This window comes from Desulfosporosinus fructosivorans (assembly GCF_004766045.1).
Lineage (GTDB): Bacteria > Bacillota > Desulfitobacteriia > Desulfitobacteriales > Desulfitobacteriaceae > Desulfosporosinus > Desulfosporosinus fructosivorans.
Window position 1 is genome coordinate 1 of sequence record NZ_SPQQ01000011.1, and the last position, 57,671, is coordinate 57,671.

The following is a 57,671-nucleotide window of genomic DNA, read 5'->3' on the forward strand; positions in this document are numbered from 1 at the left end:
GGGTGCTTACTCTACTTCGTGCACGGTGTGGAGCAGGGGAAAAAGTGGAGATCATATCAAAGCTTTACCTATTGCTATTTGCCTTGAGTGGAAGCCTTGGCATGAGCGGGTCGTAGAGTTAGATATTCTTTTTATAGTGGCAGGGTGTGAGAGGAAATATATTTCATTTTATATCGTCAGATCGTTTTTTGATCATCAAATCTGGCTTTGTACAAGGCGTGTACAAGCCTTTCTAATAATCTGGAAAGGAATCCATACATCCATATCAGAGACAAATAGGTGCCTGTATTGAACATGAATTCTGATCATCCATATAGAGTTGAGTATTCCAACAAGAGTAATTTGCATCAGAGGAAATACTTGCCAGAGTGTTTCCCTATCTTTAAAAGCTAAGTAGTAAACACTTTCACTGTCAAAAAGTTAATAGTGGTAACTAATTCGCTGTCACATGGTACAAAAATTCGGTCTTTGTTGGTCAATTTTTCAAGGAAAGTAACTAGGAAGCTAAATCGGACAGGTGAGGAACGGACGTCTCCGCTACCTTCGGTTCATCGCGCAAGCGCGATAAATGTAGCACGGCCATCCAGATGATGGCAAAACCGATCCATTGGCCGAAGTCAATGGTCTGGTGTAATATAAGCCAGTTGAGGAGTAGGCCAGTTGCCGGGAAGGCGAGCTCCGCAATAGTTGCATGAGAGGCCTTGACCGCATTCAACCCTCGGTAATAAAACAGTAGACTCAATAGACTTGGCACGATGGTTTGGAACAGTAGGTTTGCCCAAACCGGTGCCAATCTTAGTGCCTGGCTGAGGCTCTGCCAGTTCGGGTGTTGTACTAAGATGATGACGGTCAACAGTGGCAGTGCAACAGCAAATCGTAGTGCCGTTACCGTGGTAAATGATACTTTGCCGACGAGGCGTTTGCCCATGACCGTCGAACCGCCCCACAGAGCTGCTGCTCCAATGGCATACAACGATCCGATGAGCTGCGTGCTATCGCCGGTAGTTGGAATGTGCAGGCCGAAGGTGAGTAGGTAGGCACCGATGAGCACCACAACCAACAGCATCCAGAAAGCCTTCACAATGCGCTCTCTGAGTATCCAGGCGGCGAGCAGAACCGTGAAAACGGGCTGTACCTTTTGCAGGATAAGCACCACGTTCGGATTGCCGTAGGTAAATCCGGCAGTAAACAGGATGGATGCCAGAGCAGATCCACCCCAGGCGATAAACAGGACGGCTAACCAGTCGCCGAGATTCAGGCACTTGAGCTCATGGCGCTTCCAGATAAGCACGGGCGCGGCGAAGAGCAACAATAACATGTGCTCTATCCAGACAATCTGGGAAGAGGTCACATAGTTTAGCAACGTCACGATAAAGACACCGTCGAGTCCCCACATAGCCGCACCAAGGGCGATCCACCATATGCCTAAGTGGGACGCTTGTTTTTTCTGTACCAATTGAAAACCCTCCATACTGATCTGATATTTGAATTGAACCTACATAACGCGAACGGAACAGCGCATGAAAAATACCTCGAGAAGTTTCTCGAGGCAGCATGTTGAACTAGGAAAGACGTCTTAGTCTAACCCAGTTTGTTCCTTCTCTCATCCGGACTATACCGTCGGCCTTGGAATTTCACCAAGTCAATCGGCGCAACAAATGGTTACGTCGAGTCGCGGGCTGGATTGCACGGGCAATCGTCACCGCCGGTAGGGAATCTCACCCTGCCCCGAAGGTTCATATTCAGTTAATGAAGTATAACATAATATGGAGGACCTTGGTAGTATATATCTGGAGTATGACTTGCCAAGCCCAATTTAAAAGACCAGTGCGACCAGATTATGCGGCACACAATCGATGCCGTAAATAAGTTAAACCAACTCTGCAGGCTGTCAAAGGCCACTTTAAGTGTGGTAAAATGGAAGCGAATGAGAGAACGCTTCAAGCGCTTGATGATGGGCGGGGCAAAAAAATGGAATACCTCAGTGGAGTTGTCGAGAGAATTACCTTCGAAAATACAGAGAATGGATTCAGTGTCATCAAGATAAAAACCAAGGGGTTTACGGACCTTGTAACAGTTGTGGGAAGCTTGGCAGCGGTAAATGTTGGCTCCATCATCCGACTTAAAGGCGAATGGAAGATGGACAGTAAGTTCGGGAAGCAGTTTGCGGCGCAGGATTATCGAGAAACCCTGCCGGCCACGGTGGCAGGTATTCAAAAATATTTGGGAAGCGGACTCATCAAGGGCATCGGACCAGCGTATGCCAAGCGGATTGTTGAACATTTCCAAGAAGACACCTTGAGGGTGTTAGAGGAGGAAGCCGACTATTTAGTCAACGTTGCGGGCATCGGTCAAAAGCGCGTCGACATGATCAAAAAAGCCTGGCAAGAGCAAAAGGAAATCAAAAATGTCATGCTTTTCTTGCAAAGCAAGGGAGTATCCACGGCCTTTGCCGTGAAAATATATAAGACCTATGGCAATGACAGCATTGAAATTGTGAAGACCAATCCCTACCGACTGGCAGATGACATCTGGGGCATTGGCTTTAAAACAGCGGATAAAATTGCCCTACAGATGGGTTTCGAGAAGAATTCCTTTGAACGCTGCCGTTCAGGGATTGTGTATGTCCTTAACGAACTTTCCAACGACGGACACTGCTATGGTACCCGGGAACAGCTTCTGGAAGAGTCGGAAAAAATCCTCGAGATTGAGAAATCAGGGGTTGACTCAATGCTGGATCGGATGATCGAGGAAAAGGCCGTCATTCTCGATGGTGAGGATGCTATCTTTCTGCTGCCCTTTTATCACAGCGAACTGGGAATCGCCAACCGAATGAAGGCGATTCTTGCGGTAGGGACTCTCTATCCCACGACCAACGTAGAAGGTATCCTGGAAATGATCCAAAAGCAACAGGGCATCAGCTATGACGAGGTGCAAAAGGATGCGGTCAAGACTGCAGCAGCTTCAAAATTCATGGTGCTAACGGGTGGGCCAGGAACCGGGAAAACCACTACCACGCTGGCCATTATTAAGGTTTTTCAATTACTGGGGGCTCGAGTATTACTGGGAGCACCCACAGGCAGAGCGGCCAAACGAATGTCCGAGACCACAGGGCTCGAGGCCAAAACCATTCACCGTTTACTAGAGTACAAACCGCCTGAGGGGTACAAGAAGAATGCCGACTACCCCTTGGAATGTGATGTGCTAATTATCGATGAGACGTCGATGGTCGATACTGTTCTGATGTACAACCTCTTAAAAGCAGTAGCCAATGAAACCGTAGTCATCTTGGTGGGAGACGTTGATCAGCTGCCTTCGGTAGGCGCTGGAAATGTGCTAAACGACATTATAGACTCAGGTGTCGTCACGGTTGTTCAGCTCACCAGAATCTTTCGTCAGGCCCAAGGCAGTGCCATTATCACCAACGCTCATAAGATTAATCAAGGAGAGTTTCCAGACTTGAAAGGAAACCGCAATAGTGACTTCTTTTTCATTGAGGAAGAGGAGCCGACCCAGGTGGTCCGAACGATCAAGGAGCTTTGTACAAGGCGGCTCCCAGCTTTTTATAAAGTCGACTCGCTCAACGACATTCAGGTGCTCTGCCCCATGCAACGAGGGGAAACAGGCGCGGTCAACCTCAATGCAGTGTTACAGGAAGCGCTGAATCCCTCAACGATTTCCATAAAATATGGCGGCACAGTCTACAGGCTTGGGGACAAGATCATGCAAATTAAAAATAATTACGATAAGAACGTTTTCAACGGAGATATTGGCTGCATCACTAAAATCGATACCGAAGAACGAACCCTAGTCTTAAACTTTGATGGAAATTCGGTTGATTATGATGGAACAGAGCTCGATGAAGTGGTTTTGGCCTATGCCACCACAATCCATAAGAGCCAAGGCAGTGAGTATCAAATCGTCGTGGCACCCTTAACGATGCAGCACTACGTGATGCTGCAGAGAAATCTTCTGTATACTTGCGTAACCAGAGCGAAGAAAGTGTTTGTTTTAGTCGGGACCAAGAAGGCCATTAGTATGGCAGTCCGCAATAATAAGACCTCGAAGAGGAACACCTGTTTGGCGGAGAGATTATCGAACTAATGTAGTTGAATCAACCTTTTCGGGGGAACACGATATGCTCCATAATTAGAACTGTTATCACCCCGACTACAAAGCCGTTGCCTAATACTGGTTTTATAATATGGGGAAAGGTATTAAGAACCGCTAGGGGGAGGTAGGAGATGATAACACCGAGGATAATTGGGAGCCCTACGATAAGCCCGCTCTCAAATTTATAGTCCTTACTCTGAACTATCTGAAGGCCCCCCGCGATCTGAGAGCACATAATGTAAATCATAGAGCTGCCAATGACCACGGAAGGGATGCTGCCTAGAATTGCAGTTGTTTTTGGTAGGAAGGATAAAGCCAAAAGCATAAGGCTTGTAGGAATAAAGACATATCTAGAGGCAACTCCGCTAGAGATAATGACTCCCGGACTGAAAGAAAAGTTAACAACCCCGATGACGCCAAGGAAACCTGCTAACACATTGACTAATCCAGTCGTTGCTACGCCCCGAGTGATTCGTTTTGGCATATTATCGGGTTTGAGGAGTCCATCGACGGCTTGAATTGAGCCTAGATCGTTGACAGAGAGCGCAAGATAACAAATCAGAAAAGAGATGAAAATACCCGAATCGAAGACAAAAGAGGGTTGTAGGTCTCGCCAAAATGTAGCGACGACCGGAAGGTCATTGGGTGGAAGTGGGGACATGGGGAACAGCAAAAGGTAAGCTAAAGTTCCTACGATTACAGCCCAAAAAATGAGTGTCGACTTCCACACGCCTCGTGAATACTTTGCCGCAATAAACATGCAGAAGACCATTGTTAAAGAAAAGCACAAGTTTGCGAAGGAACTGGCGTGGGCAGTCGGGGCTGTAACTAGATTGAGAATCATGGGCGTAAGGGTAAGGGCAACAAGAATTAAAATTACGGCTACAACGGTTGAGGTAAAGAGCTTTTTTAGACGAGCGAACAGTCCGGTAATACTCACAACCGCCAAAATAAGACCACCTAAGAGGATCGAGGTGTAGACCGCCTCCGGGTTGTTCCCCCCTCCTGAGGCCATACCTACCAAAAAGACTGTCGCTGGTCCGACAATTATCGGAAGGCGGTGTCCCCAGATCACCTGCCCAAATAAGGCTACTGCTACTACAAAGAAAAGTTTTTGGATATAAACTACTTGTTGGATAATCCCGCTGGGATGGAGGCTTGTCACCGCAGTCCCCATGATCAGGATGATGGGAATGATAATTGCTAGCCACTGTAAGCCAAATAATAGAAGATGTCCCAGAGGGGGGATTTCATTGATACCGTATTTAAATTTCATATGGTTTCACCAGCCTATAGTTGATTTTTTTACTTTCCTATCATAGCATATAGCACGAAATTTGTGGCAAGGTTATCATAGTTGATTCGGTTAGGGGCATCATAAAATGTGGTGCTCCTTTTGTCTGACTTGGGGTGTGCTTCTTCTTGACATAGTGTGACTAATACCATACTGTTGAATTTAACCGAAACGCACGATGGAAAAGTATGGGGAGCCTTGTTAATTATGAGGTGTGGCAGAAAAGGTTAAGGGAATTGATCACAGAGAACAAGGAGATCAGGGCAAAATGAAAATACTATTTGTTGAAGACGATCGAATAATTGCCTCAGGTCTTTGCTACTCACTCACCCAAGAGGGATATCTTGTAACTCACTGTGTGGATGTTAAGTCAGCAAAAACTACACTTTATGAAAATAGCTTTGACTTAGCGATCCTTGATCTATCCCTTCCAGACGGAAGTGGCTATGATCTTTGCCAATTAATCAAGGCAAACAAAGATATCCCAGTTATATTCTTAACGGCAATCGATGACGAGGTTAATGTCGTTATGGGTCTCGATATGGGCGCTGATGACTATATAACAAAGCCATTTCGCATAAGAGAGCTGCTCTCTCGTCTTAAATCTGTTACTCGCAGGTATGACAAGACAGAGCTTATAAAAACAGTTTATCAGTTTAGTAATCTTAAGATAGATACTGCCCAGGCAAAAGTCTATAAAGGAGAGCAGGAAATTGTATTAACCTCTCTTGAGTATCGCTTGCTCTTATTATTTGCGAATAACGAGGGACAAGTCCTTAGTCGTAATCAGCTTCTAGAAGGTCTCTGGGATTTTGCAGGGGAATTTGTCAACGATAATACCTTAACGGTCTATATTAAACGTCTGCGCGAAAAGATCGAGGATGATAGCCAAAACCCATTAATTATTAAAACGGTTCGTGGAATCGGATACAAAGGGGGCAACTAAGTTGTTGCGAAATAAAGAAATTAAGCTATATATCACACTTCTGGCTGCAGTTGTAATAGTAGGTTTTGTTGCCTGCTATTTTTTTAATCCCGTCTCAGGGATCATCGCCTTGTTAGCGCTGCTTTTAATGGGTGCAGTATCGTTCATGTTTACGAGATGGAGATATCAGCAAATAGAAAAGCTAACCGAATATCTAAAGCGAGCTATGGCACCTTAGATTTTCTAGTTAAATATATTATGTTATTGTAAAATGATAGCAGAAAGCAATGGGAGTTGCGTATTATGATCACAAACGAATTGGTAAATCAAAGTATTGATTATATCATGCAACATTTAGATGAGGAGATTACCGTTGAAGATGTTGGGAATTGCTGTCATTTTTCGAAATATTACTTTAGCAGAGTTTTTAAGGCAGAAACCGGAGAGAGTATCTATGCCTTCATAAAACGGTTAAAAATGGAACAAAGTGCTTTGCGACTGAGGATTGAAAAAGACAAGTCCATTACTGACATAGGATTTGACTATGGATATAGTCCATCAAATTACAGTTCTGTATTCAAGAAGCATCATAGCATTTCTCCGGCGGAATTTCGAAAGGGTGTGAATACTACCTGTGTACATCATCCCTTATATCCTAATAATCTTGCCAAATTTAAATCATTTGAAGAATATGATCAACAGATTTCAATTCAGGTATTTGATGATTTTTTTGTTATCTATGAAAGACACATTGGAAACTATATTGATCTAGGAAATAATTGGTGTGCCTTTACAGAAAAGTATAAAAACTTCTTTACGGGAAATACGCTACTGATTGAAAGATCCTATGACGATCCTTCCATAACAAGTGTAGAGCAATGTTTATATGATATCTGTATGACAGTTGACAAACGCTGTTCTCTGGATAACGTTACCACTATAAAAGGCGGCAAATTTGCAGTTTACCGTTTCGAAGGATTCATTCGGGAGATTTTTGTCGCTTTTCAAGGCATCTTTAATATCTGGCTGGCATGTAGTGGCTATGAAATGGATGAAAGATATGGTTTGGATATTTATCGGGCGGTTGATAGAGAAAACATGCATGTTGTAATGGACTTGTGTATACCGATTAAATAGAGCAAGAATTCAGAAGTAAAATAAAAGACTTCTTTTTATAATGAGAACTGCCACTGAGGTATTGTTCGATTTGAAAGGAGTCTATTTTTTATGAATTTAGAAAGTATTAGAAACAATACAGTACAGATGATTTTACAGTTTTCCATCCCCTCTATTATTGCAATGGTGCTAACTTCTCTTATTACCATAGTAGATGGCTTTTTCATTGGAAATTATGTTGGGAAGGAAGGCCTTGCTGCAGTAAATCTTGGTCTTCCCATTTTGTATGTTTATTTGGGAGTGGGTCTCATGCTTAGCGTCGGGGGCATAGCAATTGCGGGAATGGCACTGGGAGCAGGGGATATAAAGAAAAGTAATAATGTGTTTAACCAGACCGTTATGTCTACCATCATTGTATCAGTAATATTAAGTATACTTGTGCTTGCTTTTTTCAGACCTATTATGGGTGCACTTAATATGGATGTACAGGTTGCCAGCTGTTTTGAGAAATATTATTGCATTATGATCATGGCGTATCCTATTATGATCGTAAATTCTACGTTTGGCATGTTTGTTCGAGGAGAAGGCAAACCGCAGTTGTTTATGTTGATTAATATCCTGACTGTAGTAAGCAATATATTTTTGGATTATTTATTCATACGATGGTTCAATTTTGGTATAGAGGGGGTTGCTACGGCCTCGTTTATATCACTTTTAATCGGGTTGATTTGTATGGTTGTGTTTTTTCTGAAAAAATCAAGTGTTTACAAGTTCCGGAGATTTAAATTTTCAAAAAGCGTGTTACGGGATACTGTATTAAACGGTAGCTCAGAATTCATTGGACAGATGTCCATGAGTATCTCTATGTTTGCGTATAACTGGGTGATTATGAGAACAGTAGGTGTTCCGGGAGTGGCTGCGTTTACCATAGTAGGATATGTGGCATATTTATTTGGAATGGTCATTATTGGTTTTGGACAGGGTGCGAGTCCCCTGATCAGTTTCTCTTATGGTGCGGAAGAAATTGAATTAAGCAAAACGATTCGAAAGTTGACCAATTTGTTTGTATTTTTATCAGGAGCAGCGGTCATGATTATATTGTCAGTTGTGTCAGACTGGTTTAGCAATGTTTTTGTCAGCAGTGAAAGTGTTGCAATCCTAATTCGTTCAGGACTTGGCATTTTTATGTTTTCCTTTTTGTTTTCGGGAATCAATACCATTACCACCTTCTACTTTACATCCATTGGAAAAGCAAAAGAGTCAGCACTCATTTCTTCCTCCAGAGGCTTGGTGGTGTTATTAATATGTATCTTCACATTACCTTCATTATTTGGTATGACAGGTGTATGGCTTGTAGCACCTGTAACAGAAGCCTTTACGATTATCATAACCTTTGTTTTAATTCGGCAAAATGAAAAGTGTCCGGCGGAGTAACATACGAATTGCATAATATAATCCTCGATCAATTTTCTCTGTAATCAGAATAGCCCCTAAAGGAATTAAGAATATGATGTTGCTGTCAGGCAGTATGTGAATAATCTTTTCCTGCAGATAGAATATCTGACATGTGTGAAACCTGCCCTTTTTGCGGCAGGTTCTACAACTGGCTCCATAAAATCCGTGTTATACTGGCTCTTTAACAGAACCGGTGATGTGAGTAAAATTATACCATGTTGAAAGAATCCAATGCATTTTTGGAGAGATATTAGAATGAATCGTTTGAACAGGAAATTATTTTGATTTGTGCTTTTTCGTTGGCAGGAACTAGTGTCATATCGGCCAGATCCGTTACTGGAAAGCTCGGTTTACAATCACGGCAGTAAGTGCATTGATGCCGCGACTCCGATATCTAAGAATAGAAAAAGCAGAGGAAAGGAACAGGTAAAGGAATAATGGATATTTTTATTGATGAAGCAAGAGATACAGCAAAGTGCTCCATCGGCATTCTGGTCATGGAGAACATACAGAATGTATCTTCCGATGATAAGCTAATGCTGGTCAAACAGGAGTTTGAAGGCACGATAAGATCAAAATACGGTCTGGCAACACGTGGGGAGCTGAAAGCACTTCATCCTATGGACGCTTATATTTCATACTATAAAAAATTCGGATATACGTATCATGTGCTGCCTCAGCTCGAATCGGTCATAAAAGGTAAACCAATCCCGTCCGGATTACCGTTGGTTGAAGCAATGTTTATGGCGGAGCTAAAAAATACGCTTCTGACAGCCAGCCACGATCTCGATAAAATAAAGACACCGCTGAGTTTGAAAGTCTCAACTGGGAGCGAAAGCTTCACAACTCTGAGTAGTCATAATGTAACAACCATACCTGGTGACATTATGATTGAGGATCAAGAAGCCATCATCTCAAGTATCCTTCGGGGCCCGGACCTGCGAACTGCCATAACGGAGCATACAACCCGTGTTATTTATACGGTATATGCGCCTTTCGGAGTGGAAGAACAATTGGTGCGTGAACATTTGAGAGATATTGAATCTTATGTCCGTATATTTTCAGAAAAATCAATTACTTGTTTAAATCAGGTTTTTGAAGGATAGCAATGAAAGGACATTTTAAAAATTAAGTTGAATATTATTTTTTAATCGGTTACTCTCCGAATATGTTCTATGAGGGGAGAGAAAGATTTTGTATGATATGTATGATATGATATTTAAACGAAAATCGTTCAGACGCTTTGATGATACACTTGCGCTTTCAAATGAGGAATTGCAGAAGATTGAGCAGCAGCTTTACAAATTTCCACCTTTAGTTGATGATATTAACTTAAAATATCAGATCGTTAAACAAGATAAAACAACGTGTAAACGTGGAGAATACTGCCTTTTAGTTTACAGTGAAAAAAAAGAGGATTATCTTTTGAATATAGGATACGTTTTGGCGCAGCTCGATTTATGGATGGCCTCGGAAAATATAGGCGCGTGTTGGTATGGTATGGGGAAAACCACTGAGCAACAGTATGGCGGATTGGATTTTGTGATTATGTTGGCTTTCGGTAAAGGTCATTCGGTAGAATTCAGAAAAGATTATACGAAAGCAAAACGCAAAGAATTAGCGATTATTTGGAATGGTGAGAGTTTAGTAGATGTAGCAAATGTAGTGAGGTATGCGCCAAGTTCGTGTAATTCTCAGCCATGGCGTGTTTTTTGCGAGAGCGCGGACATTCAAATATATCGCTCAACGCAAGTTCGTTCCATGATACCGGAAGGTAGACGCCCATATTATAATAGCATTGATATGGGCATATTTCTGTGCTTTATGGAAATTACCATGAAGAATAAAGGCTATGAGTTTAAACGAATGTTATATGCAGGGCAAAAAAAGGATGAAGATGAAGATTTAATTGCCGTTGCAAATTATAGAATTTTATAAGGCGTTTTGGTAAAAAAAGTTTGACCAAAACCTTAAAGGGGGCAGCTAAGGTGTTGAGAAATAAAGAAATTAAACTATATATCACACTTTTGGCTTCGGTTATAATAGTAGGTTTTGTTGCCTGCTATTTTTTTAATCCCGTCTCAGGGATCATCGCCTTGTTCGCGTTGCTATTTATGGGTGCAGTATCGTTTATGTTTACGAGATGGAGATATCAGCAAATAGAAAAGCTAACCGAATATCTAAAGCGAATTGCAAGTGGCGAATACACACTCGATATCAGAGATAATGATGAAGGCGAGCTTAGCATTAATAAACTAACGATAAGACATTTGAAGCAAAACAAACGACGAACGCTAGTAACTATCCTTGGGCGCAAATAAGACAGTTAATGCCTCGGTCTTTCTATTAATACTATGTGCCTGACCATGCATAGCGCAAATGATTTCTTACACCAACTGTAAGTGTTTTTCTACTGCGGCGCTTGCTATAATCAAGATAAGGAAAGTCGGGAGGCCATAAAATGAATTCAAATAGAGTTTTACAAGTCGAAAGCGCCACAAAAGTCTACGGTAAGGGCGACAATAAGACAGAAGCCCTCAGAGGGATAAGCTTTGATGTGCTTGAAGGCGAGTTTCTTGGAATCATGGGAGCCAGCGGCTCCGGGAAAACAACATTGCTCAACTGTATTGCTACCATGATTAAACCAAGCTTGGATGCCATAGGGCTTAGAGATATGATACAGACTGTGCGCGGGCAGGGTTATCGTCTGGAGGTGAGTAAGCCGTGAAGCAGCAGAATATAACTTTGAAAGCTAAAAGGCCCTGGCTTGTCCTGCTACTTTTAACCGACCTGTTTTTTGCTTTTCTGGCATGGCTGACAGGCCCGGACACCTTTGGGAGCATTGTTGTAATTATCTTGCTTTTCACAGCCTTTATTGTATTTGTTGGCTGCTGGATTGATCAAAAAAAGCGAAAGAAGCAGATGGAGGCGCTGCAATTGTTTTTGATTGACCCAGATGAAGAAACAAAACAACGGTTAATGATGGTAGTAGATGAATTCTGGCACCCCATGATAGGAACTGTGTCAGAACAACTGAGAGAGCAATCCCAAATTATAAAAGAAGAACGATTGGAATTGCAAAACTATCAGGAGTTTATCGAAGCATGGACACACGAAATCAAAACGCCGCTGTCTCTTGCAACATTAATTCTAGCTAACCATAAGGAAGAGATGTCACCGTATGTTTATAATCGAATGGAGCACGTATGGTGTACCGTCATCAACGACGTTGAACGTATATTATACTATGCCCGGCTTCAGTCTGACCACGTGGATTATAAATTCATGAAAATAAATTTATGCGACTGCGTTCGGGAGTGCCTTGAAGATTTTAGCGCTATATCTAACGAAAAGAAAATCGATGTGCAGCTAAATCTTTTGCCTTTGCAGATTATAAGCGACAAAAAAGTCCTTGCCTTCATGCTCTCGCAGCTTTTCAGCAATGCCTTTAAGTACACGGTGTCTGACAATGGCGTTGTCCGCGTCGTAAGTTGGTCGGACACTCAGGCCGATGGCAAAATACATCTTGCTGTCCGAGATAATGGCAAGGGTGTTCCTCCTGAAGATATGCCTTTCCTATTTGACAAGGGGTTTACCGGAAGCCATCCAGATCGGCAGGACGCGACCGGGATGGGCTTATACCTCGTAAAAAAATATGCAGAAGCATTATCAATCGATGTAAACATCGAACCGATATCGACATCTGGTCAAGGGTTTGGTATTCAACTCATATTTCCAAAGGTTATATAAGTAATTAATAGTTTAGCGTCCGGCTCAATTATTTTTTTCGCAAGACGAAAGCGATAAAGTTCAGATATTTCCCGCCGCCTGCGCCCATTGTTTTGCGGTCATTGACCGCAATCTCATTTTCCTGGTTCAGCCAATCCGCCCAAACTTCCTCGTTGCTTTCCATCTCGTATATGGAAACAACTTCGGCGTTTCGGCTGCTATTTACTATTTCCGTCCAATAAATAATATCGCGTAGATAAGCAAGCTGTTCCGACGTCCACGAGAGAAGCAATTCTTTTGGCAGGTTATCATGGCAATCCTTTTTCAGGCCGGGTACACAGGCATATATATACCCGCCACGCTGGACGAAAGGCAGCAGTTTTGCGTCTAAATACTCCGGGTCACGGCCCCAATAATTATACGAATCGGTACTGACTACCGCATCGAAAAATTCTTTCTCAAAGGGCAAGGCGGTGGCGTCAGCCTTAACGGGAGTAATTTGTTCAAGGGTTAACCCCATTTCATAAAAAAATCTACGGTTTTCCTGCGGTTCACTCCACAAATCGGCGGCGTAAACCTTGAAGCCATAATCTTTTACGAGCATAACGCTTGTAAGCCCTTGCCCGCTTCCGAGGTCGCAGACGAGACTTCCAGCGGGGATTTTATGATTTAGCAGCATTTCTTCCTGCAATTTGAACGGGTTAGGCCCCATGATTCTAGCCAGTAATTCGGGGGTGTTGTACTTTTGGCTTTTAATATACTCCATTGTGATTGCTCCTTGTTTTTATTTGCTTTATTGCTTTTGCATAGTTAAATTATACCTTGCTCCTTTTATAAAAGCTCCCTACTAAACGATACAGAAACAAAAAGGCGACATGACAAATCTGCCATGCCGCCATGAGGTTTATTTATCATTTCTTCATTTCGGACAATATCTTATATATGGTCTTTGGTGATAAATAAAACTTGTTTGCCAGTTGCTCAACAGGTGTACCATGTTGGTACTCTGCAAAAATGGTTGCATTACGTTCGTCAAGCAATTGTCTGCTGTTACTTAATTCGCCCCAGCCTTTTTTGTTTTCTTCTTTACGAGGAATATAAAGATATTCGCCGTCAATATGTTGTTGTATTGCCATAATCAAATTGTCTGGCAATACACAGATTGCATTTTTATAGCCCATTGTGCGCCTCCTATATAATCGAAAGATAGGATTACGCAAGGACTATCCTCATATTTGAATTATGCGGCAGCCCTTGCTACGCACAATACCGAATCCAATGCACCTTTGGTAATAAGACAATGCTCCTTTCGTATTTATCTACTGTTCTTGTCTTTAGTATGCTTCTTCACTCGTTTCATTTCACCCTTGCCGCCGAACATTCTGTTAATTTTTTCGTTTTCAAGCTGGCGATTAATCCGGCGTAGGATACTTCCCGTTGCAATTTTTGATAGCTCTCAAACCGTTTTTCAGACAGCGTTCCATTTTCGATTGCTTTTCTAATGGCGCAACCCGGCTCTGCTCCGTGAGAACAGTCGCCAAATTTGCACCGGGCAGCAATTTCTTCAATATCTTCAAAGGTTTTTGACAGGTTGCCCGTATAAATCTGCAATTCCCGCATACCGGGCGTATCTATCACAATACCGCCATTTGGCAATAGCAATAGTTGGCGGTGGGTTGTGGTATGTCTGCCCTTGGCATCATCTTCCCGTATAGCTTTTGTTGCAAGCACATTCTGCCCCATAAGGTGGTTAATAAGTGTGGACTTGCCAACTCCCGATGAACCGACAAACGCAATCGTCTTTCCTTGCCCGATATAAGTGTTAATCTCGTCAAACCCATCCCCGTTTTCAGAAGAACAGGTAATAACAACTTCCTGTTCAAAGCGTTCATTTAGCCCGTAGTTTTTCAAATTGATATTCACTAGTACAAAATCCTTTCGCAAAGTATGCGTGTACCCAATAGCCTTGCGACAATAAAAAAAGCGCAGTTACCCACTGCGCTGCAAAACAAACAAAAAGGTGTTGGATAAACACTTCTCTGGTCATTCCGTAAGGCATTTGGGTACACAAAATAAGCAGGTAAAAATCCCGCTTCTGTGATACAAATAATTACCTTATCGAACGACCGACATCAACACACCTCTTTCTAATAATTATATTACAGATTAATACCATATCGCAGAATTGTCAAATCCCTATCATTGCATCATTTTCAGTATTCCACTAAACGGGCGCCTGCTCCTGCACACGACCTTTCATATCGGGATTATCGGATGCGGCCCGAAGCGCCCATAGTCCCACTAAGGCGGCGCTTTGTAGGTTAGCTCTCTATTTTCGGTTTTATTTTATGTTGTACATTGTATAAGAATGTAAGCATTCCTTAAGATGAAAAAGTTTGATATTGCTGAATTGGCTTTTGAAAAATAATCCAGTCCATGAAGTATTTGCCTGGATGAGTAATGGTTGATTCGGTTAGGGGCATCATGAAACGTGACGCTCCTTTTGTCTACACAGGAACAGTAGCGAATGAAGCTAACCAATGAGGTTTCAGATTTAATATAGAAATAGAAATAGATTAATTTAGAAGTACAATTGTCGTACGGTGCACTGACACTGTCTTAGGGTGTGCGTCTCCTTGACATAGTGTGGCTAATACCATACTGTTGAATTTGACTGAAACACACGATGAAAAAGTATGGAAAGCTCTGTCAATTATGAAGTGTAGGCAGAAAAGGTTAAGGGGATTGATTACAGAGAACAAGGAGATCATGGCAAAATGAAAATACTATTTGTTGAAGACGATCGAATAATTGCGTCAGGTCTTTGCTACTCACTTACCCAAGAAGGATATCTTGTAACTCACTGTGTGGATGTTAAGTCAGCAAAAACTACACTTTATGAGAATAGCTTTGACTTAGCGATCCTTGATCTATCCCTTCCAGACGGAAGCGGCTATGACCTTTGCAAATTAATCAAGGCCAACGAAGATATCCCAGTCATATTTTTAACGGCAATCGATGACGAGGTTAATGTCGTGATGGGTCTCGATATGGGCGCTGATGACTATATAACAAAGCCATTTCGAATAAGAGAGCTGCTCTCTCGTCTAAAATCTGTTACTCGCAGGTATGACAAGACAGAGCTTATAAAAACAGTTTATCAGTTGAGTAATCTTAAGATAGATACTGCCCAGGCAAAAGTCTATAAAGGAGAGCAGGAAATTGTATTAACCTCTCTTGAGTATCGCTTGCTCTTATTTTTTGCGAATAACGAGGGACAAGTCCTCAGTCGTAATCAACTGCTAGAAGGTCTCTGGGATTTTGCAGGGGAATTTGTCAATGATAATACCTTAACGGTTTATATTAAACGTCTGCGCGAAAAGATCGAGGATGATAGTCAAAACCCATCAATTATTAAAACTGTTCGTGGAATCGGATACAAAGGGGGCAGCTAAGTTGTTGCGAAATAAAGAAATTAAACTATATATTACACTTATGGCTTCAGTTGTAATAGTAGGTTTTGTTGCCTGCTATTTTTTTAATCCCGTCTCAGGGATCATCGCCTTGTTGGCGCTGATTTTAATGGGTGCAGTATCGTTCATGTTTACGAGATGGAGATATCAGCAAATAGAAAAGCTAACGGAATATTTAAAGCGAATTGCAGGTGGCGAATACTCCCTGGATATTAGAGATAATGATGAAGGTGAGCTTAGCATCCTTAAAAGTGAACTATATAAAGTAACCGTAACACTCTCTGAGCAAGCCAGCCTCTTGAAAAAGGACAAGCGTTATCTAGCGGATTCAATCTCAGATATTTCCCATCAGCTTAAAACTCCCATCACCTCAATGTCTGTTATGACAGATCTGATAAGTGATGAAAACCTACCCCCGGATAAGCGTGTGGAATTCACACAAAATATTCGCTCCCAACTTGAAAGACTTCAATGGCTTGTGGCCTCACTACTCAAGCTGTCGAAGATTGATGCAGGTACAATTAAGTTTAAGAAAGAGCAGGTAAATGTGCAAGACCTTGTCACACGCTCAATTGAACACTTACTAATCCCCATGGAAATAAAAGAGCAAACCCTTGAAATCAGTGGAGATGAGCATACTGAATTTAGGGGGGATTTTAATTGGTCGTCAGAAGCCTTGACAAATATCATCAAAAATTGTCTCGAACATACACCTTGCGGTGGAACGATCGGTATCAGCTATAGTGAAACCCCAATTTATACCCTGATTAAGGTATACGATCAGGGTGAGGGTATCCATAAGCATGACTTACCCTACATATTTGATCGGTTTTATAAAGGGAAAAATGCGCACAATGACAGCATAGGGATTGGGTTGGCCATGTCAAAAAGCATTGTAAAAAACCAAGGCGGTAGTATAGAAGTTACCAGTGAAAAGGATAAAGGGACACAATTTACAATCAAGTTTTACAAAAGCATTGTGTGACAAAACTGTCACTAAACTAGTCACTGTAGAGTTATATTAGGCAGCTATACTAACATTATAGAAAAAGGAGTGAGTTAGTATGGAAATATTAAGAGTAGAAAATCTGTCTAAGATCTATGGTAAGGGTGAAACCGCCGTCAAGGCACTTGATAATATTTCGTTTTCTGTAAACCAAGGTGAATTTGTTGCAATTATTGGACCATCAGGTTCAGGGAAATCGACCCTGTTGCATACCTTGGGTGGTGTGGATACGCCCACAAGCGGCAAGGTATTCATTGAAAATACAGATGTTTATGCCCTTAACGAAACAAAGCTGGCCATCTTTAGACGCAGACAGATCGGTCTTATTTATCAATTTTATAACCTTATCCCCGTTCTGAGTGTTGAGGAAAATATTACCCTGCCGTTATTGTTGGACGGGCGCAAGGCGGATAAAGGACAACTTAAGGAAATAATCAGCACCCTGGGTTTAACCGAGCGCTTAAACCATCTGCCCAATCAGCTTTCAGGGGGTCAACAGCAAAGAGTTTCGATAGGACGAGCTTTAATAAATAATCCTGCACTCATGTTGGCGGATGAACCTACAGGAAATCTTGACAGCAAAAGCAGCCATGAAATTATTGAGCTTCTTAAAATGTTCAATAAAACATTTCGCCAAACCCTGATTGTCATTACCCATGATGAGCGTATAGCCTTACAGGCAGATCGAATCATGACCATAGAAGACGGGCGGATCACTAAGGATGAGGTGCTTCGTCGATGAACATTATTAATAAACTAACGCTAAGACATTTGAAGCAAAACAAACGACGAACCCTTGTCACAATTCTTGGAGTTATTATTTCCGTCGCCATGGTAACGGCTGTGGCAACTATTAGTGTCTCTTTTATGGAATTATTGCAAAGACAAACGATTGCCAGTGAAGGAGAATGGCATGTCCTTTACCAAGATGTGAACAAGGAGCAGCTCGAAGCGCTAAAAAACGATGAAGCAACGAAAGCCCTTGTCATCTCCAGAGACCGTGGCTTTGCTCTTTTAGAAGGAGGACAAAATAAAAATAAGCCCTATTTATTTGTCAAGGAGTATAATGCCCAAGGGTTTGAACAGTTTCCCATTGAATTGAGTCAAGGGCGACTTCCGAAGGCAAATAATGAAGTTGTGATTTCAGAAGAAATTGCTGAAAATGCCAAAGTAAACTACGAGATGGGGGATCGCTTAACACTTGATATTGGTAAACGGTTCAACAAAGACAGTGTTCAAGAACTTTTTCAGCGTGCCCCATTACAATTAGAGAATGGTACAAAAACCGAAACATTAAAAGGTAGTCTAACTAAGAGCTACACGGTTGTAGGAGTCATCAAACGACCTACCTGGGAACCAACATGGGCGCCGGGGTATACGATTATAACCTATATCGATGAAAGCATGATAGGAGCAAATGAGACAGTAAATGCCTCGGTTGTACTAAAAAAGGTTAAAAGCTCACTATACACTCATGCAGAAGGGCTAGCTAAGAAGAACCAAATTCAAATCGATAAGATCCAATTTAATAATAATTTATTGCGCTATTATGGGGTCACGAATAACGATAACTTGAGTAGCACTATATATTCACTCTCAGCGGTCATTATGGGGATCATTATTATAGGCGCTGTTTCGTTAATCTATAATGCCTTCGCTATTTCCGTGTCAGAACGTTCCCGTCATCTAGGTATGCTCTCCAGCGTGGGGGCTACGAAAAGGCAGAAAAGAAACTCGGTGTTATTTGAGGCAGCAATCATTGGTTTGATCAGTATCCCGCTTGGAATCATTGGTGGTCTTGGCGGAATGGGCATTACCTTTTGGTTCATTAACCCGCTGATCCAAGGGTCATTAAGAGGAGCACCAACGTTAACGGTGTCCGTAACCCCCTTGTCGATTTTGATTGCCTGTGTAATTTCAATGATGACAATCTTCATTTCAGCTTATCTACCAGCCAGAAAGGCATCTAAAATCTCTGCTATTGATGCGATTCGACAAACAGCTGATGTTAAGCTGACAGGTAAAGCAGTCAAAACATCAAAGTTCATAAGCAAGCTATTCGGAATCGAAGCAGAAATAGGCTTAAAAAACTTAAAAAGAAACAAACGCCGGTACCAAGCAACAGTATTTTCACTTGTCATAAGCATCGTTCTGTTTTTAGCAGTATCATTTTTCACCGCCAATTTAACAAAATCTCTGGAACTCTCACAGGATGGCGTGAATTTTGATATTCAAGTATCAATGGTAGGTGAATATACCGATACAGTTGATCAGTTGATGAAATCAATTGCTTCCCTAGATAATGTAACGGATTATAGTCTTATGAGAGATTTAACGTTGAACTCTTGGGTAAACCAAGAATCGATGGCTAAGGAATTGCACGCGCAAGTAAATGAAGATAAGAGTATGCTTAAGAACGGAAAATATCGTTACGACATCGATATACATGCTTTGAATGATGAGAATCTGAAAGCATACGCGGTGGAGATTGGTGTAGATTACGAACAACTAGTAAATCCGAAAAATTTAACTGGAATTGTGATAGATACCATCCCTTATAAGGATAGGGAAGCGGGAAAATATGTAGAAACAAAGGCCATAAATACTAAAATAGGTGAAACGATTGATTTATTCTATCCTGTTGGGGGGGAGACAAAAGAAGAGAGGCATTTAAATCAATTAGAAATTGCCGCCTTGACAAATCAAGCTCCGATGGGCGTCTTTCCAGCAGGAGTAGGCGGGCTAACTATTATTGTCTCTGAGCAAATCCTGGATCAATTAATGGATGAGCAAGAGATTCCCAACTTGCAAACACAACTCTTACTGAAAAGTACTGATCCAATAGCAACTCAACATCAAATTGAGGATCTGAATGAGAACAATCTTCGTATTTATAATGTTTACCAAGGTAGACAAAATGAAGAGCAGATGATTCTGTTAATGTCGGTGTTTACCTATGGCTTTATCGTATTAATTACGGCGATTTCGATTGCCAACATTTTCAATACGATCTCGACGAGTATTTCCCTGCGAAAACGAGAATTTGCGATGCTAAAATCGGTGGGGATGACCCCAAAAGGCTTTAGTAAAATGATAAACTATGAAAGTATTTTTTATGGAATCAAGTCCTTGTTCTACGGCCTGCCGATCAGCATAGTTGTGATGTATTTAATCCATAGGTCATTGATGAACAGCTTTAGCTATAGCTTCGCCCTTCCTTGGCTAAGTATTTTGTATGTTATTGCGGCCGTGTTTATCATCGTCAGTTCCGCAATGCTGTACTCCAGCGCCAAAGTTAAAAAGGAAAACATTATTGATGCACTCAAGCAGGAGAATATCTAGGCCCTGTAGATTTAGGCTATTGAGTCTTCATGTCTTTACCTTATCATCTCTATGTTTTGATGGGGGAGTTTGTTTGACGAGTTTGGGATGCTTGTTATTTTGCTGAGAATTGAACTATCGGAATGACAAACATAAATGTCCGCGATTGATGCTGGAAGGGGACAGGTACGTCGTCCCACTGATAACATTTATCGATTGAGAATGATGAGCCAATGTGTCACAATAATACCATTAATTGGATGTAATTCAGTAAAGGAGATTGTTTACTACTAAAACGGGGCCCCAGAAATGATCATTGAAATTATTTCTCCTTCTTTAGTAAAAATGGACAGGGTAATAAAGTTTAATAATACGAAAAAGCCGGTGTTCAGGAGTATTGGATTGTCGAACCTGATCAAAAAGCTGGTTAGTGTACTAGACATTATAAATATAGCAAAAGGGACTCCGCCGTAGTTAGTGGAGTCCCTTTTGCTGTTCGGGTAATTGCCTTGGGTCGTGTTCCATTCGGTTTTTCCAAGTGGGAAATTTCTCACACCGTGTGTCGAATAGCACGTAGATTATTTAAAAAATCATCACCCCGGTGTGATTTTTCTGTCGAAAGACCTATGGTAGAGTTATTTGTGATTTATAGCAACAAATATAGGAGTGAAAAGTATGAACGAAAGCGACAACCGCATATTAGAATTAGTTTAAAAAATATCCTAACACTTTTGAATCTTAGGCGAATCAATAGATTAGATATCGGTATTCATAAAGTTTAAAAAGGAGGCAGCAGTCATGAACGAAGAAATTAAGAACAAAGCCGAAGAGCTTACTGATGAGGACGTCGGAAAAGTGGCGGGCGGTAATACTACATCTATTATTGATGGAGACGTAGTAAAAGATGGTCCGGATAAACCAGCTAAATGCCCGTCTTGTTTAAAAACTTACACATATGTCTATAAGACGAAGGGGAAAATACCGCCTTGCCCATATTGCGGGTATGAGAGGTACGATTCAACCACTCCTCGTAGATTATAAGGAGGAGCCTTATCCACCTGGTGACCCCGATAAACACGGGGGACCACGCTGAAACTCACTGAGCTCACAGCAATCAGGAACAACAAGCCAATAGCAAGAATGTAAGGAGGAAACAGTTATGTCTGAAAATGATAAAAAAGTGCTCGAGCTTTCCGATGAGGAAATCGAAAAAGCAGCAGCTGGTGGCCAAGTAACTCCAATCGCAAAACAATGTAGGAATTGCGGATGCAAATATGATCTTGATGTTGCAAAATGCCCAGACTGTGGTAGCTATGATAGTGCATTAATTTATTCAACAGCCTCCCCGGGCAAGGACCACGGCGGACCTCGTTAAAATCCTTAGAGCTTGAAGCAATAATGTAAGGAAAAAACAGGGAGGTCTCAACGTGAGAAAAGCATTTATCACCCCCTCCAAATATGTGCAGGGAGAGGGAGAACTTTTAAATCTCGGTTATTTTGTCAAAGCCTTTGGGGACAGAGCGTTGCTGGTTGCCAGTACAAGCGGTTATGCGCGCGTTCGGGAAACCATTGAAAAAACCGCTGACAAATTCAAGGTTACCTTTGTAACCACCGATTTTTGCGGAGAATGCTCTAAAGCAGAAATTGCCCGCCTGCGTGAGCGGGCACAAGAAAATGGCTGCGACTGTACCGTCGGTTTGGGCGGCGGAAAAGCAATTGACACCGCCAAATGTGTTGCCGACGGGAAACCGCTGATTATCGTCCCAACAAACGCAGCGTCCGATGCGCCAACCAGCCATCTGGCAGTGGTCTATACCGACGGCGGCGTGTTTGAGGAATATGTTTTCTTCTCCAAGAATCCGGATGTGGTGCTGGTGGATACGGATATCATTGCAAAATCCCCGGTTAGACTTCTAGTCTCAGGCATGGGCGACGCGCTGGCAACCTTTTTTGAGGCGCGCTCCTGCGAAAGATCTTGTGCTGACGTGTTTGCCGGGCTGCCCTGTGGTGCCGGAGAAGCGCTCTGCCCGCCCGCAAAATCCACGAGAACCGCCATGGCTCTGGCAAGGCTTTGCTATGAAACACTGCTTTCCGACGGCTTAAGGGCAAAACAGGCCTGTGAATTGAACGTGGTCACCCCATCTCTTGAGAATATAGTGGAGGCCAATTCTCTGCTTTCTGGCCTGGGATTTGAAAATGGCGGCCTTTCGGCTGCACATTCTATTCACGATGGACTGACTGCGGTGCCTGAACCCCATGCCCATTATCACGGCGAGAAAGTTGCTTTCGGAACCATCTGCCAGCTTATTTTGGAAAACGCTCCCAAGGAGGAACTGGATACGGTCATCCGCTTTTGCCTGGAGGTGGGATTGCCGGTCTGCTTGGAGGATATCGGCATAAAGGAGTTGTCTGCCGAAAAGCTGTCAGAGATTGCTGCCATTGCCTGCGCGCAGGGCTCTAACATTCATAATATGCCTTTTCCAGTTCAGCCTGACAGTGTGGCGGCCTGCATTCTGGCCGCCGACAAAACCGGCAGAACCTATAAAGCCTGTAAGTGAGGAGGCGACAAATGAGAAGGACAGGATTTCTTTTGATGATGAGCGTTGCTGTGATGCTGTTGCTGTGCGCCTGTTCCAGGCAACAGACAGAATTGATCCACAGTGTCAGTGACGACACTTCCGCTCAAAGCATTACGTCCAACGAACAGCTGAACGGCAAGCGGGTCGGGTTTATCACCGGAATGATTCACATCGAAAATTTCCGTCCGCACTATAAGGCCGTGGAATATGAATTCAGTGGATTTTCCCCCATGCTGGAGGCACTTAAGGCGGGCAAGATTGATGCCTTGCTGAGCAACGATGCTGTGGCGAAAGAAATCATTCATGAAAATCCGGGACTGACAATGCTTCCGTCTTATGCCGAGATTTTTGCTTCTGTCGGGGTAAACAAGAACAATACGGAGCTGGGGGATAAGCTGGATGCGGTAATCAAGCGTTTTCTGAAGGACGGAACCATTGACAGGATTGAAAAGAAATGGTCGGGGAGTGACGAGGCGGCCAAGGTGCTTTCGACCGTGAACCATAACGGTGAGAACGGAACAATGATTGTGGGCGTTCAGGGGGATGACTATCCATCCTCTTATTATAAAAATAACGAACTGGTCGGCCAAGAAGTGGATTTGGCACAGCTTTTGGCTGACGAGTTGGGCATGAAACTGAAGCTGGTGGTCATGGATTTTTCCGGAATCATTCCAGGGATTGCTTCCGGAAAGATCGATTTGGCATTTAATCTGGCTCATTCGGAAGAACGTGCCAAGTCCATACGGTTTTTATCACCCATGTCGACATTTTCGTCGGTGGCGACAGTGAAAAGCGCGGACTATGTGGGAACGGCTTCCGGCGAGACGTTTTTAGCTTCCTTAAAAGACAGCTTCCGTAAGACATTCCTTGTGGAGGATCGCTACAAATTGATTTTGCAGGGGCTGTGGGTAACCATTATCATTTCCATGCTGTCCGTTCTGTTCGGCAGTCTTCTGGGTGTACTCGTCTGCGCCATGCGCCGCTCCCGCACTAAGCTTTTGTCCGGGCTCGCACAGATCTATATCCGGCTGATACAGGGTATACCCATTGTGCTGCTTTTGATGATCTTATATTATATCCTGTTTGCTAAGGTCGATATTGACCCAGTGCTGATTGCGGTCGTCGGGTTTTCTATCAACTTTGCGGCCTATGCGTCTGAAATCTTCCGCATGGCCATTGATGCTACCGACAAGGGACAGCTGGAAGCTGCCTACGCGCTGGGATTTTCAAAGTACGCAGGCTTTTTTAAGGTGACGTTACCTCAGGCGCTGCGGCACATCCTTCCAATTTACAAGGGGGAGTTTGTCAGCATGGTGAAAATGACCTCGGTGGTCGGGTATATTGCCATTCAGGATCTTACGAAAATGAGCGATATCATCCGCAGCCGTACCTTTGACGCCTTCTTTCCCCTGCTTGCCACGGCGTTCATTTATTTTGTCCTTACCTATCTGTTTATTTTTGTGCTGGGCAGAGTGGAACTGAGGATTGATCCAAAGCAGCGCAAGCGGATTGTAAAGGGAGTTCGCCCGTCCGTCCCTGCAGGGAAGGAGGAAGCGGTATGATTCAAATAAACAATTTATCAAAGAGCTTTGGAGATTTAAGAGTTCTGGAAAATATCAGCACCGAAATAAAAAAAGGCGAGGTTATTTCGATCATCGGGCCCTCCGGCTGCGGGAAGTCGACCTTTATGCGCTGCATCAATCTTATGGAAAAGCCGACGGCAGGTGAAATCACCATTGACGGGCAGAATATTCTCGCCAAAAAGGCAGACGTGTGCAGGCTACGGCAGAAAATGGGTATGGTGTTTCAGTCCTTCAATCTGTTTTCGCATCTGATGATTATTGAAAATATCATGCTGGCTCCGCTCAGTCTGTTAAAGCTTCCCCGTCAGCAGGCCTATGAAGAGGGACTTCGGTTTCTGGAAATGGTCGGTCTGGGAGCAAAGGCAATGGCGTTTCCCGATGAGCTGTCCGGTGGGCAGAAGCAGCGTGCCGCCATCGCTCGGACCCTTGCTATGAAACCAGAAATCGTGCTGCTTGACGAGCCGACCTCCGCGCTGGACCCCACTATGGTCAGCGAGGTTCTGGCAGTTATCCGCAAGCTCGTTGCATCGGGCATGACCATGATGATTGTCACCCATGAGATGAAATTTGCCAGAGATGTGTCCAGCAGGGTGTTCTACATGGACGACAAAGGCATTTATGAAGACGGCACGCCGACACAGATCTTTGACGCTCCGCAGAAACCTAAAACGAGGGCATTTATCAAAAAGATTTCCTCCTTTGCGTATGACGTTCAGGGGAAAAGCTTTGACCTATATGAGCTGCAGGCCAGGGTGGAAGGCTTTTTGACAAAGCAGATGTTTACCGAAAGGCGGATCATGAATGTCCAGCTGGTCTGCGAGGAGCTCCTTTCCGGCATCCTGCTCAGGACCTTTCCCGATGCGCAGATTGCGCTTACGGTTGAATATTCAGATGCAAGCGGAGAGGTTACGGTGCAGGCAGAGTTTGAGGGAGAGGTCTATGACCTGAAATCCGCTGCCTCCGGCGAACTGCCGCTTGCCATTATTGAAAAGTATGCAAAGGAGCTTTCCTCAACTCATAGGGAAGGCAAAAATACTTTGCTAGTCGTACTGTGAAATCTGTCTTTAACCCCTGCTATTCAAAAATAGCCTAACACTTTTGCATCTTATGCGAATCAATAGATGAAAGCCTTAAAAAGGAGGAAACAGTCATGAACGAAGAAATTAAAAAAACAAAAGCCATTGCGCTTTCAGATGAAGAGACCGAAAAGGCATCGGGGGGGTATGGACTTGATCATAATGAATATGCTTATTTAACTTGCCCACATTGCCACAAAGAAGCGAAATATTGTGTTGGTGGTCTAAATCGACTACTCTATTGCAAATGTGGTGGTTCTTTTGTGTGGTACTATGATCTCTGGATAAAGCAAAAGTAGATGGATTGAACTTACCGATGAGGAGATGGACCAGATTACTGCAGGGAGTCATTGATTTTAAGGACTGTGCAAGACTGGAGGCAAGAATGAAGAAAGTATGGAAGAGATTATTGACTGTCGTGGTAGTGGTTGCAATTGTGGCTACATCTGTTTTTATTACCGGAAGGCAGGATTCCGATGCAGTAGCTGTTACCGCGAAGAATGTGAAGGCAGCGGCAAGCGTGGAACGTGCGCCAAAGTATGTGTTTTTATTTATTGGTGACGGTATGAGCTACCCTCAGATCCAGGCAGCTTCGTATTATCTGGGAGCTGTCAGCCAGTCATCCGGTACCACAATATTAAAGGGAGGCAAGGACTTGTCCTTTATGGAATTTCCGGTTTCCGGATCTGCAACAACCTTTGATTCCAGCTCGTTTTGTCCTGATTCCTCTTCGTCGGCCACTTCCATTGCAACGGGACACAAAACCTACAGCGCTGTAGTCAATATGGATGAGACAAAGACCATTTCCTATGAAACTATTTCCGAAAAATTAAAAAAGCAGTTAGGCTATAAGATTGGCATCATATCTTCCGTTAATATCAATCACGCCACACCGGCCGCCTTTTACGCCCACCAGGTCAGCCGCAACAATTATTATGGAATCGGAAAGGAAATGGTGACAAGCGGTTTTGATTACTTTGCCGGAGGAGCTTTAAAGGAGCCTACGGGAGCCAAGAAAGATCAGACCAGTATTTATGACTTGGCAAAGGAGGCAGGCTATCATGTCATAACAACCGAAAAGGTAGCCGAGGCTTTGACGCAGAAGGACGGCAAGTCCATTATTATCGGTGAAACCCTGGCAGACAGTGATTCCTTATCCTACGAAAAGGACAGAAAAGACAGCGAATGGGCCTTGGCGGATTATGTTAAGAAAGGCATAGAAGTACTGACCAATGATACTGGCTTCTTTATGATGGTGGAAGGCGGTAAGATTGACTGGGCCGGTCATGCAAACGATGCAGGTTCAAGCATCAGCGATACAGTTGCTCTCTCCGATGCGGTAAAGGAAGCTGTGGCCTTTTACGATAAACATCCCCAGGAAACTCTGATTCTTGTTACCGGAGACCATGAGACAGGGGGACTTACCATTGGTTATGCAGGTACGAATTATGATACCTATTTGAAAAACCTGCAGAATCAGAAGATCTCCTATGCTAAATTTGATGCCGATTATGTTGCAGGCTATAAAAAGAACAATACTCCCTTCAGTGAGGTACTGGTGGATATTAAGAATAATTTTGGCTTAATGACAAGTGAGGATAAGGATGCGGCACAAAATGAGAAGCTGGTTCTGACGGACTATGAGCTTTCCTTATTAAAGAATGCATATACCAAAACAATGCTTTCCACCGGAGAACAGCTGACACAGGGGGAATACATATTATACAGTTCCTATGAACCGCTTACCGTAACAATTACCCATTTATTAAATAATAAGTCGGGTATCAGCTTCAGTTCCTATTCCCATACGGGTCTTCCAGTAGGAGTATTTGCCAAGGGTGTGGGTCAGGACATGTTTGTCGGCTATTATGATAATACGGATATTTACAATAATCTGGCGGGGCTGTTGAATGTAAAATAATGAAATAGTCCGGCCGGGATTGATTTCCTGAAATATTCTGTAATTGAAACCCGATGGTTGAATTCAGAAAGGATATGGCATGAGTCTAAAAAAATTATTCATTGAAAAAAGAAAGGAATTATTGCCTGCTTTTATATGCCTGATTCTATTTCTTATATTAATTATATTGCCGACAGGCTATGAGGGTGCTGTGATCTATAAGGGCACCGATCGGTGCCAGGCGGAAGTTCTTTCCGTCAATAATGATACTGTTATTGACACTGGTCTAATTCGTTCGGGGGAGCAGACCTGTGAGATAAAGCTTCTGGGAGGAAGGTTTAAAGGTCAGGTAACAAGCGGTTATAATGCGCTAAACGGTTCGCTGGAAGCAGATAAAATTTTTAAGGAGGGAGACAGAGCCCTGGTAGTCATTGATTATAGCTGGGATACCATTCTCTCCGTTAATATGATCGATCATTACCGTTTGAACAAAGAAATCATCTTGGTGCTATGCTTTGCGCTGTTTTTAATCCTGGTGGCCGGAAAAACGGGAGCAAGGGCAATTTTATCCTTTGCAATAACGGTATTACTGATATGGAAGGTATTGATACCTTCCTACCTGAATGGATATAATCCCATCTATGTCGGTCTGGCAGTCACGTTAATGATAATCGTAATTACCCTGTCCCTGGTCTATGGCTTTGACAGAAAAATGGTGTCGGCTGTATCGGGTTCTGCCCTGGGTATGTTTGTGACCTGTATTCTGGGAGTGATATTTACAAAACAGTTTCTTATCCACGGCGCCATCATGTCGAATTCGGAGAGCCTTTTATATAGCGGTTACCAGAATTTGAATCTGACCCAGGTATTTATGGCCAGTATTTTTATCGGTGCCTCCGGAGCAGTCATGGATCTGGCAGTGGATATAACCTCTGCCGTAAATGAAGTGGTGCAAAAGAAACCGGAAATAAGCTGGAGAGAGGCAGCAATGTCCGGCTTTAATGTAGGAAGGGCAGCCATGGGAACTATGACGACAACTCTATTGCTGGCTTATTCGGGAGGATCTATCGCTCTGATTATGGTGTTCATGGCTCAAGGCACTCCCATTTACAATATCCTGAATTATAAATATGTATCGGCTGAGATAATAGAGATCATCGTAGGAAGCTTTGGATTGGTGTCAGTGGGGCCTTTTACAGCATTAACCAGCGGTCTTTTGCTGACAGTCAGGGGAAATAATCGGGTATATAGCGATAGGATGAAGAGGGATTATGAAGGATGATGAAAGATAATCATTACTTGATCAATAAAAGCTTTCAGAGGTACTTGGTTCCGTCCATATTAGCTATTCTGGGAGGGAATATCAGTTTTATGGTTGATCATATCATCGCAGGAAGAGTGTTGGGTAGTAATGCACTCGCTGCTATGAGTATGGTAAATCCTTTGTTTTTACTATTGACAACGATTGGAACCTTGATATGTGTTGGCTCTTCCACGATGGCCTCTGTTTTCATAGGAAGAGAAAACAAGAAAACGGCCAATGAGCTTTTCACGCTTAGCACGGTACTCGTTTTGATGTTAGGCGGGTTGATCAGCATTGCAGGCTTCATAATGTTGGATCCGATTGTTAACCTTCTGAGTAATGGTCAAGAACTTCATGCTATGATCTATGAGTATTGCCTGGGATTGATTCCAGGTTCGATTTGTATTATGGCGGTATACATCCCCCTTAATTTTTTCAGGATTGAAGGAAGAGGCCATCTGGGCATGATTATGTTTCTAATCATGGCAGTCCTGGATATTGCCTTGGATCTATATTTTACAGTTGTTATGGGTATGGGTATGTTTGGCTTGGCCTTGGCCACGGTCTTAAGTGCTCTGATCGCAGTCATGATCATGTTTCCATTCCTGTTCTTTAAAGGAGGCGGATTTCGTTTCGTCTCAATCAAATCCCTAGGACTTGTCAATAGGATCGTAATAGTAGGTAGCCCGCCCGCATTGAACAACTTTTATTCCGTAATCAGCACCTTTATCTTAAATACGCTGATCTTATCTGTGGGAGGACCTGTGGCGGTAGCAAGCTTCGCCTTTGTCAATAGTATCAATACTCTGGCGCAGGGCGTTGTTTCGGGGATTTCGCAAACAGTATCGCCGTTGGTTGGCGTGTTTTACGGCGAACATGATGTGCTAAGCATCAAGAAAGTAGTAAAGCTTGCCGTCAAACTTGGGATGGCATCGATGGTGGTATTTAGCATTTTAATATCTGTATTTTCAAGGCAAATCTGCGTCGTGTTTGGCCTAGCGTCTGCCGAGCAGCAGAGTATAGCGGTTCCTGCCCTCATGATCTGTTCGATTAGCCTGGTAGGAGCTATGGTGAACCAGATATTCATCTACTATTATATGACTATAGGGCGAACTAAAATTGCCAACCTGATTACTCTCGGCAGGGGGCTCTTATTCATAATACTAACAGCCTACATATTATCTCAAACCTTGGGGATTTATGGTATTTGGATTAGTTTTTCGGTCAGTGAGCTTTTAAGCTTTCTAATAATAGCCATAACGGTTAAGCAGGCACTCCGTAAGGAGCACGAGTTGAGCGGTGTGCTGCTATTGAATCACTGTGACGTCGAGGAAGGACGATTTATCTCCTTTTCAGTGGGCACCAAGGTTGAGGCGGTCATGGAAAGTTCAGATAAAATCAGCGACTTTTGTGAAAGCTGCAGCCTGAATCCTAAACAATCGATGGCCATAAGCTTAGCTATCGAAGAAATACTCCTGTTAATGGTCAAGCATGTTTTTGAAGGTAATCATAACGATTCAATTGATGTGAAAATCTTTGTCCGAAAAGACATGATCACCATGCGCTTTCGATGTGGGGGCAGGAAATTTAACCCTCTGGAGTACTATAAGGCAGCAATGGAAACGTCCAATGGATTCGAAGACAGTGACATGGATGAGAGTATGGGACTTAAGCTGATTTCTAAGATAGCAAAGAAGGTAGATTATACGACGAGTCTTGGCTTGAACAACATTGTTATCAGGATTTAAGCACTATTTGAAACAAGAACTCAACGCTTTAGGGTCGAGTAAAAGTAGAAAACACTTAGGCGATGAAGAACACGATGAAGCGCGATGAAACCGCAAGGAGTAATCTCATACTCTTTGCGGTTTTTTAATTAAGCAGATTTAACTGTAGAAAATAAAAAACCTAGCAAATACAAAATTCCTCACACCGTGTGTCGAATAGCACCCAGATTATTTAATAAATCATCACCCCGGTGTGATTTTTATGTCAAAAGACCTATGGTAAATTTATTTATGATTTGTAGCAACAATTATAGGAGTGAAAAGCATGAACGAAAGCATTTTCAGAAAGAAGAGCCTTGACCGCGTTTCTTCCCCGGAACAATTAACCGATTACATAAAAGTATCCAGTCCCAGTGTCTGGATTGTTCTTTCGGCGGTGGTAATCCTGCTGATATCGGTATTGATCTGGTCGGTATTTGGCTCGATCCTAGACACAGTGAAGCTAAATGCCCTTGTGCAGGATGGGGTTGCCGTCTGCTATGTGGACGGTGATACCGCCGCTAAGCTCAAGGTAGGGATGACTTCAGAGCTTGCCGGAACGAAGAGAACGGTTTCGGAAATTTCAGGTGCCCCTCACTCCGCCGAGGATCTGAGAAAAACCATGGCGGATCAGGTTACAGCGGAAACTCTTATAAAGGAAGAATGGAACTATCCGGTCAAAGTGAATGCTTCCGGTGTGCCGGACGGACTTTACGAAATGGTAATTACCATTGACAGAGTAAAGCCTATTTCTTTCATTTTGAACTGAGATAGAAAGGAAGTACCAAGATGGCTCAGACAACAAGCAAGCCAATTAGCGGAAGGGTTGCCAAGGTTCCGGTAATGATGCAGATGGAAGCGCTGGAGTGCGGAGCCGCTTCCCTGGCAATGGTGATGGCTTATTATGGTAAATGGCTGCCGCTGGAACGTGTACGCGCGGACTGCGGCGTATCTCGAGATGGCTCTAATGCCCGCAATGTCCTGAAAGCTGCGCGCAGCTATGGAATGACCGCCAAGGGATACCGCTATGAACCGGAGCTTTTGCGGTCAGAAGGAACGTACCCCTGTATTATCCACTGGAATTTCGACCACTTTGTAGTGCTGTGCGGTTTTAAGGGCAATAACGCTTATATTAACGACCCTGCCCGGGGCAACGTGCAAATTCCCATGGAGGAATTTGATCGCGCCTTTACCGGCGTGTGCATGATGTTTGAACCAATGGAAAGCTTTGAAGCAGGCGGAAAGCCCCGCTCCGTTTGGGCGTTTGCCAGGGAGCGCCTGCGCGGTACGGGGGTGGCTTTCGCTTTTGTGGTGGTGACCACCCTCATCAGTTCCATTCTGGGAATCATCAGTCCCGCATTTTCCAGGGTATTTGTTGATCGGTTGCTGACAGGGCAAAATCCTGACTGGCTGTATCCGTTTCTTCTGGCCCTGGCGGGTTTGACCGGAGTTTCCTTGATTGTGCAGATTATAAACGCTGCCTACAGTTTAAAGATCGAAGGCAAAATGGCGATCGTGGCAAATGCCACGTTCTTGTGGCATCTATTGTGTCTGCCCATGGAATTTTTCTCCCAGCGTATGGCAGGAGATATTGCGGGACGTGCCGGAAGCAATCAGGGAATCGCGTCCACCATTATACAGCAGTTTGCGCCAATGGTGCTGGATTTTGTCATGTTAGTGTTTTATTTAACCGTTATGATTCGTTACAGCTTGACGCTCACGCTGGTTGGACTGTCCTCCATTTTAATCAACATGTTTGTGGCGCGGGTGATTTCCAATAAACGCATTAACCTGACCCGCGTACAGATGCGCGACGCGGGCAAGCTTTCCGCCGCAACGGTAACTGGTATTGACATGATTGAAACCATCAAGGCCAGCGGAGCGGAGAACGGTTATTTTGAGAAGTGGTCCGGTTATCATGCCAGTCTTAATTCACAGACGGTGAAATTTATCCGGCTGAACCAGTATCTTGGTGCGGTGCCGGGGTTGGTATCCTCACTGGTGAATATAGTAATCCTCATGCTTGGTGTTTTATTCACAATGCAGGGGAGTTTTACAGTCGGTATGATCTTAGCGTTTCAGGGTTTTATGAGTTCCTTTATGTCGCCGGTCGATAAATTTATCTCCGCAGGCCAGTCCATGCAGGAAATGCGAACCAGTATGGAACGCATTGAGGATGTCATGAAATACCCCACAGACCGTCTGCTGGCAGAAAAGGCGAAAATTGACAATATTCAGGAAGACTACACGAAGCTTTCCGGAACGCTGGAAATCAATGACCTTACGTTCGGCTATTCCCGCCTTTCCGACCCGATCATCAAAAATTTCAATTTGAAGCTTGAGGCGGGCAAAAGTGTGGCCTTTGTGGGAACGTCCGGTTGCGGAAAATCCACGCTGTCCAAGTTGATTTCCGGCTTGTACGCCTCGTGGAGCGGAGAAATTCTTTTTGATGGCAAGCCGTTGTATGATATTCGGCGGGAAATTTTCACCGGTTCCATTGCCGTGGTTGACCAAGATATCATCCTTTTTGAGGATACCATTGCCAATAACATCAAGATGTGGGACAGCTCTATTGAGGATTTTGAAATGATTCTGGCGGCACGGGATGCGCAACTTCATGAGGACATCATGCAGCGTGACGGCGGTTATCAATACAAAATTATGGAGGGCGGAAGAGATTTTTCCGGCGGGCAGCGTCAGCGCATGGAGATTGCCCGGGTTCTTGCGCAGGATCCCACCATTATCATTATGGATGAAGCTACCAGCGCCCTGGATGCCAAAACCGAGTATAATGTCTCCCACGCTGTGAAGGAGCGCGGAATTACGCTCATCATTGTGGCACACCGGCTTTCCACGATCCGGGACTGCGACGAAATTATTGTACTGGATAAGGGTGAGGTTATAGAACGCGGTACCCATGAAGAATTAATGGACAAAAACGGTTATTATACAAAGCTCGTCACCAACGAGTAGAAAGAAGAAACTTTTATGAGCTGGTTTAATGAACAAATTGAACAGCGCCTGAAAAACGACAATGACAATTTTGCCGAAGCGTTTGCCAACATGTCCTCGGCGGTCATGGGCAAGAGCATTCTGAATTCGTTCATGGCGGATGATAGACGGGCATGCGATGCCATTGGCGAGATTTTGGCGTACTATTCCATTAAGATGACAGAAACGAACGAAGTCTTCCCTAATCTCAATGAAAATTTAGAATACTACATGCGTCCCCATGGTATTATGCGGCGCACAGTTAAGCTTGCCGGGGGCTGGTATAAAGACAGTATAGGAGCTCTTCTGGGCGAAACTCGAGAGGGTAAGATTGTCGCGTTAATTCCGGGGAAAGTAAGAGGCTACTCCTTTTTCGACTATGAAACCGGAAAGCGTGTCAGGGTAACGGAAAAAACGGCCGCTGGACTTTCGGATGAAGCGATTTGCTTTTATAAGCCCTTTCCGCTGAAGGAACTGAGGATTTCCGACCTGCTGCTCTATACCCTGCAGACACTGGCGGTTTCGGATCTGGTCATGGTAGTGCTAGCAATGCTAGTTACTACACTGATGGGAATGCTATTGCCGTATATCACCCAGCAGATTTTCAATGTGGCGATTCCCAGCAAAAATACTGGACTGATTGTCCCGATTGCGCTTTTCTACGGAGGAGTAACAGTCAGCCGGACCTTAATTGAAATTACCGTTTCGCTTATCCAGTCGAGGGTTAATACGAAAATAAACATTGCGGTGCAATCGGCGTCCATGATGCGTGTCTTGGTTATGCCGGCCTCCTTTTTTAAGGATTATAGTGCAGGCGAGCTCGCGAGCCGCGTTGAATACATAAACAGTCTTTGCAACATGCTCCAGAGCACCATTTTATCGGTGGGCCTCTCTTCCCTGTTTTCCCTCGCCTATATTACGCAGATCTTTGCCTACTCCCCGGGACTAGTGGTACCGGCGTTGCTGGTGACGTTGCTTTCTTGTGTAATTACGCTGGTTACCGCGCTGCTTGGCATGAAGCTGGCGAAAAAAAGCATGATGCTTTCCTCCAAGCAAAGCGGTATGCTATACGCGCTCATTACAGGTGTGCAGAAAATCCGGCTGACCGGTGCAGAAAAGCGAGCCTTTGGGCGGTGGGCCAATGCCTATTCCGAGATAGCCCGGATCACTTATGACCCGCCTGCGTTTTTAAAGTACAGTGGTGTGCTGTCAGCGGCGGTCAGTTCCATGGGAACGCTGGTTATTTATTACTATGCTATAAAAACCGGTGTGGGTGTGGCAGGGTATATGGCGTTTAACGTGTCCTTTGGCATGGTCAGCGGAGCGTTTGCTTCCTTGTTCGGTATTGTTACCACCCTAGCGGGGATTAAACCCACATTGGATATGGCGCTTCCGCTTTTAAAAACCTTGCCGGAAGCCGCCACCGGCAAAAAAATCGTAACGAAGATCTCCGGGACTATAGAACTTTCTAATGTATCCTTTCGCTACAGCGAAACTATGCCGCTGATACTTGACGATCTCTCCCTGAAGATCAAGGCGGGGCAGTATATAGCCATCGTGGGGCAGACGGGCTGCGGAAAATCCACACTTTTGCGCCTGCTGCTGGGCTTTGAAACACCGGCCAAGGGCGCGGTATATTACGACAACAAGGATCTCGGCACATTGGACTTAAAGTCCCTGCGCCGCAATATCGGTACCGTGATGCAGAACGGCAAGCTAATGCAGGGGGATATTTTTTCCAATATTGTCGTTGCCGCCCCCTGGCTGAACTTAAGTGATGCGTGGGAGGCAGCCGAGCTGGCAGGTATTGCGGAGGACATCCGCGCCATGCCTATGGGAATGCACACTATTATCTCCGAGGGCTCCGGCGGAATTTCCGGCGGGCAGAAGCAGCGGCTGATGATTTCCCGTGCAGTTGCCCCTAAACCTAAAATCATGATGTTTGACGAGGCAACCAGTGCCCTAGACAATATCACCCAAAAGCATGTATCCAAATCCCTGGATAAACTTAAATGCACACGGATCGTCATCGCCCACCGGCTTTCGACCATTAAACAGTGCGACCGGATTATCGTGCTGGACAAAGGAAAAATTATGGAGGACGGCAGCTATGAGCAACTGATTGCGCGCGACGGTTATTTTGCCGAGCTTATTGCCAGGCAGCGGCTGGATGAAACCGGCTTTGTGGAGGCGACAACCGCCTATTAGAATTTTTTTAAAAAATAGCCTAACACTCTTGAAGCTTAAGCGAATCAATAGATGAAAGCATTTAAAAGGAGGTAGCAGTCATGAACGAAGAAATTAAGAACAAAGCCGTAGAGCTTACCGACGAGGAGAAAGACAATAATATAGGTAAGGTTAAACATTCTGAAAAAATAAAGAACCTTCAGGATGAGGAAATGGACAATGTTGTGGGCGGTGTGAGTGCACACTGGTATGGATATACCTACACCTGTGACGTCGACGTAGTTACATTTGACGATTTTGTTAAGCTCAGTAGCAGTAAGTATAGGGATGGTTCATATATATGCCCACATTATTCGTATGATGGTTGTCACACTGCAATTAACTGTCTTAGTTGTAGTCATTACCATGCCACTAAAGGCTAAGTGAATTGCTGAATTTGGTGGCTCGGGTAAACACAATCCAACGAATTAAGGAGGAATAGTTCTGACCAAGGATATTAATGAAAAAGCCGTCGAGCTTACAGACGAGGAAATCGAAAAAACAGTGGGCGGAGGTGAGATTATAAGCACGGTAGTAGAAAAACGATGCCAAATTTGCCAAAGCATCTATTCTCATACCTTCGCAAAATGCCCGAGTTGCGGTTCTCCATGGTATGAATCTGTAACAATTTATGAAACACCCCCCAATTCAGGCGGAGGTTTGGGCTGGTGACTGCATCAGAATCGGCGGTAGCAACAGTTATGTCTGAAAATGATAATAAAGCATTCGAACTTTCCGATGCTGAGATGGATCTTAAGGAGGAAACAGTCATGAACGAAGAAATCAAGAACGAAGCCCTAGAACTTACAGACGAGGAAATTGAAAAGGCGGCTGGCGGTGCACAGTCTAAAGAGACTGTTGAGAAATGCGATAGATGCCATAGGTATTTTGAAAATAGTGACTTCAGCTACATATGCACGCATTGCCATCATCAGAAATATTACCCAAATTGGATACTTTGCAATACCTGCAATATTTCTTATCCGTTTCACCTCTACAAGTGCCCCAAATGTAATTTAGGTAAGATGTGACTGATATAAGTCAAATATGCGTGAAATAAAGGATTAAGAACACAGGCTTATAGTACGAAGGGGGGATTACTATGAACGAAGAAATCAAGAACATGGCACAAGAGCTTACTGATAAAGAAATGAACCAGGTGGTAGGAGGTACAGGGGGCAACTGTGACTGTTCGTCATCATTTCCAGTCCGCGGCGTAAGTGTCGAATGTAATCAAGTCCTATCTCCACCGGAATTCAAAGCGCGTTACTATGAGGGTGAACAGAACAGCTGTGCAAGTCATAGCGCTGCGTCTTCAAGCAACAACATGCATTGCTGTGAAACCTGCAAGCATTTTACGGCACGTGTGGGGTATATATGGCAGTATGTCACATCACAGAACGCAAACGGATCAGGTCCCGGTTTGCCTTCCGGTGGAGGGGGGGGGGGAGAGAAACCAAACCACTTATAACCACTTATCCTTGACTTAACGAACATTTCTGTCACGGGCATTACGCCGTAAGGAGGAAGCCATGTTGCATAGCGATATGGAGAAAAGAGAAGTCTTAGGCCGTCTGTTTGATTTGCATAAGTTCATGCCGAATAAGCGGATCCAGTCGCTGACTGACTCAGTCGGCGCAAAATACGGCATAAACAGCGGTCGTCGGGAGTTGTCCGACGACGAGCTGGAAGTATGGGCGGCAGGTGACCCCGCTGTCGGACAACGGGTGAAGAAGCCCGAGGACGGCTATGAATAATACCGCAACGAATAGAACGGTTACGTCGGAACAGATTTACTGTGACTTTAAAGAGCAGGTTTGCAAGTATATTCGAAATCGGATAAACCACCCGCAGGACGTGGAGGATGTGCTGTCCTGTGTATTTTTGAAAGTCCATGAGCACCAGCATATATATGATCCTCTAAAAGCAGGCCTTTCCACATGGGTTTACGTGATCACCCGTAATACGGTGAATGATTATCTCCGTAGGCAGTATCGTTCTCCGGTATTTGATCCGAGGGAGGATGCTCTGGTGGATTATTCAATGGAGGAGCTCCCAGTGCTAGATCGGATGATTCTGGACGAACAGCTTGAACAGCTTGGCAATGCGTTGGAACGTCTGCCTGAGCGGGAGCGGGAAATCATTCTGCTGAGATTTTATTATCGGAAAACCTCGCCTGAGGTTGCTGACTTAATGAAAATCAGTCATGTGAATGTGCGCTACCTGCAGCATATTGCCATCGGCAAGCTAAAAAAAATGATGAATCTTAAGATTCAATAATGCCCAGCCTTTTTGCCTCAATGACTGCATCGGCAACATTATTGACACCCAGCTTTTGATAGGCAAGCTTTGTATGGGATTTGACGGTGTTAATGGTCAGTCCTGTTAAGTTTATGATCTCCGTATTCGTATACCCCTGAGCCAGCAATCGAACAATATATTTTTGCTGCTTTGACAGGTTTACCGGTTTCGAATTCAGATAGAATGTGATTCCTCTATGCTTTTTGGAAACCTCATAAGCACAAAGCAGAACTTGATTCAGATAGTGGCTGTCCAGCTGATTCTGACTAGCGGTCCGGTCTGCGAGGGTAGCGATCTTTTTCAGGATGGGCAGCACTGCGGCGCCTTCATCTGCGATAATGCGAATCACGCGGTAAGGTTGCATTGCTAGCAGGACATCGCTTAATGTCTTGATGGCCTCTTTCCGAAAACCAGTCGCCCATTCCAGTGCAGCCTTCAATACACCGACTTCGGCCGTATCCAGTGGACGGCGGTAATCCAAACTGAGCTTTTTCAGTTTTTCAATATATTCCATAGCTATATCCCGCTCAGACAGCACAATATAGGCACGCACGGTGGTGAAATACTGATAAAGCTTATAGAAACGAAGCTGCTCCTCCTCAATGACAAAGTGCTGTTCCAACCACATTTTTGCCGCCTTCCGGTCAGCATCCCGCAACCGGTATTTTGTGTCAATCGCCAGAAAATTAGGGCTTAAATACAGGGCATTTTCCTCTTTGATGCGTGAGGTTAAGCGCTCCTTGACACGCTCGGATTCCTTTGCTTTTCCCAGCGCATCAAATATTTGAGATAAAAGGATGAAAACGCAGAAGTGCATCTCAAAACGAAGCTCTTTTTTAAGCTCGCACTGTGCCAGCATAATGGCTTCTTGCGCTTTTTCCAGCATATTTTGCTCGTAATAAAGTCCTGCCCTCACGCTGTTGCAGAAAGCGCCAGCTTCCGTGTGGTAAAAGTGGCCGAATACCTCGATAATTGACTGCAGACGGTTATCCATATCGGGGATTAATTCCAGACAGTCGCTGATGGAGCGGTGCATATAAGGAAAATTCTGCGTAATGGACGGTGTATAAAAATTAAAATCATTTGAATTCTGCTCGGGCAAGGTGCTTACCCATTCGGAAAACCCTTGGGTAAATTCATGAATTCCTATGCGAAAATCGGCAAAGCCTATGCTGCAGGCAAAGCCGAGAAGATCCTCTTCTTTTAATAATTTGCGGTTATTTTCGGAAGCAACGTAAGTGTTTGCGATATCAATATATTTTAGAGTGGCTTCGGCATTACCGTTTAGAAAATTTGCCCAGGCGGCTTCAATCAGCAGAGTGATATTGTTTCTGATAAACTCCTCGGGAAGCTTGTCCAGTACAAAGGTCGCAGAATAGTTAATCCATTCCTCCACGCTGAAATCCATGTAAATGGAATTCAGCTGATAAAAGCACTGGTTAATGCCATCGTGGCTTTCGGTTCGAACATAATAGGCCAGAGACGTGAAATAATCCTTTCGGTCATAATACAGACCGGCAATTTTCAAAATCAATCCCTGAACGTCAATGTCGGTACGTTCCTTCAGCTTCTCACGCAGAAATTCCAAAAACAGATGGTGATACCGGTAGGTGTGTGATGAGGTCTTGAGCGCAAATATGTTTTGAATCAGTAGTCTGTCCAATATCTCATCGGCATTTTCCACTCCGGTCAGAAGAGTGCACAGCTCGGCATCCATCTCATTGGCTACGGAAGTAACCAGCATAAACTCCCGCAGCTGTGTATCCCACCGTTCCCAAATATGCTTATTAATATAATTCTCAAGGAACCGCCCGTTTCCCAGAGGGGCGTTCAGTGTTTCACTTTGAGAAAGCGCGTTGATTCCGATAGCCCATCCTCCGGTAGCATCGAAAAACGCCTGCGCCTGTGCTCTTGTTATTCCGCGTCCCAGGGCACTGTAATATTTTTGGATTTCGTCCATCGAAAAGGCGAGGTCGCTGGCTGTAATCTCGACTCCGTTTCTGCTTTCGACAAAATCGTTTAGTTCCTCTGGAAGCTTGTTCCGGCTGAGCAGCAGGATGTCGAAGGAATAAGGCATACGCTTTAAGATGAAGGGCAGGGATTTAAGGATTTTCTTATTGGTAATCGTATGTATGTCGTCAAGCACCAGAACATAGGCTCCTTCTTCCTGGGCAAATTCCAGAAGGAAGTTGATGGTATGATCGACGGGAGATGAATAAAAGGCGTTACTGTTTAAAATCTCCTGCATTTTTACATTATCAGGCTGTACTGATAGGATACCGGTACAAAAGAGCTTATAAAACACAAAGGGGGCGTTGTCGTATTCATCCAGTCCGATCCAAATCGATCTGCGACCTGAATCCCTGATCCACAGCAGCGTGGAAACCGTTTTTCCGTATCCCGCAGGTGCGCAGATAACCGCCAGACGGTTATCTGCAGCTTTGTGATAGAGATTCAATAATTCCTTCCGCGGTGCACAGATTTCAGGCAGTGAAGTGGGGACGAATTTATCATTCATAAAATTTATTGCGGACATATATGTTCTCCTTAGCGTTAATACGGTTATATTTTGGTTTGCTTACGTTTTCATAAAATATCTTTATTATACTTTTCTTCACATACAGAAACAAGCGAAAAATAAAAACTTTACCCCAGACGTGCAAGTAATCCGGCTGTGTTCATTTTTGCGGCTTTGGCGCCTACAGTTGTCGTTATTGGGGATGAAACAGGGAGGCCTCAACATGAGAAGAGCATTTATTACCCCCTCTAAATATGTGTAGGGAGAGGGAGAACTTTTAAATCTCGGTTTTTTTGTCAAAGCCTTTGGGGACAAAGCCCTGCTAGTTGCCAGTACAAACGGTTATGCAGATGAAAGCCTTAAAAAGGAAGAAATAAGCATGAACGGAGAAAACAAAAACGGAGGGATTGAACTTACCGATGAGGAGATGGGCCAAGTTGCTGCAGGGAAGTCATTGGTTTTAATGAATGCGGCTACTGGCCTACATGGTTATCGATGTTCCTGCGCTGACATCAGATGGCTGGATGTCAGCAGTTACATGATGATTGAGAGGATAGTCGGTGTCTGCCCTAAATTTATTAAGAAGGAAGAACCCAAGGAATACAATCATTGTAAGAGCTGCATCTACTTTAAGGATATGGGTATTATGGACGAAGATGCGATTCAAACGCACAGGGCTAAGGGATACGGAATCGGCACAATTTAACGGCAGCGTAGGAGATATGAGCACCTGTTGCCGATTAATGGCTATTCAGATCAATACTTTAAAAAGCTCGGTTTTGACACGGTATTCATAAAGTTTATAAAAGGAGGCAGCAATCAGGAACAAAAAAAATCCTCACACCGTCATTTAATAGCACGCAGATTATTTAAAGAATAATCACCCCGGTGTGATTATTCTGTCGAAAGACCTATGGTAAAGTTAGTTATGAATTATATATGACCCACCTGCGTTTTTAAAGCGACAACCTCATATCAGAATAATTCTTAAAAATAGCCTAACACTTTCGCATCTAAGGCGAATCAGTAGATGCAAGCCTTTAAAAGGAGGAAACAAGCATGAGTGGAGAAAGCAAAAGCAGAGCGAGTGAACTTACCGATGAGGAAATGGCCAGTATATCAGGCGGGATGGCAATGGTTATTTACACCGAGTATCAGGAATATTACAAATGTAGTCATAAAAAAATATCCGGAAAAGAATTATTAAAAAACCTGGGCCATATCAACAAGTGCGACAATTACGATGGTCCCAGGCCTGATTCGAAAAGCTGTGGAGCGTGCAAATATTATGGGCACATGTATTACAGTAATCTGAATGAATTAGATAAGAAAGGCTACGATGTTGTGAAGTATTAAACCTGTAATTGCGATGTCGTTTGGAACAAAACGTTAAGGTGGAAGCCGAGTTCAAAATGGCAATGGGGAATAATGAAGGTGAAATGATGAGAATAAGCGTCAAATGGTTATTCTCGTCTTTCATTTTAGCCGCCGATAGAATCGGAATGATCTATAAGACGTGTATAAACCGGTAGAATAATGACAAGTTTGAAAAAGGGGGGGCTATTATCAAAGATTTTGAGGGGATCCGTAGTGTTTTGCTCGAGAAATATTCGCTGGACATTGCGAATGCCAGCCGCCATTTTTCCACCCGCAATTATGCGTTCGTTTTTGCAATGGACTATTGCTCGGTGGTCATTCGCGTGAGTCCGGCAGAGCTGCGAACGCGTGAAGAGGTGATGAGCGAGTTTATGTGGGTGGACGATCTCAAGCAATTTCACACGACCGTTTGCCAGCCCTATGCTTCCGCGAAAAACAAGGCAGTCGAGGAGTTTGAGGTTGGCGGTAATAAGTACAGGGCAACGCTTTTCAGGAGAGCTGAGGGTAAAATCCTCACGTGCGAGGACTGGAATAACCACTACTTCTACAATGTAGGCGTATCACTCGGCAAGCTGCACAAAGCAAGTGCCGACGGTTATGCTCAGGGCTTCCGCTATAGGCGTTGTCATTGGCATGAGAAAGCCACCTTTGATTTTAACAGCTTTCGGCATGCTCTTACAGACGAAATACTCGACATCATGAATGAAACTAAGGCGAAAATCATGAGCATACCTAAAACCCCACAAACCTATGGCATGATTCACGGCGACTATTGGCCAGGCAATTACTTCTCCAGCGATGACGACATCTGGGTGTTCGATTTTGACGATTGCGGCTACGGTTACTATATGTTTGACATTGTGACATCCATATCCCAATGGATACAGGAACCTAAGTTTATGCCACAAATAAAGCGCCGTGACCTACTATACAAAAATGGTATGCTCGACTCGTTCAAACGCGGCTATCTTGAAAATTACACCCTGCCAAACGAAGCGTGGAAGGATCTTGAACTGTTTTTAAAGCTGCGCTATATGGAACAGCTCACCATTATGATACCTGCGTTCGACGACAGGCTCAGAGAGATCATTGGCTTTGATATGGTTGAGCTTGATAAAAAAATTGTGCTTGCTAAGGACGACTTCTACGAGGTCCTTGATGGGCTTGCACAGAGTTTTAAAGAAACAATTGTAGCAAAAGTTTGAAGAGATTGAGAGAGGAGAGAATTAGCATGAAAATCAACAAGACACAGGATGGAAGCAAATTAACCTTGACTTTTGAGGGCAGGCTCGACAGCAGTAGCGCCCCCCAGTTGGAGATGGAACTTAAAGCTAACCTAGGAGGCATAACAGAACTTGTGATGGACTTTGCCGAACTGGTCTACCTTTCTAGTGCGGGGTTACGCGTCATTCTCGCCGCGCAGAAGCAGATGAACACGCAGGGGAAAATGCTGATTGTTAAGGTTAATGAGACAATCATGGAGATTTTCGAGGTAACTGGCTTCACAGAAATTCTAACCATCGAGTAACACGTGAAGTTTTGATGCCCAAAAGGTGGAGATAAAGTTAAGGAACACCCACTTACAAAAGGTGGGTGTCTTACGATTGGATGAAGAGTGATTATGAAGGACGATGAATGGCGGAGGTATATCATGAGCATTGGTAAAAAGATCTTATTATCTCTTCTGGGATTATCCTTATTGGTCACCCTCTTGTTGTGTGCGGTTTCCATTTATGGATTTTATGATATTAAAGCAACCTTTCAGGAAGAAAACAAAGTGGCGATTGACGAACTCTACGAGAAAAATGTCACTGAAATTACGAAAAGTAGTTCTAAGCTGGCTGTTTCTCTGGCAGATTATTATGCACAGACCATTAACATAAATTTTGAGAGAATTATGGGCGAACTTAATACGCTCAAGGGTGATATTGAAACCCTCTATAATAATGGCGGAACCAACAGCCCTATCGCTCTCCGCAGACATCAGGAGTATATTATCTCACAGGCAGCAAACATCAATGCAGAGGAAGTTCGTCAAACCCTTAAAGTCTTGAGTGCGACGACACCCATGTTCGATAATATATTGAGCATTGAGCCGAATATTTCGTTGGCCTACCTTGTCCTAGAAAATGGGATGGCTATTTCAAGCACTAATATCTTTTATGAGTCAGTAGAAAAATCAGATATGCGTACGAGAAGCTGGTATAAGGATGCTGTCGCTGCAGGCACTAGTCGCTGGTCGGATCTTTACATAGGTACAGATTCCAGAAACTATATCACTTGCGCCACTCCGATTTATGACAAACAGGGTACCCTCCTTGGGGTGCTGGCCTTTGATCTTCGCGTCAGTGAAATCTCGGAAAAGACTCTCAACGTAAAAAATAGTTCCTTTATATCAGCCTTTATCATGAGCAGGCAGGGAACCGTGTTACTCAGCTCTCAGGGCATAAAAGAAACGGAAAACGAGTCGTTTTTTAAAAAGTTTATCAGTAGCATTGATTTAAAAACCGCAATGTCAGCCTATTATTCCGACGATCGCTCCATCATCGGCTATGCCCAGATTAAATCCACGGATTGGCTTATGGTTACGGTGCTGGATTATGACGTGATGATGGCACCGGTGCAGTCAGTCGCTGACTCGGTATCCAATACTGGGGCTAAAATGGAACAGGTGATTATCGATGAAACCCAGAAGGTCTTTATTATTTTCCTGATTATCATTCTTCTTCTCTTAATTCTGGTCTTCATGACTTCCACTCGTCTGAGCAAGTCGATTACAAAGCCTGTAGGAATATTGGCCGACGGAGCAAAGATAATTGGGGACGGCAATCTGGACTATGAATTCGCAGACCTCGGTACGGATGAGATGGGTATGCTAGCCGCCACGTTTAATGGCATGACCCTTCGCCTAAAAGAGTACATGGGACAGGTCGCAAAATCGGCAGCAGAAAAGCAGAGACTGGAATCTGAGCTTGACGTAGCTAGAAATATTCAGCTTGGCATGTTACCTAAGATGATTGACTGCCCAGGCTATGATGTCACCGGCATGATGCTTCCGGCCAAGGAGGTAGGGGGAGATTTCTATGATTTCTTCATGGTTGGCGAGGATAAACTCTGTTTCGTCGTTGCCGATGTTTCAGGAAAAGGAGTCGGCGCAGCCCTGTTTATGACGGTCGCTAAAATGGTCATCAAAACTGCGGCCCAAGCAAATACCGGAACAGTTGATGAGCTTTTGTGCATGGCCAACAACTTGCTCTGTGAGGAAAATCCTGCCCAATTATTCGTGACGGCGTATGTGGGAATCATGGATCTAGAGACAGGAGAGGTTTCTTACGCCTGCGCAGGGCATAATCCTCCGGTTATCATGCACAGAGATGGTACGGTTGAATTCATTCCAATCAAACATAAACTTCCTCTTGCAGCGATGGAAGGAATCAACTATCCGATCATGCACATGCAACTTCTGGAAGGGGAGACCTTTGTCTTATATACCGATGGCGTTACAGAAGCAACCAATAAGGACAATGAACTGTACGGGGATGCACGGTTGCTAGAGATTGTGAAGGCGGTACGAGTATCGTCCATCCATGAGGTAGTTAAGGGAATCAAAGCGGATGTGGATATATTTGTCGGTGAAGCACCACAATTCGATGATATTACCATTATGGCAATTCGAAAAATAAGCCGAGAAAAGAGAGAACCTCAAGATGAGAAGTAGAGCAAAAGACTTGATCTATCATCATTTTATCGATAAGTTTCTTGGAAAAACGGGGCAGTATGTGGGCGTTGAAATCGAAATGCCTGTGGTGAATTTGGATAAGAAACCAGTGGAACCAGACTTTGCGCAAGCCATGTTTGAGCTATTAGTCGATCGGTTTGATTTCAGGCCTGCCAAATTCACGCTTGAGGGCTTTCCGATCGCAGTCGTCAAGGACAATGGCGATAGCTGTTCCTTTGAAACGAGCCTTAACACCCTTGAATTCTCAATGGGGAGAAAACGAAGTATCCAGGAAATCGCTGCTAGTTTTTATAACTATTTAGGGGCTTTGAAAAAGCTGGAGAAGAAACATAATTATCGCATATGCGGCATGGGAACCAATCCATATGCGCAGTATGCCAATAGTACACCGCTGAATACGCCATCAATGATGGCAAAGTCTGAGTTCTTAAAGAGATTCACGACCCATCATGACGGAGAAATTTTTCATTCATTTTCTGCGTCAACCCAGACGCATCTTGACATAAGCCTGCCTGCACTGCCGGATCGCTTGAACCTCTTGGGGAAGTTAGCCTTTGTGGATGGACTGCTTTTTGCGAATTCCCTTCCCTTTCCCCATGAACAAACCAGCGCTTGGCAAGCGAAGCTTCCCTTAAACCTGCGCCAAGAACTGGAAAACCCTACTGTGTGTTTCCGCGATACACTCTGGAGGTTATGTGAATCACCGAATACAGAGGCCTATGATCAGGAATACCGATCGCTTGAGGAGGTTGTAAATCGCTTGATGGACCTCAAACTCTTTGTAGTCAGTGATGGTAAGGATAGATTTAAACCAATCCAACCCGTTGAATTTTCCAAGTATTTTGCAGACCACAATAATTTAGAGGAAGACATCGTATGCTTTCGCTCCCTTGAACCGATTGCAGTCAGCAAATATGGAACCATTGAAATAAGGCAAACTTGCACCCAACCTCTGGCAGAGATTTTTATACCCACTGCTTTTTACACGGGCATTTCAGAAAACCAGCGAAAGGCTAGGGCATTAGTCGATGATTTTTGGAGAGAAAACAAGCTGGAAATGACCAACTCAGAACTGCGGCGTAAGGCAGTTTGCCAAGAAACGATTGTACAGCAAGCAACGATGAACCATTTTCTAACTAACTTGGTGGCTATTGCCTGGGAAGGACTGAAAAAACGAAATTTCGGTGAAGAGAATTGTTTGGGACGTCTTATCAAGGGGAATAATTTAATGGAAAGTCCTGCCAAACGGCAAATACGTTTACTGAAAGATGGTTTGGACTACCGGGATCTTATTTTAGCGTATAGCGAAGTCGAAGAAAAAAGGGAAAGGAGAGAACCCGATGGACTATCACCATAAAAGAACACTAGCGGAGTTTAATTTAGAGCTGCTGAACAGGGAGATTGAAGCACTTGGTGAAAAAAATGAACTATTATCGACCAAACTATTTACTATTCAGCTGATCATCGAAGAGCTTGTCACCAATATTTTGAAATATGGTAAACAAACAGGCGCAGATAATAGCATTGAAATTGAGATTCACACCGAAAAGGGGAAGAGCGTCCTAATAATATCTGACGATACAGATATTTTTAACCCACTTACGGCGAAAGAGCCCGATACAACCCTATCTGCAGAAGAGCGGGATATTGGAGGCCTTGGTCTTTTCCTGGTTCGGAAAAAAGTTCAATCCCTCTCGTATGAAAACACCAATGGCCTGAACATTGTAAGAGCTGTTATTTTGTAACATTGCACCGCCGAGAAGGATTAAATACCAAGGACGAGTGGACAGTAAACCTGTCCCCGCGAATGCGAATACTGCTAGAAGGCTCAACTAATGATGGTGAACAGTTTAATTTCAGCCTACCAATGGTTTATTAGAGCAATTGAATTTAAGGAGATCCAAGAAAATTTGAAGGTACACAAAAAACAAGGTGATCCGCGCAATGCGTGGATCACCTTGTTTGACTTGAGTCATTCTTGTCTTACAATAAGACACATTTGTTTTGCACGCGGCAAATACAAAAATTCTCACACCATGTGTCGAATAGACCGCAGATTATTTCAAAAATCATCACCCCGGTGTGATTTTTCTGTCGAAAGACCTATGGTACGATGTTTTTGAGATGAAACCGGCTTCGTGGAAGTAACAACTGCATATGAAAATTTTTTTAGAAAATACCTAACGCTTTCGAATTTCCAGCGAATAAAAGTATGTAATCAAATTTAAGGAGGAAACAGTTATGAGTGAAGAAAACAAGAAACAAGCCGAGGAACTGAAAGACGGAGATATGGAGCGGGTGTCCGGAGGCTATACCGATCCCCTTAGTGGAAAAGGTCACTATGCTAAAAATCCCCCCATCCAATCGACGTTCTATTGCAGCTGCGGTGCGGCGCGTAGTGCCGGCAAAGGTCCAAACTGGTTCCATGATAATTACTCGAATAATAAAAAAGACTGTCCTTATTTCGAATCTGTAGGAGAATCATATCTGATACGCATCTGCGGTAATTGCTATTATTTGACACATTACTAATAAAGGAAAAATCACCGGACCGCCCGTTCAACGGGTGGTTTGATATTGGCCCTGTAAGGGCATGAATCATCAGTGCGCTTTTTCCTTTTAAGTATCCCATAAACTCGGAGACACTTTGCTTGGGCGGCAGGTGGACCCGCTGTCGGACAACGGCTGAAAAAGCTTGAGGACGGCTATGAATAATACCGCAACGAATAGAAGGGTTACGTCGGAACAGATTTACCACGACTTTAAAGAGCAGGTTTGTAAGTATGGTGTTAATGGTCAGGCCTGTTAAGCTTAAGAGATTATTACAGACACAAAAATTTCGATTGGAACACAAAAATATATTCTGAGGCCTACGCAAGAAAATATGGAAGGTATATGCCACAGTTTTGCTTTTCGTATTTTTGTTCTAACAAAAAGCCATCGGTTTCATTTGCAACATTGCATCTCTTTATTCATCATACCCTGTGTCGAATAGCAGGCAGATTATTTTAAAGATCATCACCCCGGTGTGATTTTTCTGTCGAAAGATATATGGTAAGCTTTTTATGATTTGTAGCAACAATTTATAGGGCGAAAAGTATGACGAAAAAATACTAACACTTTTGCATCTCGTGCGAATAAATGTCTGAAATCAAATTTAAGGAGGCTAACAAAATGAGTAAAAACAAAAAGACCATGACCCGCGAGGAACTCGAAAAGGAAATCATCAAGAAGGCGCAGGCAGACAAAGACTTCAAGGAAACGCTGGTGGCTAATCCAAAAGAAACTTCGAAGACGCAATTGGGTCTTCAAGTCCCTGAAGATGTCGAGGTTAAAGTTGTTGAGGAATCGGCTCAAGTGGTCTATTTGGTACAACCCTCTAATCCTGAGGAGTTAACTGATGAACAATTGGAGGTCGTTTCTGGCGCGGGAGAGTATAACCCGCCAAACTGCGGCACTTGGTATTGTAGAGATCGGGGCGGGGAGATTACGCCGCCCCGATGCTCTCCTTATTATTGTTCACAATATGCCTATTGCTGAAGTGCCTCGAAACGAACACCGTCCAACGACAAGACCGACGATGATAGGCTGTTTTTAATATTAGGCCGTTTTTAAGGAGCTGAAATACAATAAAACCATCCATATACAACTTTATCTGGCCTACTGACGTCTCGGATAAGGTAATACTTTTTAACAGTCTGACCACTTCGCTGGCTGAAGTGAAGAATACTCACATAGATTTGCTGAACCTTCAGCAGTTTGACTACGATACCCTGCCTGCAGACACGAAGCAGTTTATCGACGGGCTAAAGCAGGGGGGATACGTCCTGGATGACGCAGTCGATGAACTGAAAATATTGAAGTTCGCCTATAACAGCAGTAAATACAACCGGATGGGTTTGAGACTTACCATCGCCCCCACCCTGAGATGCAACTTTGCCTGCAACTATTGCTATGAACAATCGGAAGAAAACCAGGGCAAAAGGGATGGTCAAAATGCTTTCATGCCGGAGAACGTGCAGCAAGAGTTGCTGAAGTATATTGAGCTGGCGGCCAAAACAGTAAACTTTGTATTCATAACATGGTACGGTGGCGAGCCGCTCTTGGACAAAGAAATCATCTTTGACCTGACACAGAAAATTATTGCTATCACCGAAGAAAACAAGATTGGTTATTCCGCCGGAATGATTACCAACGGCTACCTGCTTACCAAAGACCCGGACGTGGTGCAAAAGCTAAAAGACAGCCGGATAGAAACTTTCCAGATTACGCTTGACGGGCCGCCAGCTGTGCATAATAGCCGAAGGATGCTTAAGGGTGATGGCGGTCCAACCTTCGACCGGGTTCTGGAAGGCATCAAGTTGCTAACGGCCAATGAACTGGAAGTATCTCTACGAGTTAATGTAGACCGTTCCAATATGGACGGAGCATTGAAACTCCTGGATATATTAGAGGAAAACAATTTAAAGGACATAGCTATCCACCTGGGCCACGTTTCAGCCGATACGGCGGGCTGCAAGTCCATCGAAAGCTCCTGTGCAACCATGGAAGAATTCACGGTATTGAACCAAACCTTCCACGAGACATTGCGGCAAAGAGACTTCAAAATAGGTCAAATGCCCTATTATCCCCGTATTGCCTATGCCTGTGGAGCCAACCGGATGAACGCCTTTGTTCTCGACCCAGACGGCGACATGTACAAGTGCTGGTCTGAAATAGGCGACAAGCCTGTCCGTATCGGTAACATTATGGACTTGAAACAACGGGGCAAGAATGAGCGCATGCATGAAATCCGCTGGCTCACCTGGGAACCTTTCGAGTATGCCGACTGCGTGGAATGCAAGATGCTGCCTATTTGCATGGGAGGCTGCGGCTACCGGGCCATGTTCGTCAACAAAGACTGGCCCGATTGCGCGGAATGGAAATATAGCCTGGAACATTATGTTAGGGCGCGGTTTAACCAGGAGAAGGAAATCATAAGCCACGGGGACGTTCCATTTGCCACCAATCAACCAAACCTCTAAATCCGATCTGATATTCTCCGTCCTATACCTAAAACTCTACTGAGCTGACGATTGCTCACACCTATAGAAAAGAGTTTAAGTTCATAGAGAGAAATTTACTGATGTGTATTAAAAGAGATGGAGATGGAGATGGACATACAAGAAGAGAAAACTGTACAAGGGCAACCCTGGGTGATCGATCTGTTCAAGTCGGAAGATGCCGAAGGGGTTGTCGGTTTATATCAGGCTATATATGGTGAATACTTTCCTTTGCCGGATATTTATAGTGCGGATTGGCATGTAGAACAGGCACAAACTAATGATTCTTATAGGGTTGTAGCCCGTTTATCGGATGGGAGCTTAATCGGTACAGTGGCATTATTCAGGTCTGTGCCTACAAATCCTGAACTGTATGAGGGCGGCGGGCTTATGGTTCTAGAAGATTACCGTACTCAAAATGTAGCAGTCCAGCTTATGCATTATATGTACAATAGTTTGCCAAAGAAGCATTGTGTAGGACAAATCTGGGGCGAAGCGGTTTGCAATCATCTGGTAAGTCAGATGTTAGCTATTAAAAGCGGACAGGTAGCGTGCGCCCTGGAAGTGGATATGATGCCGGAAGATGCCTATAAGAAACTGTCTGAACGTGGACAAAATATAAATAGCCGTGTATCGGCACTCGTATTATTTCAGGCTTTTAATCCAGATAGTCGGGTGGTTTATTTACCTCTTGCCTACGAGGATACACTGAAAAAACTGTATGCACCGTTTGACTTCGGTCATAAATTTTTAAAACCGGGTAGCAATATTGAAGATGGATCAAATACCAGTGCGAATATTAGTATTATGTCGGGTGCTGGTATTACAAGAATAACAGTTTCTCAAATAGGGATTGATTTTCCATCATGGCTGGACAGAACGCAGAATGAGCTAAGAGACTGTGGTAGTAAGGTGTATCAAATTATTATTCCACTTAATAAGCCGTTAGCTGACCAGGCAACAGAAAGCCTGCGCAAGGAAGGGTATTGGTTGGGAGGACTCCTGCCGAGGTGGTTTGGACACGACGGCTTTTTAATGCAAAAAACTCTGCATGAGCCTGACTTTAGCAAAATTATGGTTTATTCCAAACATGGCAAAGAAGTCTTGGCAATGGTTCAAGCAGATTATGAAAAAAGGCTGAGGTGAGAGGTATGTTTAAAGTAGAGGGAGCTACTTTATGGGATTTGCTTGAGTACAATGCTGGGGCAAGAGAAAATAATTCAGCATTGCTGTTTCCGCAAAAGGGTGTAGATCTTAGTTATGGACAGTTGTGGGAACAGGCGGGCACGGTCGCCAAAGGGTTAATAGCCTTGGGAATCCAACACGGTGAAAAGATAGCCATTTGGTCACCGAACAGTCCGGAGTGGCTAGTGCTTGAGTATGGAAGCGCGGCGGTTGGAACACCGTTAGTCATGATTAATACGAGTTATCGGATGCTGGAACTAGAGTTTGCCCTGAAACAGACGGATGTCGTTGCTTTGTTTGTTGCCGACAATCAAGGTCCAACCAATGACTATCTTGAAACGATCGGAAGTCTCTGTCCTGAGCTTTTGGAGAAGCCTCCAGGGGAATGGAAAAGCGATAAATTACCAAAGCTTCGTTATGTGATTGGTTTAGGTGAAAAAAGACTGCCGGGTATGCTGATGTGGTCTGATGTATTTATTGCTGCTGAAAGAATAGAGGGCTCTGTTTTTACAAAACGGAAGATGCAGGTTAGCGCAGATGATACAGTATTTATTCTGTTTACTTCAGGGACAACCGGAGAACCTAACGGCGCGATGCTATCCCATCAAAATTTTCTTATAGCCATTCGTTCACTCCATAAACACTTGAGCTTTACAGAAGCAGACAGCTTGTGCGTACCACTTCCGCTCTTTCATGTGTTTGGCACAGGTATGGCTATTTTGGTTGCACTTATGGGTAGTGCCTGCGTTATTTGTGAACAAAGTCAGGCGAATCAAATAGTGCTAGCCCTTCGAACAACCGGAGCAACAGTCTTGTGCGGCACACCGACAATGTTTATCGGATGGATGGATGCGCTGGAAACGTTAAAGAATGATGGATCTTCATTAAGCAAAGCGCTTTCAGCAGGTGCTTCTTTGCATACAGAAACGGCAAACCGGATTTTAGAAAGAACCGCCATTAAAGAAGTCTGGAATTGTTATGGTGCGACGGAAACAATCGTTGTATCCGGCAATAGGATCAGTCATATGCAAGAGTCAGAGTGTATTTCTACCGGCAGCCTCTTGGAAGGGGTGGAGGCGAAAATAGTTGGAACTGTAGGCGAACGTGAGCTGGAAATGGGCGAAATCGGTGAATTATTACTCCGAAGCCCAGGCGTTATGAAGGGTTACTATAATAAGCCTGAAGTGACAAAAAAAGCAATTAACGATGAAGGCTGGTACCACAGCTGGGATATGGCAGCTATCGATACAGAAGGGAATATCAGCATTGTAGGCAGAATGAAGGAAATGCTGATTCGTGGGGGAGAAAACATCTTTCCACTTGAGATTGAAGAATACCTGATGTCCTACCATAAAGTAAAAGAAGCACAAGTGGTTGGAATTCCATCAGAATACTATGGGGAAGAACCGGTTGCTTTTGTAATTTTGAAAGGGGGTGAAATTGCAACGCAGCTCGAACTGAAAAAGTATTGTCGGGAAAGAATAGCTTATTTTAAAGTGCCTGTATATATCTATTTTGTAGATTCATTACCTAAAACAGCAAGTGGCAAGGTACAGAAATTTAAACTCAAGGAACAAGCAATTGAGAAACTCAAGAAATAAGAGGGGGAATTTATATGGATAGAAATGTAATTCTGGAAAAATTGGAGTTAATGCTTAAAAAGCATGTGGGAGGTAATATCGAAAACACCAGTTATGATACAGAACTATCATTTTTAGGTCTTGACTCGCTGGGTATTTCGGAAGTCGTTGTGGAGATTGAGGAAGAATTTGATTGTGTGATCCGAATGGATGATTTTATAAAGCTTAAGACCCTGAATGATTTTGCTGATTATATCGCCAATGAATTAAAACCTTGATGAACTAGCCGCTGATGTCATGTCTGGAGTTTAGAACGTATTTTTTAGGCAACGGAATTTCGACAGTGGGCGATAAGTTTTATACCTTCGCCCTTGTCTGCTTTCAACGCCTTGCCAAAAAAAATTGGAGGTGCCTTTACCATATGTTATAGATGGAAGCGAGTGGGATTCATGAGCAAGTCAAAGAACTGCTGTACTCGATGAAATGTGTATAAGGATGATGGACAAAGATGATGAGGAAGAATGAGAACAAGTAAATATCTTAGAAATTGTTGCAAATATCTTTCTATGATATTTACAACAATTTCTAAGATATTTGTTTAAAACATTGGCATATAAGACTTTGTATGAAGAGTAGTTTAGTGAAACATGGATGCTCCCATCGTGGCAGCCGATGAGAAATTGAGTTTTGTAAAAATATGCGATCTACGAGGAGGTTGATTATGGAAGACCATAAAGTGGCGGAACTGCGAACACCGTTGGCGATGGAGATGTTATCCTTGGTCACAGGCTTTACGGAAAATGCGGCTAAAGCATTTGGATTAGATGATTCGAGAAGTCTACGCCTGGGTTTGGCGGTTGAAGAGATATTTGTCTATATTTCAGCTCAGGCAGGAACGGGAGAGACCATGCGTCTGATCGCTAGGTCTGGTGGGTATTATGTGGAGATTATCTGCTTAGTTTCAGCTCATTCTCTACCCATAAGACTCATGAATAAGACGGCCGCCGCAGATATAGGCGATGAAGAGTTTTTGGTGGAGATGGGTATTTTCTTAGCAGCCCGCATGGTGGATCGATTTAAGTTGGTGATGGAACAGGATAAGGAAATGGGGTTGTATTTTCTCGTGGAAAAACAGTACCCTGAAATGATAGCCCAATTGGCCATGCCACCTAAGGGAAATTATGCGATTCAGGCCAGCGGACGGGAAGATTTGAAGCGGTTCGCTCAGCAGGTAATAAGTTGTTATAGCGAAGCAGCTCCCGATTTTTTTCGTTTTCCTGGTAAGTTTGTCGATATGGTCGATAGTGGTGAATATGAGACGGTATTGGCTCTTGATGGCAAAGGGAATGTGGGCGGCGGTATGGTATGGAAGCGGGATGGCAAGTTGGCGGAAGCGTATGGTCCCTATGTTTTTCAGGAAGGACTGGCTGCACTATTAGTCGAAAAAGTCCTGGAAAAATTAGCTCGTTCCAGTGTTGTTGGTATCGCCGTTAGACAGCCCACAAGAGAGATGCCTCGCGATTATTTTGAGGAACTGGGACTGTCCCAGTCCAGTAATAAGGAAGAAATACCTAGCCATCAAGCTGTACTGTATCGGCAATTAGAAGAGGATACGGGAATGGTGGTGTTTGTTCATACTTCATTGCAAGGTTTTGTGGAGAAATGTTATGAACGGCTTGTTTTACCACGCAATATTATTTCCATTCAGCGCGCAGGAGAAAAACTAGTTCCTCATTCGGTGTTTGCCGTGTCAGTGGATGGCAATCAAAAACAGGCCGTTCTTTCTGCTCTGGTGGTTGGGGCAGATGCTCAGGCAGTTTTACGGGACTATGTTTCTTCTCTGCAACAACAGGGCTTAGCAGGCATATTTTTTGAACTCGATATTGGTAAAGAACTGGAGTCTTTGCTGTCGGAAGATCTTAGCGCAGTAGGTTTTAGGCCTGCGTTCGTTTTGCCATGGGGTGGGCAGGGCGATCTTATTGTATTCCAATATGCGGGAGGAGAATAATATGGCAGGCGAATTTCCTCCTCTCAAACAGTTAGTCCCGCCCTATATTCATAAAATTGAGCCCTATATCCCGAGTAAACCGGATGATCTGCTGAAACAGATGTATAATACTCCTTTTCTATGTCGGATGAACAATAATGAGAATGTGATCGGTCCACCACCACAGGCCATAGACGTCATAAGGGGTTTTGTCCCAGAACAGGCGGCCATTTATCCCAGCGGTGATGCCTATCATTTGCGGCAACGTTTGGGCGAGATTTATGGAATTTCACCCGATGCATTTATTGTAGGCAACGGCGCCAATGAGGTCATCGCTTTTGTGATCAAGGCTTTTTGTCAGCAGGGTGATAATATTATCACAGCAGATAAGACGTTTGCCGTTTATGAGTGGGTGGCGGATTTTTCAGGATTTGAAAGTCGCTTGGTACCCCTAAAAGACTATGGTTTTGATGACGAAGCGATGTTAGCAGCAGTGGATGACCGGACGAAAATTATCTTTATCTGCAATCCTAATAATCCCACGGGGGCTTACTGGAGCGAGACACGTTTACGGGCCTTTCTGGACAAGGTGAACGGACGGCAGATTGTCGTGGTGGATGAAGCCTATGCCGAGTTTGCCGAGGCAGTGGACTTTCCCGACGGGATGAGTCTTATCAAGGAGTATCCTAACTTGGTTATTTTCCGTACGTTTTCTAAAATGTATGCCTTGGCAGCCCTGCGTATTGGCTATTTAGCAGGAAATATTGACATAGTGAATGTCATTCGTCGCACCTGCATTGTTTATTCGGTGAATGCTTTAGCGCAGGAAGCGGCTCTAGCGGCCTTAGCGGATGATGGTACCCATGTTGCCCGGACAAGGGCGTTGGTGAGGGAGTCCAAGGACTATTTGAAACAAGAACTAGATGCTTTAGGACTACCTTATATTTGTGGTGAAGGTAATTATGTTACTATTCGGCTACCCTTCAGCGACACCTTGGCCTATCGCAAACTCATGCGTATGGGTTATATGGTGCGGACGATGACTGGTTTTCGGTTTCCTAATCATATTCGGGTGACGCTACATAACGTGCCAGTAATGGAAGGATTTATTAGAGCTTTGAAAACAATTATTTAAGGTTAGGCACATTCGGAAAAATATCCATGGCATCTTTGACTTGTTACTTTCTTACATATGTCTTACAGAAGTAGTGTTGGGATACGGGAGGTTTTGCGATGAAAGCTCCATTAGATATGGCCAATGATCCCGTTTCACGGGTAATGATTTGGTTAGCCATTCCTTTAATGGTCTCCTTATTTTTTCAAAATTTATATTCCTATGTGAATACAATTTTTATTTCTTGGTTAGGTGAACTGCCTTTAGCCGCCATTTCTTTAGTTTTACCCTTAACCTATATCGCTCTTTCCTTGGGAAAGGGAGTTGCCATGGGCAGTGTGGTGCTGATTAGTCATGATCGGGGAGCTGGTAATGAGGCGGATGTCCAGCAGATGGGCAGGTCCATACTGCCTTTGATGACGCTCATCATGATCTGTTTCTTGCCTCTCATGCAGCCAGAGATATGTCGCATTTTTTTTACGTTTCTGGGCGCTGATGCAAGGGTCATGGACCATATTTATGGATTCACTTTTTGGTTGGTTGCGGGTTTTCCCGTTATGGGATATGTAATGAGTGCGGAAGCTTTGTTTATCGTCAAAGGGGATACTGTGACTCCGATGAAGGGCATGATTCTGGGGAATGTGCTGAATATGGCGCTCGATCCCATCCTTATATTCGGCTTGGGTCTCGGGACGGCTGGCGCAACCCTGGGTACCTTGATTGGGCAAATCGGAGCTGGGATCTACTTAAACCGGCGTTTGCAAGTGGCTGGACATAAACGCCTGACGATCATCTCTACACTAGGAATGATTAAATATTGGCGACGCATTGCTAGTCAAGGCATGTTTATTGCTATCTCTTATCTGGTTTCGCCGCTTGGGTTAATACTCTTGAATGGAGTGCTCATCCAATTTGGAGCCGTTGCAGTGGGTGCGTGGAATATTATGTCGCGTACGGAGATGATGGTTATGT

51 protein-coding genes, 4 pseudogenes and 1 riboswitch (1 of these 56 running past the window's edge) are annotated in these 57,671 nt (G+C 43.8%); of the genes and pseudogenes, 48 read left to right on the forward strand and 7 right to left on the reverse strand.

The annotated features are described in order from the left end of the window. Nucleotides 1-496: 496 nt before the first annotated feature. On the reverse strand, nucleotides 497-1,471 hold the full coding sequence (locus E4K67_RS23270; RefSeq protein ID WP_420841581.1) for a DMT family transporter: 975 nt from the start codon (nucleotides 1,469-1,471) through the stop codon (nucleotides 497-499). Between the two features lie 120 nt (nucleotides 1,472-1,591). Continuing rightward, nucleotides 1,592-1,740, reverse strand: a riboswitch (FMN riboswitch). Nucleotides 1,741-1,917: 177 nt separating this feature from the next. Here E4K67_RS23270 and recD2 point away from each other — a divergent pair. Next, nucleotides 1,918-4,104 (forward strand): SF1B family DNA helicase RecD2, encoded by a 2,187-nt coding sequence (gene recD2 / locus E4K67_RS23275; protein ID WP_476728672.1) that lies wholly within the window; start codon nucleotides 1,918-1,920, stop codon nucleotides 4,102-4,104. 10 nt (nucleotides 4,105-4,114) lie between these two features. Here the strand turns inward: recD2 and E4K67_RS23280 are convergent, their stop codons facing one another. Then, nucleotides 4,115-5,389, reverse strand: coding sequence for a uracil-xanthine permease family protein (locus E4K67_RS23280; protein WP_135551148.1), 1,275 nt, complete (start codon nucleotides 5,387-5,389; stop codon nucleotides 4,115-4,117). Between the two features lie 286 nt (nucleotides 5,390-5,675). Between E4K67_RS23280 and E4K67_RS23285 the strand changes: the two genes are divergently transcribed. The 9 genes and pseudogenes from E4K67_RS23285 to E4K67_RS23330 all read left to right on the forward strand — a co-directional run bounded on the left by E4K67_RS23285 (nucleotide 5,676) and on the right by E4K67_RS23330 (nucleotide 12,653). Next, entirely contained in the window at nucleotides 5,676-6,353 is a 678-nt protein-coding gene (locus tag E4K67_RS23285) for a response regulator transcription factor (RefSeq protein ID WP_135551359.1), read from the forward strand. A 1-nt stretch (nucleotide 6,354) separates the two neighbouring features. Then, complete coding sequence (locus E4K67_RS23290; RefSeq protein WP_135551150.1) at nucleotides 6,355-6,570, forward strand: hypothetical protein; 216 nt, start codon at nucleotides 6,355-6,357, stop codon at nucleotides 6,568-6,570. 65 nt (nucleotides 6,571-6,635) lie between these two features. After that, nucleotides 6,636-7,469, forward strand: a complete 834-nt coding sequence (locus E4K67_RS23295) for an AraC family transcriptional regulator (protein WP_135551151.1) — start codon at nucleotides 6,636-6,638, stop codon at nucleotides 7,467-7,469. Between the two features lie 90 nt (nucleotides 7,470-7,559). After that, nucleotides 7,560-8,882, forward strand: a complete 1,323-nt coding sequence (locus E4K67_RS23300; RefSeq protein WP_135551153.1) for an MATE family efflux transporter — start codon at nucleotides 7,560-7,562, stop codon at nucleotides 8,880-8,882. 458 nt (nucleotides 8,883-9,340) lie between these two features. Then, nucleotides 9,341-10,009, forward strand: a complete 669-nt coding sequence (locus tag E4K67_RS23310; RefSeq protein WP_135551155.1) for a hypothetical protein — start codon at nucleotides 9,341-9,343, stop codon at nucleotides 10,007-10,009. A 97-nt stretch (nucleotides 10,010-10,106) separates the two neighbouring features. Further along, nucleotides 10,107-10,841, forward strand: coding sequence for a nitroreductase family protein (locus E4K67_RS23315; RefSeq protein ID WP_243454599.1), 735 nt, complete (start codon nucleotides 10,107-10,109; stop codon nucleotides 10,839-10,841). Nucleotides 10,842-10,891: 50 nt separating this feature from the next. Continuing rightward, the gene (locus E4K67_RS23320; RefSeq protein WP_135551159.1) at nucleotides 10,892-11,224 is read left to right on the forward strand and encodes a hypothetical protein; all 333 of its coding nucleotides are present in this window, start codon (nucleotides 10,892-10,894) and stop codon (nucleotides 11,222-11,224) included. Between the two features lie 140 nt (nucleotides 11,225-11,364). After that, nucleotides 11,365-11,571 (forward strand): annotated as a pseudogene (locus E4K67_RS23325) (ATP-binding cassette domain-containing protein); the annotation flags it as partial. A 56-nt stretch (nucleotides 11,572-11,627) separates the two neighbouring features. Next, the gene (locus E4K67_RS23330; protein ID WP_135551161.1) at nucleotides 11,628-12,653 is read left to right on the forward strand and encodes a sensor histidine kinase; all 1,026 of its coding nucleotides are present in this window, start codon (nucleotides 11,628-11,630) and stop codon (nucleotides 12,651-12,653) included. Nucleotides 12,654-12,681: 28 nt separating this feature from the next. Here E4K67_RS23330 and E4K67_RS23335 read toward each other — a convergent pair whose 3' ends face one another. From E4K67_RS23335 to rsgA, 3 genes are all read right to left on the reverse strand, one after another. Next, the gene (locus E4K67_RS23335; RefSeq protein ID WP_135551163.1) at nucleotides 12,682-13,398 is read right to left on the reverse strand and encodes an SAM-dependent methyltransferase; all 717 of its coding nucleotides are present in this window, start codon (nucleotides 13,396-13,398) and stop codon (nucleotides 12,682-12,684) included. A gap of 145 nt (nucleotides 13,399-13,543) precedes the next feature. Continuing rightward, nucleotides 13,544-13,813 carry a CD3324 family protein gene (locus E4K67_RS23340; protein WP_135551165.1) on the reverse strand — a complete coding sequence of 90 codons (270 nt, stop codon included), beginning with the start codon at nucleotides 13,811-13,813 and terminating at the stop codon, nucleotides 13,544-13,546. Between the two features lie 175 nt (nucleotides 13,814-13,988). After that, on the reverse strand, nucleotides 13,989-14,555 hold the full coding sequence (gene rsgA, locus E4K67_RS23345; RefSeq protein WP_243454594.1) for a ribosome small subunit-dependent GTPase A: 567 nt from the start codon (nucleotides 14,553-14,555) through the stop codon (nucleotides 13,989-13,991). A gap of 854 nt (nucleotides 14,556-15,409) precedes the next feature. On the opposite strand from rsgA, the gene E4K67_RS23350 reads away from it, so the two are divergent. The 22 genes and pseudogenes from E4K67_RS23350 (at nucleotide 15,410) to E4K67_RS23455 (ending at nucleotide 38,136) form a co-directional block, all read left to right on the forward strand. Continuing rightward, nucleotides 15,410-16,087, forward strand: coding sequence for a response regulator transcription factor (locus tag E4K67_RS23350; protein WP_135551167.1), 678 nt, complete (start codon nucleotides 15,410-15,412; stop codon nucleotides 16,085-16,087). 1 nt (nucleotide 16,088) lies between these two features. After that, nucleotides 16,089-17,090 (forward strand): HAMP domain-containing sensor histidine kinase, encoded by a 1,002-nt coding sequence (locus E4K67_RS23355; protein ID WP_135551361.1) that lies wholly within the window; start codon nucleotides 16,089-16,091, stop codon nucleotides 17,088-17,090. 79 nt (nucleotides 17,091-17,169) lie between these two features. Further along, nucleotides 17,170-17,853, forward strand: coding sequence for an ABC transporter ATP-binding protein (locus E4K67_RS23360; RefSeq protein ID WP_135551169.1), 684 nt, complete (start codon nucleotides 17,170-17,172; stop codon nucleotides 17,851-17,853). Then, nucleotides 17,850-20,453, forward strand: a complete 2,604-nt coding sequence (locus tag E4K67_RS23365) for an ABC transporter permease (protein WP_135551171.1) — start codon at nucleotides 17,850-17,852, stop codon at nucleotides 20,451-20,453. Before E4K67_RS23360 ends, E4K67_RS23365 begins: the two co-directional genes overlap by 4 nt. A 276-nt stretch (nucleotides 20,454-20,729) precedes the next feature. After that, nucleotides 20,730-20,854: pseudogene (locus E4K67_RS31355) on the forward strand (Uma2 family endonuclease); the annotation flags it as partial. A gap of 376 nt (nucleotides 20,855-21,230) precedes the next feature. Next, nucleotides 21,231-21,473 carry a hypothetical protein gene (locus E4K67_RS23375; protein ID WP_135551173.1) on the forward strand — a complete coding sequence of 81 codons (243 nt, stop codon included), beginning with the start codon at nucleotides 21,231-21,233 and terminating at the stop codon, nucleotides 21,471-21,473. 118 nt (nucleotides 21,474-21,591) lie between these two features. After that, entirely contained in the window at nucleotides 21,592-21,807 is a 216-nt protein-coding gene (locus tag E4K67_RS23380) for a hypothetical protein (RefSeq protein WP_135551175.1), read from the forward strand. 52 nt (nucleotides 21,808-21,859) lie between these two features. After that, nucleotides 21,860-22,990, forward strand: a complete 1,131-nt coding sequence (locus E4K67_RS23385; protein ID WP_135551177.1) for a glycerol dehydrogenase — start codon at nucleotides 21,860-21,862, stop codon at nucleotides 22,988-22,990. A gap of 11 nt (nucleotides 22,991-23,001) precedes the next feature. Further along, nucleotides 23,002-24,573 carry an ABC transporter substrate-binding protein/permease gene (locus tag E4K67_RS23390; RefSeq protein WP_135551179.1) on the forward strand — a complete coding sequence of 524 codons (1,572 nt, stop codon included), beginning with the start codon at nucleotides 23,002-23,004 and terminating at the stop codon, nucleotides 24,571-24,573. Further along, nucleotides 24,570-25,286 (forward strand): annotated as a pseudogene (locus tag E4K67_RS23395) (amino acid ABC transporter ATP-binding protein); the annotation flags it as partial. The gene E4K67_RS23390 and the pseudogene E4K67_RS23395, both read left to right, overlap by 4 nt. A gap of 458 nt (nucleotides 25,287-25,744) precedes the next feature. After that, the gene (locus E4K67_RS23400; RefSeq protein WP_135551183.1) at nucleotides 25,745-25,969 is read left to right on the forward strand and encodes a hypothetical protein; all 225 of its coding nucleotides are present in this window, start codon (nucleotides 25,745-25,747) and stop codon (nucleotides 25,967-25,969) included. 86 nt (nucleotides 25,970-26,055) lie between these two features. Further along, the gene (locus tag E4K67_RS23405) at nucleotides 26,056-27,591 is read left to right on the forward strand and encodes an alkaline phosphatase (protein ID WP_135551185.1); all 1,536 of its coding nucleotides are present in this window, start codon (nucleotides 26,056-26,058) and stop codon (nucleotides 27,589-27,591) included. A gap of 79 nt (nucleotides 27,592-27,670) precedes the next feature. Then, nucleotides 27,671-28,852, forward strand: a complete 1,182-nt coding sequence (locus E4K67_RS23410; RefSeq protein ID WP_135551187.1) for a YibE/F family protein — start codon at nucleotides 27,671-27,673, stop codon at nucleotides 28,850-28,852. After that, on the forward strand, nucleotides 28,849-30,621 hold the full coding sequence (locus E4K67_RS23415; protein ID WP_135551189.1) for an MATE family efflux transporter: 1,773 nt from the start codon (nucleotides 28,849-28,851) through the stop codon (nucleotides 30,619-30,621). Before E4K67_RS23410 ends, E4K67_RS23415 begins: the two co-directional genes overlap by 4 nt. Before the next feature lie 304 nt (nucleotides 30,622-30,925). Further along, nucleotides 30,926-31,408 (forward strand): hypothetical protein, encoded by a 483-nt coding sequence (locus E4K67_RS23420; protein WP_135551191.1) that lies wholly within the window; start codon nucleotides 30,926-30,928, stop codon nucleotides 31,406-31,408. A gap of 20 nt (nucleotides 31,409-31,428) precedes the next feature. Beyond that, nucleotides 31,429-33,612 (forward strand): NHLP family bacteriocin export ABC transporter peptidase/permease/ATPase subunit, encoded by a 2,184-nt coding sequence (locus E4K67_RS23425; RefSeq protein ID WP_135551193.1) that lies wholly within the window; start codon nucleotides 31,429-31,431, stop codon nucleotides 33,610-33,612. Between the two features lie 15 nt (nucleotides 33,613-33,627). Continuing rightward, complete coding sequence (locus E4K67_RS23430) at nucleotides 33,628-35,838, forward strand: NHLP bacteriocin export ABC transporter permease/ATPase subunit (RefSeq protein WP_135551195.1); 2,211 nt, start codon at nucleotides 33,628-33,630, stop codon at nucleotides 35,836-35,838. A gap of 80 nt (nucleotides 35,839-35,918) precedes the next feature. Continuing rightward, nucleotides 35,919-36,239 (forward strand): hypothetical protein, encoded by a 321-nt coding sequence (locus E4K67_RS23435; protein ID WP_135551197.1) that lies wholly within the window; start codon nucleotides 35,919-35,921, stop codon nucleotides 36,237-36,239. Between the two features lie 285 nt (nucleotides 36,240-36,524). Next, the gene (locus E4K67_RS23440) at nucleotides 36,525-36,887 is read left to right on the forward strand and encodes a hypothetical protein (protein WP_135551199.1); all 363 of its coding nucleotides are present in this window, start codon (nucleotides 36,525-36,527) and stop codon (nucleotides 36,885-36,887) included. Between the two features lie 71 nt (nucleotides 36,888-36,958). Next, complete coding sequence (locus E4K67_RS23445; RefSeq protein WP_135551201.1) at nucleotides 36,959-37,327, forward strand: bacteriocin; 369 nt, start codon at nucleotides 36,959-36,961, stop codon at nucleotides 37,325-37,327. A gap of 61 nt (nucleotides 37,328-37,388) precedes the next feature. Further along, the gene (locus E4K67_RS23450; RefSeq protein ID WP_135551203.1) at nucleotides 37,389-37,613 is read left to right on the forward strand and encodes a hypothetical protein; all 225 of its coding nucleotides are present in this window, start codon (nucleotides 37,389-37,391) and stop codon (nucleotides 37,611-37,613) included. After that, nucleotides 37,606-38,136 carry an RNA polymerase sigma factor gene (locus E4K67_RS23455; RefSeq protein WP_135551205.1) on the forward strand — a complete coding sequence of 177 codons (531 nt, stop codon included), beginning with the start codon at nucleotides 37,606-37,608 and terminating at the stop codon, nucleotides 38,134-38,136. Before E4K67_RS23450 ends, E4K67_RS23455 begins: the two co-directional genes overlap by 8 nt. On the opposite strand, the gene E4K67_RS23460 is transcribed toward E4K67_RS23455, so the two are convergent. Beyond that, nucleotides 38,123-40,693: a winged helix-turn-helix domain-containing protein gene (locus E4K67_RS23460; RefSeq protein WP_135551207.1), complete on the reverse strand. Its 2,571-nt coding sequence runs from the start codon at nucleotides 40,691-40,693 to the stop codon at nucleotides 38,123-38,125. The two genes, E4K67_RS23455 and E4K67_RS23460, sit on opposite strands and share 14 nt — an antisense overlap. Before the next feature lie 361 nt (nucleotides 40,694-41,054). On the opposite strand from E4K67_RS23460, the gene E4K67_RS23465 reads away from it, so the two are divergent. The 8 genes from E4K67_RS23465 (at nucleotide 41,055) to E4K67_RS30280 (ending at nucleotide 48,323) form a co-directional block, all read left to right on the forward strand. Next, nucleotides 41,055-41,381, forward strand: coding sequence for a hypothetical protein (locus E4K67_RS23465; protein ID WP_135551209.1), 327 nt, complete (start codon nucleotides 41,055-41,057; stop codon nucleotides 41,379-41,381). Nucleotides 41,382-41,734: 353 nt separating this feature from the next. Beyond that, nucleotides 41,735-42,031 (forward strand): bacteriocin, encoded by a 297-nt coding sequence (locus tag E4K67_RS30275; RefSeq protein WP_135551211.1) that lies wholly within the window; start codon nucleotides 41,735-41,737, stop codon nucleotides 42,029-42,031. A 239-nt stretch (nucleotides 42,032-42,270) separates the two neighbouring features. Next, the gene (locus E4K67_RS23475; protein WP_135551213.1) at nucleotides 42,271-43,257 is read left to right on the forward strand and encodes a phosphotransferase enzyme family protein; all 987 of its coding nucleotides are present in this window, start codon (nucleotides 42,271-42,273) and stop codon (nucleotides 43,255-43,257) included. A gap of 26 nt (nucleotides 43,258-43,283) precedes the next feature. Beyond that, nucleotides 43,284-43,580 carry an STAS domain-containing protein gene (locus tag E4K67_RS23480; protein ID WP_135551215.1) on the forward strand — a complete coding sequence of 99 codons (297 nt, stop codon included), beginning with the start codon at nucleotides 43,284-43,286 and terminating at the stop codon, nucleotides 43,578-43,580. Nucleotides 43,581-43,703: 123 nt separating this feature from the next. Next, complete coding sequence (locus E4K67_RS23485) at nucleotides 43,704-45,770, forward strand: SpoIIE family protein phosphatase (protein ID WP_206752226.1); 2,067 nt, start codon at nucleotides 43,704-43,706, stop codon at nucleotides 45,768-45,770. After that, a complete protein-coding gene (locus E4K67_RS23490; protein ID WP_135551219.1) occupies nucleotides 45,760-47,148 on the forward strand; it encodes a hypothetical protein in 1,389 nt (462 codons plus the stop codon). Before E4K67_RS23485 ends, E4K67_RS23490 begins: the two co-directional genes overlap by 11 nt. Continuing rightward, nucleotides 47,132-47,536 carry an ATP-binding protein gene (locus E4K67_RS23495; RefSeq protein ID WP_135551221.1) on the forward strand — a complete coding sequence of 135 codons (405 nt, stop codon included), beginning with the start codon at nucleotides 47,132-47,134 and terminating at the stop codon, nucleotides 47,534-47,536. The genes E4K67_RS23490 and E4K67_RS23495 overlap by 17 nt, the downstream gene beginning before the upstream one ends. A gap of 496 nt (nucleotides 47,537-48,032) precedes the next feature. Continuing rightward, the gene (locus tag E4K67_RS30280; RefSeq protein WP_199242641.1) at nucleotides 48,033-48,323 is read left to right on the forward strand and encodes a hypothetical protein; all 291 of its coding nucleotides are present in this window, start codon (nucleotides 48,033-48,035) and stop codon (nucleotides 48,321-48,323) included. A 64-nt stretch (nucleotides 48,324-48,387) separates the two neighbouring features. Here E4K67_RS30280 and E4K67_RS23500 read toward each other — a convergent pair. Next, nucleotides 48,388-48,459: pseudogene (locus E4K67_RS23500) on the reverse strand (IS200/IS605 family transposase); the annotation flags it as partial. A 506-nt stretch (nucleotides 48,460-48,965) separates the two neighbouring features. On the opposite strand from E4K67_RS23500, the gene E4K67_RS23505 reads away from it, so the two are divergent. The 8 genes from E4K67_RS23505 to E4K67_RS23540 all read left to right on the forward strand — a co-directional run. After that, entirely contained in the window at nucleotides 48,966-49,331 is a 366-nt protein-coding gene (locus tag E4K67_RS23505; protein ID WP_135551223.1) for an NHLP leader peptide family RiPP precursor, read from the forward strand. Between the two features lie 179 nt (nucleotides 49,332-49,510). Then, nucleotides 49,511-50,815, forward strand: coding sequence for a radical SAM/SPASM domain-containing protein (locus E4K67_RS23510; protein WP_243454595.1), 1,305 nt, complete (start codon nucleotides 49,511-49,513; stop codon nucleotides 50,813-50,815). A 129-nt stretch (nucleotides 50,816-50,944) separates the two neighbouring features. Then, nucleotides 50,945-51,979: a GNAT family N-acetyltransferase gene (locus E4K67_RS23515; protein WP_158408561.1), complete on the forward strand. Its 1,035-nt coding sequence runs from the start codon at nucleotides 50,945-50,947 to the stop codon at nucleotides 51,977-51,979. A 5-nt stretch (nucleotides 51,980-51,984) separates the two neighbouring features. Further along, nucleotides 51,985-53,619, forward strand: coding sequence for an AMP-binding protein (locus tag E4K67_RS23520; protein ID WP_135551228.1), 1,635 nt, complete (start codon nucleotides 51,985-51,987; stop codon nucleotides 53,617-53,619). A gap of 14 nt (nucleotides 53,620-53,633) precedes the next feature. Then, nucleotides 53,634-53,876, forward strand: coding sequence for a phosphopantetheine-binding protein (locus tag E4K67_RS23525; RefSeq protein ID WP_135551230.1), 243 nt, complete (start codon nucleotides 53,634-53,636; stop codon nucleotides 53,874-53,876). Between the two features lie 443 nt (nucleotides 53,877-54,319). Further along, nucleotides 54,320-55,606, forward strand: coding sequence for an ATP-binding protein (locus E4K67_RS23530; protein ID WP_135551232.1), 1,287 nt, complete (start codon nucleotides 54,320-54,322; stop codon nucleotides 55,604-55,606). 1 nt (nucleotide 55,607) lies between these two features. Beyond that, nucleotides 55,608-56,720, forward strand: coding sequence for a histidinol-phosphate transaminase (gene hisC / locus E4K67_RS23535; RefSeq protein WP_135551234.1), 1,113 nt, complete (start codon nucleotides 55,608-55,610; stop codon nucleotides 56,718-56,720). Nucleotides 56,721-56,818: 98 nt separating this feature from the next. After that, nucleotides 56,819-57,671 carry the 5' portion of an MATE family efflux transporter gene (locus E4K67_RS23540; protein WP_135551236.1) on the forward strand. Its footprint extends 482 nt past the window's final position, so only the first 853 of its 1,335 coding nucleotides appear in the window; its start codon is at nucleotides 56,819-56,821; the stop codon falls past the right edge of the window.

Bases quoted from the DNA above. Each gene is read 5' to 3' on its own strand.
- E4K67_RS23270 (WP_420841581.1), bottom strand. From the start codon at position 1,471: ATGGAGGGTTTTCAATTGGTACAGAAAAAACAAGCGTCCCACTTAGGC.
- recD2 (WP_476728672.1), top strand. From the start codon at position 1,918: ATGGAAGCGAATGAGAGAACGCTTCAAGCGCTTGATGATGGGCGGGGC.
- E4K67_RS23280 (WP_135551148.1), bottom strand. From the start codon at position 5,389: ATGAAATTTAAATACGGTATCAATGAAATCCCCCCTCTGGGACATCTT.
- E4K67_RS23285 (WP_135551359.1), top strand. From the start codon at position 5,676: ATGAAAATACTATTTGTTGAAGACGATCGAATAATTGCCTCAGGTCTT.
- E4K67_RS23295 (WP_135551151.1), top strand. From the start codon at position 6,636: ATGATCACAAACGAATTGGTAAATCAAAGTATTGATTATATCATGCAA.
- E4K67_RS23300 (WP_135551153.1), top strand. From the start codon at position 7,560: ATGAATTTAGAAAGTATTAGAAACAATACAGTACAGATGATTTTACAG.
- E4K67_RS23310 (WP_135551155.1), top strand. From the start codon at position 9,341: ATGGATATTTTTATTGATGAAGCAAGAGATACAGCAAAGTGCTCCATC.
- E4K67_RS23315 (WP_243454599.1), top strand. From the start codon at position 10,107: ATGTATGATATGATATTTAAACGAAAATCGTTCAGACGCTTTGATGAT.
- E4K67_RS23335 (WP_135551163.1), bottom strand. From the start codon at position 13,398: ATGGAGTATATTAAAAGCCAAAAGTACAACACCCCCGAATTACTGGCT.
- E4K67_RS23340 (WP_135551165.1), bottom strand. From the start codon at position 13,813: ATGGGCTATAAAAATGCAATCTGTGTATTGCCAGACAATTTGATTATG.
- E4K67_RS23350 (WP_135551167.1), top strand. From the start codon at position 15,410: ATGAAAATACTATTTGTTGAAGACGATCGAATAATTGCGTCAGGTCTT.
- E4K67_RS23360 (WP_135551169.1), top strand. From the start codon at position 17,170: ATGGAAATATTAAGAGTAGAAAATCTGTCTAAGATCTATGGTAAGGGT.
- E4K67_RS23365 (WP_135551171.1), top strand. From the start codon at position 17,850: ATGAACATTATTAATAAACTAACGCTAAGACATTTGAAGCAAAACAAA.
- E4K67_RS23375 (WP_135551173.1), top strand. From the start codon at position 21,231: ATGAACGAAGAAATTAAGAACAAAGCCGAAGAGCTTACTGATGAGGAC.
- E4K67_RS23380 (WP_135551175.1), top strand. From the start codon at position 21,592: ATGTCTGAAAATGATAAAAAAGTGCTCGAGCTTTCCGATGAGGAAATC.
- E4K67_RS23390 (WP_135551179.1), top strand. From the start codon at position 23,002: ATGAGAAGGACAGGATTTCTTTTGATGATGAGCGTTGCTGTGATGCTG.
- E4K67_RS23400 (WP_135551183.1), top strand. From the start codon at position 25,745: ATGAACGAAGAAATTAAAAAAACAAAAGCCATTGCGCTTTCAGATGAA.
- E4K67_RS23405 (WP_135551185.1), top strand. From the start codon at position 26,056: ATGAAGAAAGTATGGAAGAGATTATTGACTGTCGTGGTAGTGGTTGCA.
- E4K67_RS23410 (WP_135551187.1), top strand. From the start codon at position 27,671: ATGAGTCTAAAAAAATTATTCATTGAAAAAAGAAAGGAATTATTGCCT.
- E4K67_RS23415 (WP_135551189.1), top strand. From the start codon at position 28,849: ATGATGAAAGATAATCATTACTTGATCAATAAAAGCTTTCAGAGGTAC.
- E4K67_RS23420 (WP_135551191.1), top strand. From the start codon at position 30,926: ATGAACGAAAGCATTTTCAGAAAGAAGAGCCTTGACCGCGTTTCTTCC.
- E4K67_RS23425 (WP_135551193.1), top strand. From the start codon at position 31,429: ATGGCTCAGACAACAAGCAAGCCAATTAGCGGAAGGGTTGCCAAGGTT.
- E4K67_RS23430 (WP_135551195.1), top strand. From the start codon at position 33,628: ATGAGCTGGTTTAATGAACAAATTGAACAGCGCCTGAAAAACGACAAT.
- E4K67_RS23435 (WP_135551197.1), top strand. From the start codon at position 35,919: ATGAACGAAGAAATTAAGAACAAAGCCGTAGAGCTTACCGACGAGGAG.
- E4K67_RS23445 (WP_135551201.1), top strand. From the start codon at position 36,959: ATGAACGAAGAAATCAAGAACATGGCACAAGAGCTTACTGATAAAGAA.
- E4K67_RS23450 (WP_135551203.1), top strand. From the start codon at position 37,389: ATGTTGCATAGCGATATGGAGAAAAGAGAAGTCTTAGGCCGTCTGTTT.
- E4K67_RS23455 (WP_135551205.1), top strand. From the start codon at position 37,606: ATGAATAATACCGCAACGAATAGAACGGTTACGTCGGAACAGATTTAC.
- E4K67_RS23460 (WP_135551207.1), bottom strand. From the start codon at position 40,693: ATGTCCGCAATAAATTTTATGAATGATAAATTCGTCCCCACTTCACTG.
- E4K67_RS23465 (WP_135551209.1), top strand. From the start codon at position 41,055: ATGAACGGAGAAAACAAAAACGGAGGGATTGAACTTACCGATGAGGAG.
- E4K67_RS30275 (WP_135551211.1), top strand. From the start codon at position 41,735: ATGAGTGGAGAAAGCAAAAGCAGAGCGAGTGAACTTACCGATGAGGAA.
- E4K67_RS23480 (WP_135551215.1), top strand. From the start codon at position 43,284: ATGAAAATCAACAAGACACAGGATGGAAGCAAATTAACCTTGACTTTT.
- E4K67_RS23485 (WP_206752226.1), top strand. From the start codon at position 43,704: ATGAGCATTGGTAAAAAGATCTTATTATCTCTTCTGGGATTATCCTTA.
- E4K67_RS23490 (WP_135551219.1), top strand. From the start codon at position 45,760: ATGAGAAGTAGAGCAAAAGACTTGATCTATCATCATTTTATCGATAAG.
- E4K67_RS23495 (WP_135551221.1), top strand. From the start codon at position 47,132: ATGGACTATCACCATAAAAGAACACTAGCGGAGTTTAATTTAGAGCTG.
- E4K67_RS30280 (WP_199242641.1), top strand. From the start codon at position 48,033: ATGAGTGAAGAAAACAAGAAACAAGCCGAGGAACTGAAAGACGGAGAT.
- E4K67_RS23505 (WP_135551223.1), top strand. From the start codon at position 48,966: ATGAGTAAAAACAAAAAGACCATGACCCGCGAGGAACTCGAAAAGGAA.
- E4K67_RS23515 (WP_158408561.1), top strand. From the start codon at position 50,945: ATGGACATACAAGAAGAGAAAACTGTACAAGGGCAACCCTGGGTGATC.
- E4K67_RS23520 (WP_135551228.1), top strand. From the start codon at position 51,985: ATGTTTAAAGTAGAGGGAGCTACTTTATGGGATTTGCTTGAGTACAAT.
- E4K67_RS23525 (WP_135551230.1), top strand. From the start codon at position 53,634: ATGGATAGAAATGTAATTCTGGAAAAATTGGAGTTAATGCTTAAAAAG.
- E4K67_RS23530 (WP_135551232.1), top strand. From the start codon at position 54,320: ATGGAAGACCATAAAGTGGCGGAACTGCGAACACCGTTGGCGATGGAG.
- hisC (WP_135551234.1), top strand. From the start codon at position 55,608: ATGGCAGGCGAATTTCCTCCTCTCAAACAGTTAGTCCCGCCCTATATT.